Raw genomic sequence first — 46,888 nt, forward strand, 5'->3', positions numbered from 1 at the left:
GCGGCATCCTGGGGAGCCGGCCAGCGGCCGGCACTACCTTGGGGCGGGCGGCATCCTGGGGAGCCGGCCAGCGGCCGGCACTACCTTGGGGCGGGCGGCATCTTGAGGAGCCGGCCAGCGGCCGGCACTACCTTGGTGCGGGCGGCATCTTGGGGAGCCGGCCAGCGGCCGGCACTACGCTTGAAAGCAGAAAAGCCGCCCTTGTGGGGCGGCTTTTCCTTTGCCGACTCACCGTCGGCGCTACGCGTTGTCGGCCGCGTTGCGGCCGGCGCGCTTATTTCACCAGCTTGGCGATGGCAGCGCCCAGATCGCCCGGCGAGCGGACGGTGACCACACCGGCAGCTTCCATGGCGGCGAACTTGCCTTCAGCAGTGCCCTTGCCGCCCGATGCGATCGCACCGGCGTGGCCCATGCGCTTGCCGGCCGGAGCCGACGCGCCGGCGATGAAGCCAACCACCGGCTTCTTCACGAACTGCTTGATGTACTCCGCACCGGCTTCCTCGGCGTCGCCGCCGATTTCGCCGACCATGATGATGCCTTCGGTCTGCGGGTCTTCGTTGAACAGTTTGAGGCAGTCAACGAAGTTCAGGCCGTTGATCGGGTCGCCACCGATACCGATGCAGGTCGACTGGCCCAGGCCCACTTCCGTGGTCTGCTTGACCGCTTCATAGGTCAGGGTGCCCGAACGCGACACGATGCCGATCTTGCCCGGCTTGTGGATGTGGCCCGGCATGATGCCGATCTTGCACTCGCCCGGGGTGATCACACCGGGGCAGTTCGGACCAACCAGCACGGTGTCCGGATGGGCACGGGTCAGCACGTTCTTCACGCGCAGCATGTCCAGCACCGGAATGCCTTCGGTGATGCACACGATGACCTTGATGCCGGCAGCAGCGGCTTCCAGGATCGCATCGGCCGCGTACGGCGGCGGCACGTAGATGACCGAGGCATTCGCGCCGGTGCTCTTCACGGCGTCGGCAACGGTGTTGAAGACCGGCAGGTCGATGTGGGTCGTGCCGCCCTTGCCCGGGGTCACGCCGCCAACAACCTGGGTGCCGTACTCGATCATCTGAGTGGCGTGGAAGGTGCCCTGCTGGCCGGTGAAGCCCTGCACGATCACCTTGGTGTTCTTGTTAATCAAAACGGACATGTCTTGAAGTCCTTCGTAAATTATTTGGACCGGCTTCGGATGGGATGACATCGCCCATTGGTCGATGTCCGTACCGCATGCCACCAGAACCCCCGTCACTCCGCGTTGCGGAGTGCCAGCCCCCTTGACTCAAGGGGGCAAATCACGGTTCTGCCAGCGATCCGATGCCGTAAGAATTAGGCGGCGTTCTTGACAGCTTCGACGACCTTCTTGGCACCGTCGTTGATGTTGTCGGCCGGGATGATGGCCATGCCGCTGTCACGCAGCAGCTGCTTGCCTTCTTCCACGTTGGTGCCTTCCAGGCGCACCACGACCGGAACCTTGACGCCCACTTCCTTGACCGCGGCGATGATGCCTTCGGCGATCATGTCGCAGCGGACGATGCCGCCGAAGATGTTGACGAAGATGCCTTCGACCTTGTCCGAGGACAGGATCAGCTTGAACGCTTCAATGACGCGCTGCTTGTTCGCACCGCCGCCCACGTCCAGGAAGTTCGCCGGCTCGCCGCCGTTGAGCTTGATGACGTCCATGGTGGCCATGGCCAGGCCGGCGCCGTTCACCATGCAGCCGATGTTGCCGTCCATGGTGACGTAGTTGATGTCCAGCTCCGAAGCGGTCACTTCGGTTTCGTCTTCCTGGGTCTTGTCGCGCATGGCGACCAGCGCCTTCTGACGGAACGCGGCGTTGTCGTCGCTGTCGAACTTGCCGTCCAGCGCGTACAGGTTGCCGTCGTCCAGGATGGCCAGCGGGTTGATTTCAACCAGGGCCAGGTCCTTTTCGTTGAACAGGCGGTACAGGTTCACCATGATGTTGGCGAACTGGCCGGCCTGCTTGGCGGTCAGGCCCAGCTTGAAGCCGAAATCACGGCCGTGGTAACCCTGCACGCCTTCAACGAAGTCGACGTTGAGCGAGTGGATCAGCTCCGGGGTTTCAGCGGCAACCTGCTCGATCTCCACGCCGCCTTCCGAAGAGGCGATGTAGGTGATGGTCTTGGTGCCACGGTCAACCAGCACCGACAGGTACAGTTCCTTGACGATTTCACCGGCGGTGGTCACCAGCACCAGGTTGACCGGCAGCTCGACGCCGGCGGTCTGGTAGGTGGCCATCTTGGTGCCGAGCATCTTGGCCGCAGCGGCCTTCACGTCGTCGGTGGTCTTGCAGAACTTGACGCCGCCAGCCTTGCCGCGACCGCCCGCGTGGATCTGTGCCTTCACCATCCAGGGGCCCTGGCCCAGGGCGTTGGCGGCAGCGACCGCTTCATCCGGGGTCGCCGCGACCTTGCCGGCCGGGACGGGAATGCCGTACTCGGCAAGCAGCTGTTTTGACTGGTATTCGTGGAAATTCATGCGTCACCGTGGGAATAGGAACGACCGCACGCATCTCCAAGGCTCCCTCACGGGTCACCGGCACGGACCGCGGCGGGCCCACTATTGTGGACGAGCCGGCGCGCAGGCGCAAAGAAACCGGGCCTGTGGCGTGAAGAGCCGGAGTTTTTCACGGTCATTCAGGCAGTTGCGCGGGTGGCGGCATGCCGGCGGCGGGTCGGGAATGGGCAGAATGCGCGACCGGCGCCCGGGGCTGGCCCGATCCGGGGATGGCGTGCCTATACTGGCCCCACAACGGGCCGGCCCGGTCCGTTGACGCAGCCGGGCATGGCCCGGCTCTACCAAGGGCAGCCAGAAGGGGAGTTCCGGCGTGTCACCCAATGCTTCACTGATCGACCGCATCGAGTCCATGCCGAAGCGGGAGCTGTACTTTTTCGCCCTGTACCGTGTGCTGATCGCGGCGGTCATCGCCGCCCTGCTGTTCAGCCCGCTGAGCGGGCTGGTGGGCGAATCCACCCACCCCCGGCTGGCGTCCGTGGTCAGCGGCAGCTATCTGGCGCTGTCGATGCTGATCCTGATCGGCGGCCGCAACGACCGCTGGCTGCGCCCCATCGTGGTCGGCAGCCTGGCCGTGGACATCCTGGCCACCGTGCTGCTGGCCCATGCCCTGCCCGGCGCCAGCGCCGGCCTGTCGATGGCGCTGCTGTTCAACATCGCCGCCGCCGCCACGCTGCTGCCGCTGTCGATGGGCATCGCCATCGCCGTGACCGCCGGCGTCGCCACTGCCGGCGAGTACGCCTGGAACCTGCTCGAGAACGGCCAGCCCAACCGCACCCTGGCCGAGCTGGCGATGTTCATCACCAGCTTCCTGGCCCTGGCCTTCATCAGCTACCAGGTCGGCAACCGCGCCCGTCGCAACCAGCAGCTGGCCAACCAGCGCGGCGACGAGGTGGCCAACCTCTTCGAGATCAACGAACTCATCATCCGCCGCATGCGCACCGGCGTGCTGGTGGTCGATGCCGCCAACCGCATCACCCTGGCCAACGAGGCCGCCTCGACCCTGATCGGCGACAACGACGGCAACAGCGGCACCGGCCGGCTGGAACTGGGCAGTGCCTCACCCGACCTCAGCCGCCGCCTGCAGCGCTGGCGCAACGGCTGGAACAACGAAGAAACCCCGCTGCAGCTCTCGCCCGACCAGCCCGAAGTGCAGCCCCGCTTCGCCCGCCTGCTGGCCGGCAGCGACCTCACCCTGGTGTTCCTGGACGACTCCAGCGTGGTCTCGCGCCGCGCCGAGTCGCTCACCCTGTCGGCCATGGGCCGCTTCTCGGCCAGCCTGGCCCACGAGATCCGCAACCCGCTGGCGGCCATCAACTACGCCGCACAGCTGCTGGAGGAATCGGCCGCCATCGGCGACACCGACCGCCGCCTGCTGCAGATCATCAACCAGCAGTGCCAGCGCACCAACGGCATCGTCGAAAGCGTGCTGGGCCTGGCCCGGCGCGAGCGCGCCAACCCCGAGAACCTGGACCTGGCCGCCTTCGTGCGCCGCTTCGTGCTGGAGTACAAGCAGAGCCTCACCCTGGAAACCGACAGCATCGAGCCGATCATCAGCGAATCGTCGGTGCATGGGCTGGTGGACCCGCGGCACCTGCACCAGATCCTCACCGTGCTGGTCCACAACGCGCTCAAGTACGGTCGCACCGGCCAGGACCCGGCCCGCGTGCGGCTGCGGGTGGCCCGCCAGGACCGCTCGGCCGTGATCGACGTGATGGACCGCGGCCCGGGCATCCCCGAAAAGGTCGTGGAGCAGCTGTTCCGCCCGTTCTACACCACCTCCGAGCACGGCACCGGGCTGGGCCTGTATATCGCCCGCGAGCTGTGCAAGGGCAACCAGGCCAGCCTGGAGTATGTGTCCGTGCCGGCCGGTGGCGCCTGCTTCCGGCTGGTGCTGGCCGGCCCGCACACGATGTTGCCGCAATGAGGCGCTACGCTGCTGGCGTCAAATGTTTGTCGTTATCAACCGCACTCGGCTATCTTTCCCCCATATGAACGAAAACCGCAGCGCCCTCGTCGTCGACGACGAACGCGACATCCGCGAACTGCTGGTACTGACCCTGGGCCGCATGGGCCTGCGCATCAGTACTGCCGCCAACCTCGCCGAAGCGCGCGAGCTGCTGGCGAGCAACCCCTACGACCTGTGCATCACCGACATGCGGCTGCCTGACGGCAACGGCATCGAGCTGGTCACCGAGATCGCCCAGCACTACCCGCGCACCCCGGTGGCCATGATCACCGCGTTCGGCAGCATGGACCTGGCGGTGGAAGCACTGAAGGCCGGCGCGTTCGACTTCGTCAGCAAGCCGGTGGACATCTCGGTGCTGCGCGGCCTGGTCAAGCATGCGCTGGAGCTCAACAACACCGAGCGCCCGGCCCCGCCGCCGCTGACCAGCGACACCACCGCGCGCCTGCTCGGCGATTCGGCGGCCATGGACGTGCTGCGCAACACCATCACCAAGGTCGCCCGCAGCCAGGCGCCGGTGTACATCCTGGGCGAATCGGGCGTGGGCAAGGAGCTGGTGGCCCGCACCATCCACGGCCAGAGCGCGCGCGCGGCCGGCACCTTCGTGCCGGTCAACTGCGGCGCCATTCCGTCGGAGCTGATGGAAAGCGAATTCTTCGGGCACAAGAAGGGCAGCTTCAGCGGTGCCCACGCCGACAAGCCTGGCCTGTTCCAGGCCGCGCATGGCGGCACCCTGTTCCTGGATGAAGTGGCCGAACTGCCGCTGCAGATGCAGGTGAAGCTGCTGCGCGCGATCCAGGAAAAGTCGATCCGCCCGGTCGGCGCCTCTGCCGAAGTACCGGTGGATGTGCGCATCCTCTCGGCCACGCACAAGGACCTGGGTGAACTGGTCGAAGACGGCCGCTTCCGCCACGACCTGTATTATCGTATCAACGTGATCGAACTGCGCGTACCGCCGCTTCGCGAGCGCCGCAGCGACCTGCCGCAGTTGGCGGCGTCGATTCTGGCGCGGCTGGCGAAGACGCATGGTCGGCCGACTCCGCTGCTGGCGCCGTCGGCGCTGGAGGCATTGGGCACGTATCACTTCCCTGGCAACGTGCGCGAACTGGAGAACATTCTGGAGCGCGCGCTGGCGTTGGCCGAGGGCGACACCATCGGAGCGACCGACCTGCGCCTGCCGCAGCAGGGTGTGCCGAGGCACGGTGGTGCGCCGATTGCGCCGCATGAGGAAGCGGTGGTGGACCTGCCGGCCGGGAATGGCGCGCTGCCTTCCTACATTGAGCAGATGGAACGCACCGCGATCCAGAAGGCGCTGGAAGAGAACCGCTGGAACAAGACGCGGACGGCGGCGCAGTTGGGCATCACCTTCCGGGCGTTGCGGTACAAGCTGAAAAAGCTGGGAATGGATTGAGGATTGGCCGTAGAGCCACGCCCTGCGTGGCTGCCACGTAACAACGCAACACCCTTGATCCTCCAGCCCGCCAACCATCTCGCATCACCCGGCATTACGAAGGACACGCAAGGCGTGTCGCTACGGATCCCGGCTGCGCTTGGCATCGCGATGGACACGCATGGCGTGTCGCTACGGCCCCCGGCTACGCTTGGCATCGCGATGGACACGCATGGCGTGTCGCTACGGATCCCGGCTGCGCTTAGCATCGCGATGGACACGCATGGCGTGTCGCTACGGGTCACGGCTGCGCTTGGCATTGCGATGGACACGCATGGCGTGTCACTACGGGTCACGTGCGCCTCGCCTGCCGCGTAGTGACACGCCATGCGTGTCAAACGCACCAACCGGCCAACTGACGCCAACGCCCCAACAAAACTGCACCGCTGTCGCACTACCGCCCAAATCCGAGCCGGTCGCGACACCGCATGGGCAATGCCTACCAAGCCCCGCAGAACCAACAGACACAAGCGATTAGCCATTGAACGCATCACAACGCATGGTGTGCCACGGAGCTTCAAATCTCCAAGTGGATGCAAAATTACGGACGTCCCATGTCGGGAGGGTGGCTAATACAAGACCCCTCAACCGGGGAAATACTCCACGCCGCACGCATCCACGCGGATTTGAACCTCCCGGCTCCCTTGCCGTACCGGCAAGGGAGATTTTCCCCATGGAGGCTTCCCATGCGCTCGGCACGTAACACCCCGCTCTTCCCCGAACTTCATCTACCCACGGGCGAACGCCCGCGCCACTACACCGTGCGGGCGCACACCTATGCATGGATGGACACATTCGGCGGCGGCACCGTGCCATGCCTGACAGTACACGGCCACTGGCTGGAGAGCGCGGGTTTCAAGGTCGGCTCAAGCGTCAGCATCGAAGCCACGGTCGGCCGACTGGCCATCAGCCTCCTCGACTACCCCGAGTCAACGCGCCAGCGACACTCCAACGCCTTCGAAAAACACATCGAAAAGCGTGGCCGCACATCCGCGGGCGGCGACGTGGTGCATGAGCATCCGGGCTGGCTGGTACGCGAGCATATCCTGGCCCCCATGGGCGCCTCCACCCTGGACTTCGCCCATGCCATCGGAGTCTCGCAGGACTTCGCCGAATGCTTCTTGGCAGGCGACTACGACGTGGATCTGGATCTAGCCGAGCGCCTAGGACCGTTCTGCCGCACCTCGCAGAGGCTGTGGCTGGACCTGCAGCGGAAGCATCATTCTGTGCGGTAGAGCTGGGCACAGGCCGGCCAGCTAAATCCACCATCGGGCACCGCCCCCGTACCGTAGAGCCATCCCCCTGCGTGGCTAGCATCCATCGCTACACACCGCTCGCGAACGGGCATAAGAAGCATGAGAGCCCGGCTCAACTAGGTGGATCACCCTCTTTCATGATCGCAGTCAACTTCTTCGCAACCTCGGGTGCAAGCGCTTGCGGCCAAACGTGAGCGACGACGCCCAAGAATTCCTGCCTTTGCGACGCATATGCCTCAACGGCCTTCAATGTAGATTCGCCGTGCAAAGTTAACAGCGTTTCCAAAGGACCCGCGCCCAAGTTCTCCAAGACCCAAGGATCCGCACTGACTTCGGATATCTCAACTACGAGCCTCCATGCCTCCTCCGGCTCTTCAATGCACGCCATATTGAGAGAAGAGGCAGACCATTGAGATTCTCTCTGCAAGGCGGATCCATCTGGAGCACCCTGTAGCGCAATCCAAGCTGTCACCAAGTTCTGGTTATGTAGAAATTTCATCGGCAGCTACCTCGGACCAGGTTGATTCGGAGCTGGCTTCGTTGCCCATTCCCAAGCGTCAGGAGGATACGCTTTGCAGTTCATGGAGTCTGCTACTTCAAGGTATCCACGCAGGTTCACCTGCCAAGACCTGAACTGCTGCTGGTGCCCGGCCCACGACATTTTTCCGACGGGCCTGCTAGTGAAGAGATCGAGTCCATCTTGGCGCATGTCCCAGTATCTCTTCTTCAAGACACCGAGGATACTGCTGATCGTTGCGTATATCTTTTGACACTTGTCTTGCGCGGGGCACGCCTCCTCAGTCTTCGCGCTATCTCCAGTCAACGAAGCCGCAGCGGCTGCACTGGCAGCCGCCAATCCAGAGGAAGTTGATCCGGTGTTTGCAGAGGACCCAATTCCCGCAGCCGCACAAGCGAGAACGTTCTCGGGGCGAGCGCACTTCGAGAGGGTAGTCAGCCCAGATGGATCGTAGTTAGCGATCGGACTGGAGAGGGAGTAAGCAAAGGTATTCACCCCGCCGTCCAGCCCTATAGGATCGCTCTGAACGTATCGACCCGTGGCTGGGTCATAGTCTCGATAGTAGTTGTAGCTCAGGCCGCTTGCAGAGTCATGACGCTGCCCAGGGAAACGAAGATCGAACGCCTGAAGTACTCCATCCTGATCAGGATCCTCGGCCGACTCTCCCTCACCAAACGCCTCACCCAGCAAGCTCCAGCGCCATACCGCCACATCACGCAGAGGATCGATCAATGCGCGCGGTGAACCCAGATGGTCGGACTCGATGTAGAGCACCTTGCCGGCTTGAATCAGGCCAACCGGTCGGGAGCCCAACCATACGACCTGCTGCGCCGGGGTCCCAGTCGCACCGTAGCTACCCAACCACTCGCCGCCCTCGCCATGCAGGTGCAGCGTCTTGTCAGTACACACCTGCTGCAGGACGCGCTGCCCCGCCGCATTGTGGCGGTAGCTGGCCTGCGCAGAGCCTGCCCGAGTCGCACTGCCAAGCCGGCCAGCAAGATCATAGGCGTACTGCCACTCACCGCCGATCGTCAGCGTGTTGCCCATTGCATCGTACGTGCGGTCAACACCATCCACTGACATCAGCCGGTGGCTACCCGCAGGGTAAACGTAGGGCTGAACTCCTGCCGAGTTGCCAAACGACAACCGGTTGCCGGTGGCGTCATAGCTGTACTGCTCGATGGCCACGCCCGTCTGCGCATCCTTGAATGCCGTCAGGCGACCCAACGCGTCATAGTCCAGCGTTGCACCCTGCCCCTGCGGTCCGCCATCGGTCAGCGACGCGATGTTGCCGGCGCCATCGAAGCCAAAGGAAACCTTCAACCCATCGCGGTTGTCGCTGATGCTCAGGGGACGGTAGTCTTGATCGTAGCTGCGGTCCACGCGACGGCCGTTACCGAACGTCCAGGACTGCTCCGGGCCGAAGGGCAGCGCCTGCACGCCCTGCAGCAGCACCTCGCGGGTGCCACCGGCCGGGGTGACCCCGACGCTGCTGACCTGCCCGAGAGCGTCGTAGCCATAGTCAACCAGGCTGCCGTCCGGGTAGGTCATCGACTGCAGACGTCCCGACGGCGCATAGGCGTAGCGCAGCACCAGCGGCTGACCTTCGACCACCTGCACGCGGCGAACCAGATCACCAAGCGGGCTGTAGCAATAGTCGGTTCGACCGCTGGAATCGATCATGCTGGAAAGGCGCCCCACCCCTGCACGCTCCCCGACCGGGCACTGGGCCGACGGTTGGTCGTAAACGTACTGGATGTCGGCTGCAGGATCAGCGAACCGAACGGCCACGGTGCGACCGACCGCGTCGTACTCGTACTGCGCTGTCACGCCGCGGGCGTCAGTCCGGCTCAGCGTGTTGGCGAGGCGGTCGTAGGTGAACTGCGTGACGCCCGTGTCCGGGCTGGTCTGCGTCGCCAGCTGCCCGAAACCATCGTAGGCATAGCTGGTCGCCAAGCCCTTGGGATCGACAACCCGCTCGACCTGGCCATTGGCGGCGTACTCGTAGCCCATCTCTGCATTGATGCCGCCGAGATCATCGATCTGCTTGGTCGGGCGGCCGGCACCGTCGTAGGTGCTCTTGGACACCGTACCGAGCGAATTCTCCGTCTCCAGCAGATTGTCCATGGCGTCATAGCGCATTTGGGTCGCTTGACCCGCCGCACCCGTCACCCGGGTCATGCGGCTGGCGGTGTCGAACAGGCGGTCCAGAGAGCGCCGCAGCGCGCCACTACTGTCGCGCACTTCCTCGCGCAGGCGGTTGCCTGCGCCGTCCAGTATGTAGTTGATGCGGTTACCCGCAGCGTCTTCCACACTGGTGAGGCGGTCTGCCGTGTCGTAGTGCATCCGGGTCCAGACGCCGTCCGGCTGGGTGGTGCGGGTCAGCTTTCCTGTCGAGCTGTACTCACTGAGGGTGATGCGATCGCTGCTGGGGCCGTCACCCTTTATGGTCTCGGCCAGGACGCGACCGCCGGTGTCGAACAGCCGCTCGACAACAACGCCGTCGATGCCGCGGACCTGTACCGCATTGCCCATTGCGTCGTATTCCAGGAACTCGGCGCGGCGCCCCAGTGCATCGATCTCTGCCTTCAAGTCGCCCTTGCGGTAGTGGCAGCTGCCACCCGCGTCACAGCCAGCGTCATTGGCGGCGTGGTATTCGAAGCGTGTGAGCGCACCGGTTGGATTGAGCGCGGTGAGCTGGAGACCGGGGAGCGGACACTGGGCGGGACTGCTGACGGCGTCGGCGTCCGTGCAGTAGGTGCTCTGGTACTGGCGCACATTGGCAGGCGCCGTGGCCAGAGAACCGCAGACGTAGTCGGTGTTCTGGTTGGCGTCGTACTGGCACGAGAACAGCACGTGGCCTTGGGCATCGTAGACCTGACGGTTCAAGGAGGTTAGCTGCTCGCCGGCGGTGATCTTCTGGCTGACACGCTGCTCCGCGACTCGGTTGTTGGCGTCGCGGGTGGTGCGGCTGATGCGGCCGATGGATTCTTCGGTAGCCGTCATCACCTGCGAAACAGGCCCGGTACTGGTATCCGCGTATGAGAACGTAGTGCGGTTGCCCAACGCGTCCGTTCTGGACGTAGGACGCCCGCTGGCGCTGAAGCCGTAGGAACGGGTTCCCTGTGCGTCGATCGTCTGGGTGATCTGTCGGTACTGGGTGCCCCCTACAGCATGCTGCCTGACATCGCCAAGATGATTGATGGACGTAGCCGATCCGTCCGGGTTGTAGCTGATGGTGATCACGTCAACCGGCTGCCCATCGGCAAACAAGCGACTCCCCGTTACCTTCGCCTGATCGTTGTACGAGAAGGTTGCATACCTGGCGTCCCTTTCGACGATACCGGTCAGCAGATTGCGGCCACTCTCCGGCGCAAGGCCCTGTTCGGCGTACACGTAGGTCCGGGAAGATCCGTCGGGCCGGTCCACCCTTACCAAGTTGTGGAACTCGTTATACGTGTACCTCGCCGCCGAGCCGTCCGGTAACGTGATGGACGCAATTCGGGACTGCTCGTATGCGAATACCAATGCTCGCCCAGTGCCATCGGTGATGCGAGCCAGCCTTCCTTTCGAATCGTAGGCGAGCGTGACAATAGTCTGGGATGAGCCATCATCGACGGCGACGAGGCGACCTTGCGGGCTGTATCTCCTTGTAGTTCCGACTGCCTCGGTCAGCTGGAAATCGCCACTCGGCAATTTGCGAAGGGTTTCTCCGGCAGACTGATTGCCGCGCCCAGAGGCGTACGTCTGCAGGTAACCCTTGTCGGTAAAACGTGCGTCACCCCGTGATGAAAGCAAGGCGTCAGAGTAAGTGTGCGACCAGCGCGCCCCGAACTCTGGTCCGGACTGAAACTGACCCAAAGAGTGGTACTGCCGGGCAAAAACACGCCCGGCAAAGACGAAATCCACCTCCGTCCGTGCCTTATCCCCTGTGGCGGGGAAGCACGGATTGCAGTTGCCAGGTTGCGATTCAGACTGAGTCGAATCATAGAGATAGATGTACTTCGCCGTCATGGTCGGCTCGCAAAGCCTGGGCCAGTCCACGCCCGTCCCTTTGGGAAAATAGGCAGGATTGCTGGTTTGCTTCGGCTGAAAGCCAGCAGGGCAGTCAAAGTTCTGAATCTTTACGATCGGCGCTTCGCGCTGATCAGGCGTGGGCGTGCCCCAGCCCGGACACCACACCGAGTAACGGTACCCCCGTTGTGCCCCGGATTGGCTGGCAAGGAACCGGATCTCCCCATAACCATATGTTCGACCAATCGTCGCGTAGGGCGTGGCGTGCTGGCCGTTGTAGCCCAAATCAACATACGAACAGTTTCCAGCATCAGCGCGATAGCGCGCCATCATCCCTGCCACGCCCTCGGCTTCGTCAGCACACTTCCAAGGGAAGTACGGATCTGGCTCCGCCCCACAGATTCCCTAGCGGGAGTCCATGCTCCCGACTACGTATCCCGGCTTGTAGAGGACGCTGGGCTCATGGTCTTCCACTTCGTACTGGATCATGTAGACGGGATTTACCGTACCCGTGTAATGCAGCGTTTTCCCTTTCCTCCACAAGTTCCCGTAGGGGCCCGCCTTGGAGCGAAGTTCGGCTTCAGCCTGACCGAGCGTTGGGAAACACACGCCTTCGAAGCAGAACCTCGGCGCTACCGGCGACTGCTGCGCTGCGAGCGGCGCGAGAGGAAGCAGCGACAGCGCAAAGAGCAGGCCTAGAGCCTTCAGGAATCGTGTGGCCACAACCACCTCCATGTGGACGCCAGTGACGTGCTATCGCAATGTACATTCGCGCAGCCTGGCAAGATTCAGGAGTGTGTCCTGCTAACTGAGCTTGAACCGGGCAGGCAATCACAGTTCACAAAGAATGCTGTCTGATCCTTCGCGCAAGACCTGACGGAAACAAGCAGCCCCGCAAGTGCGGGGCTGTGTACCAGAGCAGAAACATCTGCCTTTAGTCCTTCAACTGACAACCAGAGGCATCATCAGACCTCAGTGCGCGGGGTTGGTCTCAGCGCGACTCGCCAACAACGCAAGCAGCCTCAGCGACGCGTCACCCTGCGCCGTGCGGCTCAGTCGCGTCCAGTATCGCTGCACAAGCTGCTTGGCAATCTCGGGATCTCCTGCAGACAGCGCTGCATACTGCATCGCTCCGAAGATATAGAGACCGGAAACGCCATCCTCAAGCAGCACATCCCCATGCTCGCCCTCCAACAGGCCAAGCCCTTGCCGGATGACCTCTTCGTGGTTGCTTCCCGCCACCGCCCCCATAAGCGCCAGCGCTCCATCAACCGTCGAGTTACCGGCAGTACATGGCAACCACTTACGCTCGCCCCACATCGACTGGAGACGGGCATCATCGAGGTATGCCGCAGTTTCGGAAGCCACCGCAAAGATCATGGTGGTATCGCGCTCAGGATGAGCGCCCAGCTTGCATGTAGCTGTCAAACCGCGCAGGGCCTCAACCTGGAGACCATTGAAGCTGGAAAGTGCCTTGCCGTCATCGCGGCCCTCAACCAGCGCGCCATACAGAAGGTCTGCCTCCTGCCCCTGCCGAACCGACGCAAGCCTGAGGTTCCTCGGCAAGTCAGACGGAGGGGCCGAACGCGGCGAGGGACCACCCAGGTGACGAATGATAGGCCAAGGAGCGTCGCCAAGATCATCAAAGTCCAAGGCCTGGGCGTTCTCGAATCGTGCGCGCGGCGCCTCCAGCTTTAGAACCGGGAACATATCCGAGTTGGTCCGATGCGGATACAGAGACAAGTACGCCTCCAGACCCTTGCGATCCATCACCACGGTGTCCTGCAGGTCACGAATGTCGCCCACGCCAATATGAGCAAGATCGGCCGCAAGCAGTGGCTGCGTCTTGAAGATTTCCCCATCCAGCTCAGGCACTTTTCCATGCGGGGAAGCCACCAGAATCAGATCCGTTCCGTTGGTCAAGTATGCCTTCGCATCTTTGAAGTTGACCAACAGTGCAGAAAGCACAGAGTTCACAAGCTCCGGGGTGATCTCATACAGCTGAAGCCACTGTACAAACAAGCCATCTTCATTCAATTGTCGTGGAATGTACTGATAGAACTCAGTACTGAACAGCGATGCGGTGCCACCCATCCATGGATTCGAAGGCTCCGAGATGATCAGATCGTACTTGGTGGGTGCGGAGGCGAAATAGGCCTTCGCATCATCGATCACGATATGGGAACGCGGGTCCTTGAAGGCCCGGGCAACCCTGCTGCCAAGGTGACGCGCGCCCTCCACCATCGCCGGTTCGATCTCCACGGTATCCACTGAGCCAACCTTGGAGTGACCCAGAAGTGCATGCGTGGTCATACCTGACCCGAATCCGATGACGCCAACCCGGTCATGGTGATCGCGCATGGCCAGCGGAATTGCCGCAAGCAGCAACATCGTCGCTTCATCGGGCGATGCAATTTGGGCGTCGTTGTACGCAAGACCCGCGTCGACCTTGCCGTTGGTCGAGATCATACGAATCTCCTGACCCTTGGCGCCAAACTCGAACACTGAGACTGTCGCCGTCTTGCCGTCCTTGTAGAAGACGGGTCGAGCCGAATCATCCAGTCTGGCCGAACCGGTGCGATACACAGATGAATTCAACACAGCCGGGTCGAAGCTCACGAATGCCGAGGATCCTGCCACCGCCAATGCGGCAGGAACAAGCGCTATCACTACCGGAGAGAAGCGCCGGGATTCTGAAGCCGCCGCATGGCGTGCCAGCAGCACAACACCAAGACCTATGTCGACTACGGCCGCGATCAGCAATGCATACTTGAGCCCGAACACCGGCATCAGTAGATGCACGGCTGCCAGCACGCCCACGATCGCGCCGACAGTATTGAATGCGTATGCCTGACCGATCGCTTTCTCTCCATGTCCTTGCCGTAGCAGTGCCAGCGTCAGCAGCGGCAGAGTCATACCAGCGAAGAATGCGGCCGGGAACATCACCAGCAGCGCGATTCCCGCACTTGCCAGATTGAACAGACCGTAGCCTTCCGCACTACGCACAATTACCCGCATCAACCAACCAACCCATTCGAATGCGTTGGCATACACGAACATCGAAGCCAGTGCGGCGATTCCCATGAACACCTGAATCCAGCCCGCCGTCACCAAGGGCGAGACCAGACGATCTGCACGGTTCTTCAGCCACAGGCCTCCAAGGGCAATGCCCAGAATGAACGACGCGAGCATCAGTTCGAACGAATGGATCGTGGTACCCAATGCCAGCGACAGCATTCGAATCCACGTGATCTCATACACGAAAGACGCCGCACCCGTCAGACCTGCCGCCAGCAGAATCAGGAATGGCGGAGATGGAACGCGGAAGTTGGCCGCACCAACCTGGACCGACGCAGCCACAGGCGCGCTCACCGGTGTACCCGCTTCCTGTTTGCTCAGCGGGTACACCAGAATGGCAACCAGAATGTTGATCAGACCCGCAGAGAACACCGTACCGGGCATTCCGATGGCTGGCAGCATTACGTACGTGGATGCCAACGCGCCAATGGCTGCGCCGAGACTATTGGAGAAGTACAGACCCGCAAGCACCCGCCCTTCCGCGTGCTCCTGGAGGCGGATATATCCGGCGCTCATCAGCGGGAAGGTAGCACCCAACAGGATGCATTGCGGAAGCACCATGGCAGCAGCCAGCAGCCATCGCACGTTCTGCAACTGGCCTGTTGGCAGCATCGGCATCAGGTGGGTATACGCCCAACCAGTGAGGCCCTGGTAAATTCCGTCGAAAGAAAGTCCCAACAGACCGATGGCCACTTCAATCAATGCATAGGCGAGCAGGGGCCGCCGCACCTTGCTGCTCCAACGACTGACCAACCACGCACCGACTGCCATGCCACCCATGAAGAGGATGAGCACCAACGACTGCGCGTATGAGGAGTGACCGAGGAACAGACCGAGGTACTGCGTCCAGATGGACTGGTAGATCAGGCCAGAGAATCCCGACAGGACGAATATCCACAACAACCAGGTACCGGTCCTGCTTTTAGCCAACGTCATGCGTGGTTCCCCCAATGCGTAACACCGGGTCGGGAGACCCGTATTGATGTCTACAGCCAACCATGGCGCAGCTGATGCGACACCGGTAGGCAATCGAATGTGGCCCAGCTCCCCGCCGGACGATATTGCTTAGGGATGGTAGCAGGTGACGGCTGCGAGATCACCGCACCGGAGCCTGTCCCGGCATGACCACCCGCGCCGCTGCCAGCTGCAACCGGCAGCGGCCGAAGACTCAGTCCTTGGTGACTCGATTGATCTCGGCCAGACTGGTGGTGCCTGCAGCAGCCTTGACCAGTGCAGATTGGCGAAGGTCATTGATCCCCGCCTTCTGTGCGGCTTCGGCGATCTGAATGGCATTTCCACCTGCCAGCACGATGATTGAAATCTCCTCTGTCATCGGCATTACCTGGTAAATGCCAGTGCGTCCCTTGTAACCTTCCGTGCACTCATCGCATCCCACAGCTTCGAAGAGGGTGATGCCGGCATCCAGCTGGGCCTGCGTGTACCCCTCTGCGAGAAGTGCATGGGGCGGCAGGTCCACCGGTCGCTTGCAGTTGTTGCACAGACGCCTGGCCAGCCGCTGCGCAATCACCAGCGTCACGGAGCTGGTGATATTGAAGGGCGCGATCCCCATGTTCATCAGACGCGCAATGGTCTGTGGGGCATCGTTGGTATGCAGGGTGGATAGCACCATATGGCCGGTCTGCGCGGCCTTGATGGCGATTTCCGCTGTTTCAAGGTCGCGGATTTCGCCGACCATGATGATGTCCGGATCCTGTCGCAGGAACGAACGCAGCGCGGCTGCGAACGTCATGCCGCGCTTGTTGTTCTGCTGCACCTGATTGACGCCTGGCAGGCGGATTTCCACAGGATCTTCGGCAGTGGAGATGTTGCGGGTTTCGTCGTTCAAGATGCCCAGCGCCGTGTAAAGCGACACCGTCTTGCCCGAGCCTGTCGGACCGGTTACCAGCACCATGCCGTAAGGCTTATGAATCGCATCGAGGAACAGCTTCTGTTGAGCCGCCTCGTAGCCAAGCTTGTCGATACCCAGCTTGGCGGCGCTGCCGTCCAGGATACGCAAGACGATTTTCTCGCCGAACAGCGTCGGCAACGTGCTCACTCGGAAGTCGATCTGCTTCGACTTGGACAGGTTGAGCTTGATCCGCCCGTCTTGAGGAACGCGCTTCTCGGCAATATCCAGCTGCGACATCACCTTGAGGCGTGCAGCAATACGCTGGTTGAGCTTGACTGGAGCCTTGGCTACGTTCTTGAGGAGACCATCGATACGAAAGCGTACGCGGTAGTCGTCTTCATAGGGCTCGAAGTGAATATCCGAGGCGCCCTTGCGGATGGCGTCGACCAGCACCTTGTTGACGAACTTCACTACGGGGGTGTCATCACCCTTTGCGTCCACGCCACTGTCGCTGGTGCCTCCGTCTTCGTCGCCGCCTGCGGAGACGTCCAGGTCCCCCATACCTTCGTCATCGCCCCCCAAGCCGCCACCCAAAGTGTCGTGCTTGGATTGCCACTGTTCCAGGGTCCGGCGTATCTGCTCCTCATCTACAAGAATGGGTTCCACGACCAGATTGGTGTGGAACTTGATCTCATCCAATGAATGCGTGGGATCACTAGTGCCGATGAACAGCTTGCCTCCGCGCTTGAACAACGGCAGCACGTGATGCTTCCGCAGCAACTCCTCGCTGACAAGACTTATGGCGCTCTGGTTGGCGTCGAACACCCCTACATCGAGCAACGGCATTCCGAATTCCAGCGCGTTGGCCGCCGCCAACTGTGCGGACGTAACGAGCTTCTTTTCGGCAAAGTACTGCGGCAGCGGCTGTTTGGCGGCGGCCGCCTTGGCCATTGCCTCTCGCGCTGCAGCTTCCTCAAGGGCCCCGTCCTGAACCAGGCGACGTGCGATGCCGGTGATCCCGACGAGGTTTGCGGTGGCCACGGCGTTCATGGGGCAGTTCCTTCAGTGCGAGTCTTTATTATGGCCAGCTTGGGCAGGTACTACTAGCACCCCGTTGGACGATAGCGTGCGCCAAACTCACTGCCATCGCAGGTCCATACGCCGGCTCCGCTTCGACGCAGCACGAGATTCTTACCGTTCACTGCCGCCCCTCCCTTGACCGTGCAACCAATAGTGCCCACGCCGGACGCATCAAGCGTAGCTGACACGGCGGAGCAACGCTCGCTTACACGGATGCCAATGTAGTCAGGGGTCACAACTGCAGCATCAGAGTTGTCCTGAGCGACGGACTCAAGTGTCGTCTTGCCTGGACGGATATCCGAGAGCGCTGCACCCAATTGGGCTTTGGCAACGTAATCCTGATACAGCGGCAATGCGATCGCTGCCAAGACGGCGATGATCGCCACGACAATCATCAGCTCGATCAATGTGAAGCCCGCAGCTCGCTTGGTGCGCATGATTACCCCCTATGTTTGCGTGCCATGGACGCTGGCCGTAGAAGGGCAATAGCAATATTCGTGCCAACGACCTTTTTTGCCCAAAAAAAGGGGCCCCGTACTACGGGGCCCCCTCTGAAACATGTGGTGCTTGAATTACGGGGCCTTGCAGCCAGCCGGAATGTACTTGTCGTCCAGACCGGTGGTCGAGCAAGCCCAGGTGCCAGCGGCGACGCGAGCCAGGGTCACGGTCTTGCCAGCAACCTTAGAGTTGCCCTTCAGCACGCAAGCCAGAGTGGCGGTGCCATCCTTCGCAGCGCCGGTGGCGGTGATGGCGCAACGCTGCGTGGTTGCAGTCAGGCCCACATCAGCGGCGTTGGCCACGTCCTTGCCTTCGTTCAGCAGCACTTCGGCCTGGGTCTTGCCGGGGGTGATTTCGGCCAGGCCTGCGGTGGCCTGCGACTTGGCGACGTAATCCTGGTACATCGGCAGAGCGATGGCGGCCAGGATGGCGATGATCGCGACGACGATCATCAGTTCGATGAGGGTAAAGCCCTGCTGCTTCTTCATGAGTACATCCCCTAGAGGTGGTTTGAAAAATGAACACTGGGTCGGAGCCTGGCCGGTCGACCGGCTGAGCAAGGCAATCGCCCGTGCGGGTGGTTGAAAGCAGGTTGCGTGCCAACTTCTCAGCAATGCTCCCCAGCATTCCCCGGCGCAATGATGGCACCAATCTTCAGGATTGGAACCCCCCTCACGGTAAATTGCGACCCAACCGGCATTGTGACGCGTTACGTCACCTTCTGACGGAGGCGGTCCTGGACCCCGGTCACGGATTGTCGCTAGGGAGGGATGCCATGACGCCCCGGAACCAGCTACCATTCGGCGCAGAAGCCCGCCTGGGGATGGCGCGGCTGGGGAGCCTGTATGTCTGTAAGCCGTAGTGCCGTCAAGAAACAGCCCGTGGCGCGTAGCACCATGGAGTTGGTTCCGTTTGTCTGGGAGGGGACCGACAAGCGGGGCGTGAAGATGAAGGGTGAACAGCCCGCCAAAAATGCCAACCTACTCAGGGCCGAGCTGCGCCGCCAGGGCATTACGCCCAACGTGGTCAAGCCAAAGCCCAAGCCGCTCTTCGGTGCCGCTGGCAAGGCCGTCAGCGCCAAGGACATCGCCTTCTTCAGTCGCCAGATGGCGACCATGATGAAATCGGGCGTCCCGATCGTGGGCGCACTGGACATCATTGCCAGCGGGCACAAAAACCCGCGCATGAAGAAGCTGGTGGACAGCATCCGAGTGGACATTGAGGGCGGCTCGTCCCTCTATGAGGCCATCAGCAGGCACCCGGTCCAGTTCGATGAGCTCTACCGGAATCTGGTCCGTGCCGGCGAAGGTGCCGGTGTGCTGGAAACGGTGCTTGAAACCGTCGCGAACTATAAAGAGAACATTGAGGCCCTCAAGGGTAAGATCAAAAAGGCCCTGTTCTACCCGATCATGGTCTTTGCAGTAGCCCTGCTGGTGAGCGGCATCCTACTGGTATGGGTGGTGCCGCAGTTTGAAGATGTGTTCAAGGGTTTCGGCGCCGAGCTGCCCGCCTTTACGCAGATGATCGTGAACCTCTCCAGGTTCATGGTGGCTTGGTGGTGGCTGCTCCTGATCATCGGCGTAGGTGCCGCGGTGGGCTTCATTGCAGCCTATAAGCGCTCACCAGCGATGCAGCACACGATGGATCGCATGATCCTGAGGGTGCCGGTCATCGGCCAGTTGATGCACAACAGCGCCATCGCCCGCTTCGCCCGCACCACCGCCGTGACCTTCAAGGCCGGCGTACCGCTGGTGGAGGCACTGGGCATCGTCGCTGGCGCCACGGGCAACAAGGTCTACGAAGAAGCGGTGCTGCGCATGCGCGACGACGTATCGGTCGGCTTCCCGGTCAACATGGCCATGAAGCAGGTCAATCTGTTCCCGCACATGGTGATCCAGATGACGGCCATCGGTGAAGAGGCCGGCGCCCTGGATGCGATGCTGTTCAAGGTGGCCGAGTACTTCGAGCAGGAAGTGAACAACGCGGTTGATGCGCTTGCCAGCCTGCTGGAGCCGTTCGTCATGGTGGTTATTGGTACTATCGTCGGCGGCATGGTGATCGGCATGTATCTGCCCATCTTCAAGCTGGCCTCCGTAGTCGGATAATCAATCAATGGCATTTCTCGACCAGCATCCCGGCCTCGGCTATCCCGCCGCGGCCGCACTGGGGTTGCTGATCGGCAGCTTCCTCAATGTGGTGATCCTGCGCCTGCCCAAGCGGCTGGAGTGGCAGTGGAAGCGCGACGCCCGCGAGGTGCTCGAGCTTCCCGACATCTATGAACCACCCCCGCCCGGGATCGTGGTCGAGCCGTCGCACTGCCCGCACTGCAAGCACAAGCTGTCGTGGTACGAGAACATCCCGCTGTTCAGCTGGCTGATCCAGGGCGGCAAGTGCCGCCATTGCCAGGCGCCCATCTCCATCCAGTACCCGCTGGTCGAACTGCTGACGGGGCTGCTGGTGGTGGCGAGCGTGTGGCAGTTCGGATTCGGCTGGCAGGGCTTCGGGGCGATCGTGCTCAGTTGCTTCCTGATCGCCCTGTCCGGCATCGACCTGCGCACGCAGCTGTTGCCCGACCAGCTCACCCTGCCACTGATGTGGCTGGGGCTGATAGGCAGCATCGACAACCTGTACATGCCGGCCAAGCCTGCCCTGCTGGGTGCGATTGCCGGCTACCTGCTGCTGTGGTCGGTGTGGTGGCTGTTCAAGCAGATCACCGGCAAGGAAGGCATTGGCCACGGCGATTTCAAGCTGCTGGCGGCGCTGGGGGCCTGGTGTGGATTGAAGGGCATCCTGCCGATCATCCTGCTGTCGTCGGTGCTCGGCGCGATCATTGGTTCGATCTGGCTGTACTCGCGAGGTCGCGACCGCGGCACGCCGATCCCGTTTGGCCCGTACCTGGCCGTTGCCGGATGGATCGTATTCATGTGGGGCGAGCCGCTGATCAACGCCTACCTGAGATTGTCCGGCCTGCGCTGAGGGCACGCGGATGAGCGCGTTCGTGATTGGATTGACCGGCGGCGTGGCCGCCGGCAAGAGCGAGATCAGCCGTCGCTTCGAGGCGCTGGGCATTACGGTGGCCGACGCCGACGTGGCCGCCCGCGCGGTGGTTGCGCCCGGCAGCGAAGGCCTGGCGCGGATCGTCGATCATTTTGGTTCCCCTATCCTGCTGGCCGACGGCCAGCTTGACCGCGCCGCGTTGCGCGCACGCATCTTCGCCTCGGCGCAGGAGCGGCAGGCGCTGGAAGCCATCACCCACCCGGCCATTCGCCAGTTACTGCGGCAGACCTGCGAGCAGGCCGAGGGGCCGTATGCGATTGCCGCGATTCCGCTGCTGACCGAGGCCGGCGGGCGGCAACAGTACCCCTGGCTGGACCGGATCCTGGTGGTGGATGTGCCGGTGGCGGTGCAACACGCACGGCTAATGCAGCGCGACGGCATCGATGCCGGGCTGGCCGATCGGATGATCGCGGCGCAGGCCAGCCGCGAGGCGCGGCTGGCGCTGGCGGATGACGTGGTGGTCAATGATGGCCACCCGGATCATCTGCAGGCCGAGGTGGTGCGGCTGGATCAGGCGTACAGAGCCCTGGCGCGGTAGAGCCACGCCCTGCGTGGCTGCGCGTTCCCCGGCGAAGAGCAGCCACGCAGGGCGTGGCTCTACGCAAAGGTGATCCGTCAGCCCGCCGGCGAAAACGTCAACGTCGCCACGACGCCACGCGCTTCACCCGGGCGCACATTCACCTGCCAACCGTAAAGATCGCACAGGCGACTGACGATCGACAGGCCGATACCGCCGCCCTGCGAGTGGCCGGCGTGGGTGCCACGGTAGCCGCGTTGGAACAGCTTGGCCGCATCTTCCGCACTGAGCCCCGGACCGCTGTCGGTCACCTCGACCCGGTTGCCGGTGACCAGCACCCGGACCGAGCCTTCCTGGGAGTACTTCACGGCGTTGCCGATCAGGTTGCCCAGTGCCACCGACAACGCCGATTCCGGTGCGTCGATGACCAGCTCGCGGTCGCCTTCCAGCACCAGCTCAAGCGGCTTGCCACCCAGCTGGGCGCGGTGGGCATCCAGCAGCTGTTCGGCCACGCGCGCGACGTTGCTGCTGCCCTGCCCGCGCTCATTGCGCGACAGCAGTAGCAGTGCACCAATCAGGTCCGTGCACTGCTGTTCTGCACGCTGGATACGCTGCAGGCGCTGCAGCACCTTGGGGTCCAGGTCCGGGCGGGTCAGCAGCAGCTCGGTGGCGCCACGGATCACCGCCAGCGGTGTGCGCAGCTCATGGCTGACGTCGGCGTTGAACTCTCGGTCGCGCTGCACCACTTCGGTGAGCCTGGCCGAGTAATCGTCCAATGCCTGGGCCAGCTGCCCGACCTCATCGTCCGGGAAGCGCGGTGCCAAGGGCGCAGGTTCGCTGGTGCCACCGCGATAGGCGCGCAGCCGAGCGGCCAGGTCGGAGACCGGCTTCATGACCTTAGACGCCGACCACCAGCCCAGCACCAGTGACAGCGCGCTGAAGACCAGTACCGAGAAGAACAGCGCGCGGTTCAACTGCGCTTCGCCGCGCAGGCTCTCGGTCATGTCGTAGGCCAGGAAGAACCAGGCGTCGGGGGTTTTTCGCACCGCCAGCTTGTACGAGAACGGATTCTCCTGCTCGTCAACGCCGCTGACGTTGTAGGTCCCCGAGGGGTAGGCCGCCCACTCTGGCCTCTCTTCTCGCACTCTGTCGAACTTGTCGCTGGAGTAGACGAACGCACGGATCTGCTGCACCGGGAGGTCTGGGCTGCGCGACGGATCGATCTGGAATCGTCGCATGTACTCATCGATGTTGCGGTTGATCACGTCTTCGACGAGCTGGTTCTCCACGCGCGCGCGGGTCCAGTTCGTGGCGAACGCGAACAGTGTTGTCAGGCAGAAGCCCAACAACACGAACGAGACGATGATGCGGCTGCGCAGCCGCCGCCGGTATGGCGCGCGGCGACGCTCCCCCCTGGCCCTCACCGGATCAGGCTTCCGGGGCGGCGATGCGGTATCCGATGCCATGGCGGGTCTGGATCAGCGGTACCTCGAACGGCTTGTCCACCACGGCGCGCAGGCCGTGGATGTGCACGCGCAGCGAGTCGGAATCCGGCAGCTCTTCACCCCACACGCGGGTTTCAAGCTCCTGGCGGGTGACCACGGCCGGTGCGGCTTCCATCAGCGCCTGCAGGATCTTCAGCGCAGTGGGGTTGAGCTGCAGCAGCTTGCCCTGGCGGCGGACCTCCAGGGTATCCAGGTTGTATTCCAGGTCGCCGGTTTCCAGCACCCGCGTCTGCACGCCCTTGCCGCGGCGCGACAGGGCGTTCAGACGGACCTCGACTTCCTGCAGCGCGAACGGCTTGATCAGGTAGTCATCGGCACCGGAGTCGAACCCGGCCAGCTTGTTGTCCAGCGAATCCCGTGCGGTCAGCATGAGCACCGGGGTCTGCTTGCGCGCTTCGTTGCGAAGCTTGCGGCAGACCTCGATCCCATCCATGCCCGGCAGATTGAGATCCAGCACGATCGCGTCGAACTCGTGCACGACCGCCAGGTGCAGGCCGGTCACGCCGTCGGCGGCGAAGTCCACGGTGTGGCCGCGGTCTTCGAGGTAGTCGCCCAGGTTGGCGGCGATGTCGCTGTTGTCTTCAATTACTAGAATTCGCATGTGACCTCTACTGTTTGAATTGGCCCATCCGCTGCGCGTCATCGAGGGTATTTCGACCCGCTTCCTTGGCGCGCGCACGTTGGGCAACGGTCATGCATTGCGTCGTGGCCCGGTTGGATCCCGTCACCTTCTCACGCTTGCAGATCAGTCGGCTATCTTCGCGCGCCTGCGTCAAAACCGTGTTCACAATTTGTTGGTCGTTCAACTGCTCGACCTTGGCTGACTCCGGCATGGACGTACCCTGCGAGTAGCGCTCGGTGATGGCACGCAGGCGTGACAAGGAGGTGCGCACGCGGCTGCGGTCATCCCCCTTGAGCTCTACATAGGTCTCGCCATCGTTCATTTGCTTCTCGATGCGATCAATCTGTTCAGCAAGCGGCTTGCCGGGGGTGAACACCTCCTCCCCCGCTTTCGGACCGGCCTGCGCCGTCCAGACAGCCAGCAACAGCGCAGCAGCTCCGGCCATCACCATCATTCGCTTCATTACAACCATTCCCTAGTCAGTAGAAGAAGCCGAATGTATCGCTGCGGGCGACGCCGCAGCAAGTGAGTTTCGGCACGTCCAGAAAAAGGCCCAGACGGATCCCGCCTGGGCCTGAAGTCATTCCCGATTACCGTTTTCTGCTGAGGAGGGCAGAGCTGCGGTTCGTTGAAGCCTACGCCGGGGGCGATTAAACCCGTGTTAAAACCGGCAAATGTGCGCGAAAAATTATCAGGCCTTTGATTTTGAAGGCTTTTTCATCAAGGCCACCTGGCCGGCGACGTGCTCGATGATGCGCCCCGCCAGATCGTCCTGGCTGATCCCCTCGATGCCTTCCAGCCCAGGCGTTGAGTTGACCTCCAGCACCAGCGGGCCCCGGCTGGAGCGGATCAGGTCGACCCCGGCGATGCCCAGCCCCAGGGCCTTGGCCGAACGCACGGCAACTTGCTGCTCGGCGCGGGTCGCTTTGGCCGCGCCTGCGCTGCCGCCGGCGTGCAGGTTGGAGCGGAAGTCCCCCTCCGGGGCCTGGCGCTGCATGGCGGCCACCACCTGGTCGCCCACCACCAGGCAGCGCAGGTCCGCGCCCTGCGCCTCGCCGATGAACTCCTGCATGAGGAAGTTGGCATACAGCCCGCGCAGCGCCTCGACGATGCCGCGCGAGGCGCTGGCCTTCTCGGTCAGGATCACGCCGCGGCCCTGGGTGCCCTCGTTGAGCTTCACCACGTGCGGCGGCGGGCCCAGCATGGACAGCAGATCCACGGTGTCGTCGGGGTTGTCACCGAACACCGTCACGGGCATGTCGATGCCCTTGGATGCCAGTATCTGGTGCGCGCGCAGCTTGTCGCGCGCGCGCAGGATGGCGTCGGACGGATTGGGCGTGCACGCCCCCATGATTTCAAACTGGCGCAGCACGGCGGTGCCGTAGCGGGTCACCGAGGCACCGATGCGCGGAATCACCGCGTCCACCCCGGTAATGGGCCGGCCCTTGTAATGCATGGTGAAACCGTCGGCCGCAATGCGCATGTAGCAGCGCAGCGGGTCCAGGACCCGCACGGTATGGCCGCGCGTGCGGGCCGCGTCCACCAGCCGCCGGGTGGAATACAACTTGCTGTTGCGGGAGAGGATGGCCAGTTTCATCGCGGCATGGGGGGCAGGAAAGCGCGAAGCATAGCGCGGCGGCGGTACGTGCAGATGACGGCTCTACCGCAGGTATTGCTTCCAGCTTTCGCCCAACGAAAACCGAGGCATGGTGACGATGACCACGACATACCAGGAGCTGTGGGAGCGGCAGTAAGCCTGCGCGCAGCGACACGCGATGATCGCGGTGAACAAATCAAGAAGACGTAAGGGAAATCAGATCGACGTAACAGGCCCCTGGAGTCAAGGGCGCGCGCCGGCAGGCGCGGGGATCTGGAGGCATGCAATGCCACGCTCCATCGGCTTGCCGCGCAAACCGTGGAGCGGGTGAAGGGAATCGAACCCTCGTCAGTAGCTTGGGAAGCTACAGCTCTACCATTGAGCTACACCCGCGTGGTACCCCGCAAGTTTATGCGCCGGGGCGGTAAAAAGGCAACGGGCGGCACGAGCCGCCCGCTGCATTCGGCACGACCAACGGTCGTGCCCTACCGGGCGGTGCACGGCGAATTCGCCGTGCACCGCCGGCTTCAGGCTTAGAAGCTGCCGCTGACCGTGGCGAACAGGCTGATGTCGCGGGCGTTCTTCTGCGCCGCAGTGGTGCTCATGCCGATGTTGCTGTTCAGGCCGAACACGCTCATGCGCGCACCCAGCACGGCAGTGGCGTAGTTCTTGTCGAACTCCAGGCCCGGCACCTTGTACATGCCCACGTCCGGCATGGACTGCAGCCAGGCGCTGGCCTGCTTGCCGTCTTCGAACTCGTGGTCGTAGGTGACCTGCACGTACGGCTTGACGCTGCCGCCGTCGAAGCGGGCCTGCCAGCCCAGGCGGCCGACGGTGGAATCGGTGTCCTGGTTGGCGTAGCCCAGCGCGGTGGCGCTCGGGTTGGACTCGGTGTAGCCGTCCAGCTTGACCTTCTGCCAGATCACGGCGGCAACCGGGCCGTGGCGGAAGCCGCCTTCGGTGCCGAACTCGTAACCGGCGTTCAGCGCGGCGGTCAGGTTGCTGCCTTCCGGCGAGCCGGTGTGGACGCGCTCGGCCGGGCCCAGCTGCAGGCGGCGGGTCACGTCGTAGTCCAGCCAGCTGTAGCTGACCTGGCCGTTGACCCACATGTTCTGCCCATACCAGCCGGCGAACAGGCCCACGGTGGCGTCGGACTGGGTGAAGTCGCCCTTGCTGTTGCCGAAGTCGGCATCCATGCGACCGTAGCCGCCGAAGCCGCCGACGACCATGCCGTCCTTCGCCCAGTCGATACCGAACAGGCCGGCCGGGGCCAGCCCGTCGTACAGGTCGGCGTGGTCGTAACGCTGCATGTCGCCACGCAGGCCGCCCCACCAGCTCAGGCCATCGGCCGGACGGCCGTCAAGATGCCCGCTGACCTGGTCGGCGCGCGCACGGCCCACGGTCTGCGCCGAGTGGGTCAGGATCTGCTGGTTGCGCGGTGCTTCCAGGATCGAGAGCGTGTACTGGCCCAGCATCTGGTGGGTGGCGGTGGTCGGGTGCACGCCGTCGGCGAACACATAGTTGTTGGCCGCGTTCGGGTTGGCGTAGGCGGTCGGGTTGCAGGTCAGCGACGAGGCCGTGGTGCAGGCCGGGCTGCTCACGTTGACGAAGCCGTAGGTGGCCGGGCTGGCGACGATTTCCTGCAGGAGGTGGAAGGTGTCCACCGGAATGACCTGCAGGCCGGCGGCCTTCAGGCCACCGAACAGGGCGTCGTTGTAGGCCTTGGCCAGCGCGGTGCCCTGCGCCATGCCCACGGCACCGCCGGCGCGCGCGGCCGGGGTCAGGCCGATGTCCGGCAGGGTCGGTACCACGATGTACTGGGCGCCAGCGGCCTTCAAGGTGCCGACGATGCCAACCTGGTCGGTCACGGCCGCGCCGAGGGTGGCCTGCAGCGGTGCACCGGCCTGGATGGCGAACAGGTCATTGGCGCCGCCCCACACGGTGTACAGCGCGTTGGCGTCGGCCTTGCCGCCGTTGGCCGCGAGGTACTGCGCGGTCTGGGTCTTGAGCGAGTAGACCGGAATGGCCGGGGTGCCCGGGGCCAGGGTCTGGGTGGTGTCCACGCCGACGCGGGCGCCACCGATGGCGTAGTTGTCGCCGTTCTGGCCATTGCCGTGGGCGGTGGCATTGGTGCCGTAGTAGTCGGCGACGTACTGGGCCCAGACCCAACCCGGGTTGGTGGTGAACTGGCCGGTGACCGGCTGGACCGAGGCCGGCAGCAGCGGGCGGAAGTAGCCCTGGTCGGTCAGGCTGTCGCCGATGAAGACGGTCTTCGAATACGGCGACTGCGCCATCGCGGGCACGGCGGCCAAGGCGATGGCCACGGCCAACAGGGAACGGAGGGGACGCTTGCTGAGCAACATGTAAGACTCCTTGAGGGTGTTAACGGCCGACGTACGCCGGCGCACGGTGCCATGGTTTCACTGCACCCCGGGGACATCACGCTGCGCTGCGGCATGGACAGGGCCAGGGGCGCGCAGACAGCAGACAGGACGCATCGAGGCCGCCATCGGCAGGGGCGCAAGGGTACGCAGAACCGGCGACTTTGGGGGACAATCCCGTCATGAACCACGTCAACATCACGCTCAACGGCGAACCCCGCCAGCTTCCGCAACGTGCCACCGTGCTGGACCTGCTGCACAACGAACACCTCACCGAGCGCCGGGTGGCCGTGGAGGTCAACGGCGAGATCGTCACCCGCAGCCTGCATGCAAGCCATCTGCTCAAGGAAGGCGATGTGGTCGAGATCGTGCACGCACTGGGCGGCGGCTGACGGTGGGACCGCCTGGGCCGGCCAACGGCCGGTGCCACCCTTCGGTGGGGGCGAAGGCGACCGGACAGGAATGGTCGGGTTGGGCGATAATTCGCCGCATGACTGCTCATTCTTCCCCCGATTCGCTGGTGATCGCCGGCAAGACCTACGCTTCCCGGCTGCTGACCGGGACCGGCAAGTTCAAGGACCTGGACGAAACCCGCATCGCCACCGAGGCGGCCGGGGCCCAGATCGTGACCGTGGCGATCCGCCGCACGAACATCGGGCAGAACCCGGGCGAGCCCAACCTGCTGGACGTGCTGCCGCCGGACCGCTACACCATCCTGCCCAACACCGCCGGCTGCTACACCGCCGAAGACGCGGTGCGCACCTGCCGTCTCGCCCGTGAGCTGCTCGATGGCGACAACCTGACCAAGCTGGAAGTGCTGGGCGACCAGAAGACGCTGTACCCGGACGTGGTGCAGACCCTCAAGGCCGCCGAAACGCTGGTCAAGGACGGTTTCGAGGTGATGGTCTACACCTCCGACGATCCGATCCTGGCCAAACGCCTGGAAGAGATCGGCTGCGTGGCGGTGATGCCGCTGGCCGCGCCGATCGGTTCGGGGCTGGGCATCCAGAACCGCTACAACCTGCTGGAAATCATCGAGAACGCCAAGGTGCCGATCATCGTCGATGCCGGCGTGGGCACCGCGTCGGACGCGGCGATCGCGATGGAACTGGGCTGCGACGGCGTGCTGATGAACACCGCCATTGCCGGCGCGCGCCATCCGGTGCTGATGGCCAGCGCGATGCGCAAGGCCGTCGAGGCCGGGCGCGAGGCGTTCCTGGCCGGGCGCATTCCGCGCAAACGCTACGCCAGCGCATCCTCGCCGGTGGACGGGATGATCGGCTGATGACCAATCCCTTCGACAGCGCAGGCGCCAAGGCGCCGCCCAAGCCCTTCACCGTGACCGAAGGCCGCCGCGAGGTGCGCAGCTTCGTACTCCGCCAGGGCCGCTTCACCCCTGCCCAGCAGCGCGCGTTCGACGACCGCTGGCCGCGCTTCGGGCTGGACTTCACCGGCGAACCGCGCGACCTGGATGCGACCTTCGGGCGCGATGCACGCAAGGTGCTGGAGATCGGCTTCGGCAATGGCGCCGCACTGCGCTTTGCCGCGCAGCAGGATCCCAGCCGCGACTACATCGGGCTGGAAGTGCATGCCCCTGGCGTGGGCCGCCTGCTCAATGCACTGGCCGACGACAACGCCGACCACGTGCGCCTGTACCACCACGATGCGGTGGAGGTGCTGGAAAAGGAAATCGCCGATGGCGCGCTGGATGAAGTGCGCATCTATTTCCCCGATCCGTGGCACAAGAAGCGGCACAACAAGCGCCGCCTGATCCAGCCGGCCTTTGCCGAACTGCTGGTGCGCAAGCTGCGCGCGGGTGGCCGGCTGCACTGCGCCACCGACTGGGAAGACTACGCCGAGCAGATGTGGGACGTGCTGGACGCAACCCCCGGGCTGGTCAACCGCGCCGGTCCGCGCGGCCAGGTGGAACGACCGGCGTGGCGGCCGCAGACGCACTTCGAGACCCGCGGCCAGAACCTTGGCCACGGTGTGTGGGACCTGCTGTACGACCGTACCTGATCCCACCCCAAGGAACCGCACCACCCCATGGACACCACGCTGACGCTGACCACCGACATGAAGCTCGTTCTCGGGCTGGTGGGCTTCACGATGGCGATGTTCCTGTTCGAGCGCATCCGTGCCGACGTGGTGGCATTGGTAGTACTGGTGGTGCTGGGCGTGACGGGCCTGATCGCGCCGGAGGAAATCTTCGGCGGCTTCTCCGGTAACGCGGTGATGAGCATCATCGCCACCACCATCCTCGGTGCGGGCCTTGACCGTACCGGCGCGTTGAACCGGCTGGCCGCGTGGCTGCTGCGGCGCGGCCATGGCGTGGAAACGCGGCTGCTGATGATGACCACGGCCATCGCCGGCCTGAACTCGTCCTTCATGCAGAACCCGTCGGTGATGGCGCTGTACCTGCCGGTGGCCTCACGGCTGGTGGCGCGCACCGGGCTGACCCTGCAGCGGCTGCTGTTGCCGATCGCCGCAGCGATCGTGATGGGCGGTGCGCTGACCATGGTCGGCAATTCGCCGCTGATCCTGCTGAACGATCTGCTGGCCTCGGCCAACAACAACCTGCCCTCGGGCCTGGCCACCATCGAACCGCTGCGCATGTTCGCGCCGCTGCCGATCGGCGTGGCGCTGCTGGCCGCCTCACTGCTGTATTTCCGCTATTTCGGCGACCGCAAGCTGGTGGAAGAGGAAACGCTGGCCAACGATGGGGTGACGCCCGCGCGGACGGAGAGTTACTTCGCCAAGACCTACGGCATCGAAGGCGACGTCTTCGAGCTGGTGGTGAGCGCCGAGAGCCCGCTGGTGGGCATGACCCTGGGCGAGGCAGAAAACGTGCATGACGCGCCGCTGCTGCTGGCGCTCAAGACCGGCAACGACACCCGCCTGGCGCCGCCGGCGGAGATGCGCATCTGGGTCGGCAGCGTGCTGGGCGTGATGGGCAGCCGCCAGCAGGTTACCGACTTTGCGCAGAACCAGTTCCTGCGCATGTCCTCGCGCCTGAAGCATCTGGGCGACCTGTTCAACCCGAGCCGCGCCGGCATTTCCGAAGCGGTGGTGCCGCCGACCTCCGAAGTGATCGGCAAGAGCGCCTCCGAACTGCGCCTGCGCAAGCAGCGCGGGATCAGCCTGCTGGCGATCAACCGCGACAAGCAGGTGATCCGCGAAGACGTGCGCAATGTTCCGCTGCGCGCCGGTGACATGCTGGTGTTCCACAGCATCTGGACCGACCTGGCGCAAGCCGCCAAGAGCCGCGACTTCGTGGTGGTCACCGACTACCCGAAGGGCGAACAGCGCCCGCACAAGTTCAAGATCGCGATGTCGATCTTCGCCATCACCATCCTGATCGCGCTGACCTCGAAGCTGCCGGTCGCGCTGACCCTGATGACCGGCGTGGCCGGCATGCTGCTCACCGGCGTGCTGCGCATGGACGAGGCGTATGCCTCGATCAACTGGAAAACGGTGTTCATGATGGCCGGGCTGATTCCGCTCGGCTGGGCAATGGACAGCAGCGGTGCGGCCGCCTGGGTGGCGGGCCACACCATTGACCGCCTGCCTACCGGCATTCCGGTGTGGGTGCTGGAGATCGCGCTGGCGTTGTTGACCACGGTGTTCTCGCTGGTCATCAGCCACGTGGGCGCAACGATCGTGATGGTGCCGATCGCAGTGAACCTGGCGCTGGCGGCCGGCGGCAGCCCGACGGCATTCGCGCTGATCGTGGCGCTGTCGGCATCCAACAACCTGATGACGGCGTCCAACCCGGTCATCTCGATGATCACCGGGCCGGCCAATTACACGCCCCGCGAACTGTGGCGGGTGGGCGCACCGCTGTCGTTGATCTACACCATGGTGGTCGTGGTGATGATCAATCTGATGTTCTGACACCGTACCCCCAAACGGTTGCCCCCACCGTCAGGACCTGTCACCCGTAGTGCCGGCCGCTGGCCGGCTCCAGGTGATGTTCATCGTCAAGGCGTAGTGCCGGCCGCTGGCCGGCTCCAGGTGATGTTCATCGTCAAGGCGTAGCACCGGCCGCCGGCCGGCTCCCAGTGATGTTCATCGTCAAGGCGTAGCGCCGGCCGCTGGCCGACTCCCAGTGATGTTCATCGTCAAGGCGTAGCACCGGCCGCTGGCCGGCTCCCGGTGATGTTCATCGTCAGAGCGTACTGCCGGCCAGATAGACGCTTCCATCGCGGACGTCGAGCGGCACGGCGCGCAATCGGTCGCCTTTGCACGGCCCCGCTACGCAGCCGCCGTCGTCGAGCGAGAACGACGCACCATGCGCTGCACACACCAGATGCCCATCTTTGCTCTTCAGGAACTGGCCCGGTGCCCAATCCAGCCGGCGACCGGCGTGCGGGCAGATGTTCAGCCAGCCGCGCACGCTGCCGCCATCGCGGTACAGCACCAGCGACTCGAAATCGCCATCGATTCCCGCCTCGACCTCGGCAAATCCCCCGTCGGCAATACGCTCGAGCGCGATCAGCGGGGGTGCGGCGGGATCGGAAACGGACATGGGCAACGGCACTTCATCGAGGACGCGTAGTGTCGCACGCCGTCACGTGGCTGGCTCTGCGATGAACACAAGTCATTGATTTCAAATGAACGGCAATCCTATTTAACGACTTTTTCACTCAATGACAGAATCCAGCCCGGATACTGACATCTCGCTGACTTCAGCCATAGAACCGCCATGTACAACCGCTTCCAGTTCAACCAGTTCCGTACCCTGTTCGCGCCGCGCAAGCCGCGCCACCCGCTCGTGCGCGTGGCCGTGGGTCTGCTGGGCCTGGCGATCCTGGCGGCACTGGTGTTCGTCGGGGTGTTCGTGGGTGCGGCGATGATCATCGCCGGGGTAGCGTGGAAGCTGCTCGCCCAGCGCAAGCAGAATGCGAACGCCGCCGATCCGCAGATCGTCGAGGGTGAGTACCGCGTGGTTCGCAAGCCGGCGCTTCCGTTGTCGCGTTGATGATTGTTTGGTTTGCCGGTTGGTTTGCCGGTTGGTTTGCCGGTTGGTTTGCCGACTAACAGTCGGCACTACGGTCGGCACTACAGTCGGCGCTACCTCGGCGCTACACTCGCGTGAACCTTGTCAGATACAGGACGCGCGCATGACCGATGTAATCCCCACACCCGAACAACCCCGCATCCCGGTTGCGGGTGGTGGCACGTTTCCGGTGCGGCGCATCTACTGTGTCGGCCGCAATTTTGCCGACCACGCCAAGGAAATGGGTGCAGCGGTTCCCGCCGCCGATGACCGCGGCCGCCCGATGTTCTTCAGCAAGCCGGCCGATGCGATCGTGGTCGGCCACGACGATGTGATCCCCTATCCGCCGGCGACCCACGACCTGCACCACGAGGTGGAACTGGTGGTGGCGATCGGCCGCGACGCGCCCGAGGGCGAGCTGCCGGTCGACCAGGCCGAGGCACTGGTGTTCGGCTACGGCGTGGGCCTGGACCTGACTCGCCGTGACCTGCAGGCCGCCGCGAAGGCCAAGGGCCACCCGTGGGATCCGGCCAAGGGCTTCGATCACTCCGCGCCGGTGAGCGAACTGGTGCCGGCCGGTGAAGTGGGTGACCTGTCCGCGCTGAACTTGTCGCTGGAGATCAACGGCGAGGTGCGCCAGCAGTCGCTGCTGGACCAGATGATCTGGAACGTGCCGGAGATCCTGCATGAGCTGTCCAAGCTCTGGGCACTGCGCGCGGGCGATCTGGTCTTCATGGGCACGCCTGCCGGCGTGGCGGCGCTGCATCCCGGCGATCGCTTCAGCGCGCGGCTCGAGAACGTCGCCGAGCGTCACGGCATCATCGCTGGATGACATTGGCTGGGTTAGGCTGCGGCGTCCTTTGCTACCCCGAAACAGGAGAACCCGATGGGAATGCTGACTGAGTTCAAGGAATTTGCCATGCGTGGCAACGTCATCGACCTGGCGGTCGGTGTCGTCATCGGTGCTGCGTTCGGCAAGATCGTCACCGCACTGGTGGACAAGATCATCATGCCGCCGCTGGGGTGGCTGATCGGTCGCGTGGACTTCTCCGAACTGGTGTGGACACTCGCCCCGGCACGGCTTGGCCCGGACGGGCAGGAGATTCCGGCCGTGGTGATCGGCTATGGCGATTTCCTCAACACCCTGGTCCAGTTCATCATCGTTGCCTTCGCGATCTTCATGGTGGTCAAGGTGATCAACCGCCTGGCCCGCAAGAAGGAAGCCGCGCCCGCCGCGCCGAAGGAAGAAATCGTGCTGCTGCGCGAGATCCGCGACAACTTGAAGCGTTGACCGCACGCCTGCCGATGGCAGGCACCGACCCGGTAGCGCCGGCCGTTGGCCGGCCCTGCCCGCGTCGCGCGGCGTGTCTGTGGAAAACAGCGTCCGCCCAACCATGACCTCCCGCCCATGTGCGGCGCGGACAGGCTGCTAAGCTCGAACGCTTCTGCCCTGCTCCCCCGGAGTTCGCCCATGCGTCGCCGCGTCCTTGCCATCGCATCTTCCCTCGCCCTGCTGGCCGCCCCGGCGTTCGCGGCGACGGGCACCACCACGCTGCCCCCGAAGTCGCTGGCCACGGCCGCCGAACTGCGCGAGCAGGCGCTCAAGGATGACACCGGCTGGAAGGTGGTGGAATCGCTGACGACCGAGATCGGGCCGCGCATCGCGGGCAGCGAGGCCGATGCCCGCGCCGTGGCCTGGGCCGAAGCCAAGTTCAAGGCACTGGGCTTCGACAAGGTGTGGAAAGAACCGGTGACCTTCCCCAAGTGGGAACGTCGCAGTGAACAGGCCCACGTCCTCGGTACGCATGCCCAGCCGCTGACCATCACCGCACTGGGCGGCAGCCCGGGCGGCAAGGTGGAGGCCGACGTGGTGCGCTTCGCCGATCTGGCTGCGCTGCAGGCCGCGCCGGCAGGCTCGCTCAAGGGCAAGATCGCCTTCGTCGATTACCAGATGACCGCCTTCCGCGACGGTCGCGATTACAGCAAGGGCGGCGCGGTGCGCAGCAAGGGCCCCTCCGAGGCGATCCGCAAGGGCGCCGTAGGGTTCGTGATGCGTTCGGCCGGGACCGATTCGCACCGCGTGCCGCACACGGGCATCACCCGCTTCGATGACGGCCTGACGCCGGTGCCGTCGGCCGCGCTGTCAGTGCCCGATGCCAACCAGCTGGCGCGCCTGGTCGCGCGGGGGCCGACCCGGATCACGCTCGACCTCGACTGTGGCTGGGACGGCACGGCGACCTCGTACAACGTGATCGGTGAGATCACCGGGCGCATCCTGCCCAAGGAAGTGGTGGTGATCGGTGGCCATCTCGATTCGTGGGACCTGGGCACCGGTGCGATCGACGACGGCGCCGGCGTGGCCCTGACCATGGCTGCCGGCCATCTGATCGGCCAGCTCAAGCAGGCCCCGAAGCGCACCATCCGCGTGGTGGCCTTCGCCAACGAAGAGCAGGGCCTGTATGGCGGCAAGGCGTACGCCGAAGCGCATGCCAAGGATGTGGTGTTGCACCAGCTGGCCGCCGAGAGCGACTTCGGTGCGGGGCGCATCTATGCCTTCAACACCGGCTCGCCGAACCCGGAACAGTCGCGTGAGGCGACCCGCCAGATTGCCGAGGCGCTCAAGCCGCTGGGCATCGAGTACGCCCCGGACAAGGGCGGCCCGGGCCCGGACGTGGGCCCGCTGGCGGCCAAGGGCGGTGCGTGGGCATGGCTGGCGCAGGACGGCACCGACTATTTCAATCTGCATCACACCGCCGACGACACCCTGGACAAGATCGACCCGGCCGCCTTGGCGCAGAACGTGGCCGCGTATACGGTCTTCGCCTACCTGGCTGCGGAAGCCGATGGGAGCTTCGGCAGCGAAGCCAAGGCGACCACACCGCCGAACGAGTGACAGCGCGACGCGCTGTCACTCGCGGAGCGGACCTGTAGAGCGGACTGTTAGTCCGCTGTCCGTTGATCCGCTGCCGTCCCCCATCAACAGCAGCCGTCTAACAGACGGCTCTACCTGGGTTGGGCCACGCCCGGCATCAACAGCAGCCGTCTAACAGACGGCTCTACCGGGTTGGGCCACGCCCGGCATTTACGGCAGCCGTCCAGCAGACGGCTCTACCGAATGCGCGGTCCACACGCAGGTGGCGGGCCGTTGCTCCGTATCCGGGCGGTAGACCGGGTCCCGGCCCGCGCGCTTGCTCGCCTCATAGTCGCGCAACGCGGCCAATGCCGGCTTCTGCAGCAGCAGCAACGCGATGATGTTCAACCAGCACATCAAGCCGACGCCGATGTCGCCCAACGACCAGGCCACCGTGGCCGTGTTCAATGCCGAATAGAGCATGGCGCCAATGAAAGCGACCCGGAACAGCCCCATCGCGAGCCATGACGGACGATTGCGGCCCAGGTACACCACGTTGGTCTCGGCGTTGTAGTACAGCGCCAGGATGGTGGTGAAGGCGAACGGCAGGATCGCCAGGGCAATGAACGACTTGCCGAAGCCCGGCAACACCGACTCCACCGCGTGCTGCACGAAGGCCGGGCCCGCCTCCAGCGCTGGCACATTGGCGACCACCCATTGCGTCGGCTCGGCCGGGTCATACACGTTGTACGCGCCCGTGGACAGGATCAGGAACGCCGTGGCACTGCACACCACCAGGTGTCGATGTAGACCGAGCACGCCTGCACCAGGCCCTGCTTGACCGGGTGCGAGACCTCCGCCGCCGCTGCAGGATGCGCACCACTTCCCATGCCGGCTTCGTTGGACAGCACGCCGCGGCGCACACCCCACTGGATCGCGGTACCGATCATGGCGCCGAACGCGGCATCCTGCCCGAGCGCACTCCGCACGATGAGGAGGAACATCTCGGGTACGGCGTCCAGGTTGAGCACCATCACCACGCCCGCCACCACCAGGTAGGCCAGCGCCATGAAGGGCACGATCACCTGGGCGACCTGCGCGATGCGGCGCACGCCGCCGAACACGACCAGACCCACGACCGTGCCGATACCGGCGGCGCTGACCCACCCGGGCACGGCCCACGCCTGGTCCAGTGCACTGACGATGGCGTTGGACTGGGTGCCCGGCAACATCAAGCCACACCCCACCACGGTGCTAAGCGCGAACAGCACGGCATACCAGCGCTGTCCCAGGCCCTTCTCGATGTAATAGGCCGGTCCACCGCGATACATACCGGTGCCGTCGCGCTGTTTGTAGATCTGCGCAAGCGTGGATTCGACGAAGGCGCTGGACGCGCCCAGGAACGCAACGATCCACATCCAGAAGATCGCACCGGGCCCGCCGTAGGCGATCGCTATCGCCACACCGGCGATGTTGCCCACCCCTACGCGACTGGAAAGCGACAGGCTCAATGCCTGGAACGAGGACACACCGGATGCCGAGCTGCGGCCCTGGAACATGAGCTTGAGCATGTCCGGCAATCCGCGCAGCTGGATGAAGCGGGTGCGTACGCTGAAGTACAGGCCGACCACCAGGCACAGGGTGACCAGCATGGGGCTCCAGACGATGCCCAGCACGCGGGCAACGATCTCTTCGATGTTCATGATCCGCTCCTTGCCGGCATCAGAAGAACATCCCCAAGGCGACCTGGGGATTGATGTAGCTGCCGGTGTTGCGGCCTGCGACGGTGAACTCGACGCCGGCGATCAACCCGACATTCGGGCTGAAGTGGTACTGCACCGCAGGGGCGAGGGTGAGATTGCGGCTTCCCGGCAGGCGCAGGTCGATCCGTTGCGCCGAACCGTTCTCGGCCGGCGCATAGCCGCTGATGTGGCGATCACTCTGGCGGCTGGCGGCGACCTCGAACACGCCGACCCAGCGTGAGTTGACGCTGTACTCGCCGGCCACGGAGAGGCCCACCAGCGACCCTGGCGCGACGTTGCCGCGGAACCCTTCCGGCGTGCCGTAGACGCTGTTGTCGTTGAGCGCCACGCGGGCCGGAGCCGGGCTGGCGCTGAGCTGGCCGCGCCAGCGCAGCGGGCGTCCGTTGGGCAGCCACAGCACCTGCTGCACGCCCAGGCCGAAGGTGGTGCGCTGCACGCCATCGCCTTGTGCGTTGAGTGGATTGCCGCCAATGCGGTCATAGCTGCCGGTGGCATAGCGCTGGCTCAGCGACACCGATACCGCCGGGCGCGACCCGTCCTCGTCCGGCGCCTGCAGCAGGTACTGGACCATCGCCGTGGTATCGCCGGCGCGGAACCCGCGGCTGCGCTCGGCGCCGGTCTCGGCACGCGCGGCGCTGAGGTTGACCTGGGCAGTGACGCGCTGGCCCAATCCGTAGGCAATCGGAACGACGGTCAACCACGCGCTGCTGCGCGCGGCGCTGTCGTGGCGGCGGCCTTCACCGTCGAAGTAGCGGTCGCTGTCGATGCGGATCAGGTACGGCTCGACGTAGGCGTGGCCCTTGGGCATGCCGGCCGGGTTCGGCGTGATCAGCGGGCCGGTGAAATTGACACCGTCCAGGCTGTGCCCGGTGGCAGCGGCGAGTGCAGGCGCGCACAGGCCGACGATCAGGGCGAGAGGAATCAGGCGCGGGGAGCGCAGCGCGGTGGGCGTCATGGTGAGTTTCCTTGGTGGCAGTAGTGATGCGGCAGGCCAGCCCGCCGCAGGGGCAATCTGCACACGAAGCACCAAGGGAAAAATCGGTAAATCCCGCGACTATTCGAATGTGTGAACCAACGCACGCACCAATGAGCGCATCACGCCATAGGCAGCCCTCACTCCATAGATAGCGTGCGTAGCGCCTGGTTTTTCAATACATTTCGGCAATGAAGATGGGGTGGCGGATGCGGCGCGCACACGCGATTCAACGCAACCGCGTGTCGCAAGATGCCTGCTCAAAAAAAAAGCCCGGCCACACAGGGCCGGGCTACCGGGATTCATCACACCCCACGCGGTGAGCGACACGGACAACCGTGATCCGGACAACGGCGCCGCACTGGGTGGGTGTCTCTCCTCACCTACACAGTGCAGCGCCGATTCGCACTGTGACGCAGCGCCAAAGCTTGGCACTATGCGAAAAATCCGAATCGACTGTAGTCACCTCTTCATTGGAGCAGTCGATCACACCACGAGGCGCCGCGCGCGCATGCGCTGCCCCGGTCAAGCAGCGACGTCAGCAACGGCAACGCCGTCACCCACCCGCTTACCTCGTCTGCTGCGCGTACCAATGCGACAGCAGTACCGCCGTTGCCGATGCCACATTGAGGCTTTCCACTGCACCGCTGCCGGGGATGGATACCTGCAGGTCGCAGGCCTGCGCCAACGCGCGGTCCATGCCCTCGCCTTCGGCACCCATCACGTACACCAGCCGCGCCGGCAGCGCACTGGCGAACAGGGTGTCGCCGCCCTCCACCAGGGTGGCGGCCAGGCCGAAACCGGCGTCACGCAGCGCCTCCATCGCCTGCGGCACCGCCGGCAGGCGCACCAGCGGCACCGCCTCGGCACCGCCTTCGGCCACGCGCGCGGCCGCGCCGGACAGGGCCAGCGTGGCCTCCGGCGGCAGCAGCAGGCCGGCCACGCCGAAATGCGCGGCCGAACGCAGGATCGCGCCGAAGTTGTGCGGGTTGCCTACGCCATCCAGCCACAGTGCGAGCACCGGCTGGTCGGCGGGCAGGCCGGCCAGCCACGCATCCAGCGCCAGCATCGGCGCGCGCAGCACGTCGGCCACCACGCCCTCGTGGTGAGTGGTGGCGGCCAGCTTGTTGAGATCGCCCTCCTCCACCACGCGGTAACCGACCCGGTTGGCCACGCACCACTTCAGCAGCGGCTGCAGGCGCGGGATCAGCGCCTCGGCCAGGTACAGCTTGCGCAGCGCCTGCGGACGGCGTTCGAACAGCGCCTGCACGGCGTTCCAGCCATACAGGCGCAGCTCGTCGTTGCCACGACCCGGCGGCGGCGGGCCGCCATCACGGGGCGGCAACGGGTTCGCCCGCGGCGGCCGTGCGGACGGCCGGCGGGCATTCTTCCAGGGATCATTCACTACGGGACGGCTCCAGCTTGCGGTTACGCCAGAAATCGGCGTTCTTGATGCCCAGGGCATCGGGGTCGAAGGTCGGATCCAGGCCGAGCTTCTTCTGACGTTCGTAGTCGCGCAGGGCCAGCATTGCCGGCTTCTGCACGATCAGGATGGCGACGATGTTCAGCCACGCCATCAGGCCCACGCCGATGTCACCCAGTGCCCAGGCCATCTTGGCATTGTGGAAGGCACCGAACACGACCATGGCGATGATCCCCAGGCGCAGCGCGAGCACGGTCAGCGGGCGCTTGCGGTTGTTGTTGAGGTAGCTGAGGTTGGTTTCGGCCATGTAGTAGTAGGCCATGATGGTGGTGAAGGCGAAGAAGAAGATCGCGATGGCCACGAAGCCCGAGCCCCAGCCCGGCAGCACGGTTTCCACCGCCGCCTGGGCGTAGCCCGCGCCTTCGGCCACGCCAGCCAGGCCGGCGAACACCGGCTCGGCACCGGCCACCGGCGAATACACGTTGTAGGTGCCCGCGGCCAGGATCAGGAACGCGGTGGCGGTGCACACCATCATGGTGTCGAAGTAGATCGCGAAGGCCTGCACGTAGCCCTGCTTGGCCGGGTGCGAGACTTCCGAGGCGGCGGCCGCGTGGGGACCGGTACCCTGGCCCGCTTCGTTGGCGTAGATGCCGCGCTTGACGCCCCACTCCACCGCCAGGCCCATCATCGCGCCGAAGGCGGCATGCGCACCGAAGGCGCTGCTGAACACGGTACGGAACATGTCCGGCACGCGATCGTAGTTGAGGATCATGATGACGATCGCCATCAGGATGAAGCCGGCGGCCATGAACGGCACGACCACTTCAGCGAAATTGGCGATGCGCTTGACGCCGCCGAAGATCACCACGCCCAGCAGCAGGGCCACCACGACGCCGATGCCCAGCTTGAATGCCTGCACCGTCTCCATGCCCATGAACTGGCCATCCAGCGGCCCGCACAGGGCGCCGCCACGGCAGGAATTGATGATGCTGTCGGCGATGGCATTGGCCTGCACGCCCGGCATCAGGAAGCCGGCGGCCACGATCGTCGCCATGGCGAAGGCCATCGCATACCACTTCAGGCCCATGGCCTTTTCGATGTAGTACGCCGGGCCACCGCGATAGCGGCCTTCGGCGTCCTTGGTCTTGTAGATCTGGGCCAGGGTGCACTCGACGTACGAGGTGGATGCGCCGAGGAAGCCCATCACCCACATCCAGAAGATCGCGCCCGGGCCGCCGAAGGCGATCGCGGTGGCGACACCGGCGATGTTGCCGATACCCATGCGGCCGGCCATGGACATGGCCAAGGCCTGGAACGACGACACACCGGCTTCGGACTTTTCGCCCTGCACGGTGAGCCGGCACATCTCGAAGAACCCGCGCAGCTGCATGAAGCGGGTGCGCACACTGAAGTACAGGCCGGCGGCCAGGCACAGGAAAATCAGCGCCTTGCTCCAGATGATGCCATTGATGAAATCAACTACTGCTTCCACGCGCTCTCTCCAGTCGGCGGAAAATGAAGGACGTCCCGTCGGCTGGAGGGGACCGGGTCGATTCTCCATCATCGCGGGCCAACCCGATAGGGCCGATCTCTTACGCCGGCCGTTGCGCCACGACCAACGGTCGGGACGAAGGCCGGCGGCCCTCAGGGCAGCCGGTCGCGCACGCGGGCGAACCGCCGCAGATCGTGCAGCTGCCCGCGCTTGAAGACGGCGGCACGGGCCGTCCCTTCCTCCACGAACCCGTTGCCCAGCAGCACCCGGGCCGAGCCCTCGTTGAACGCGAGCACCTCGGCCTGCAGCCTGAACAGGCGCAGTTCGTCCATCGCCCACGGCGCGAACAGGGCCACTACGCGCGACATCCAGCCCTGCCCCCAATAGGCGCGACCCAGCCAGTAGCCCAGCTCGGCCGCATGCGCTCGCTCGGCCACGCCCGGCAGGGCTCCGATGCTGCCGCAGGCCGCGCCATCGATCTCGATGGCCAGGCTGAGCGTACTCGGCGCCAGGATCCGCCCGCCCAGGAAGGCTTCGCCGTCTTCACGGGTATACGGGAACGGGAAGCGGTCGCGCAGGCCGCGCGAGACCGCTGCATCGTTGGCATGCCGCAGCAGCGCGTCCAGATCGTCGCCGCGCCAGGGGCGCAGCACGAACCCGTCACCCTGCAGCCGCGGCAACCCGTCAGGCATGCCCACCCACCGACGGCGTGTCGGCCTCCTGCTGCTCAAGCTCGCGGGCCACCGCTTCGGGCGACCGCGTGTACGGCGCCAGCAGCGCATAGAAGGCCGGCACCACGAACAGCGAGAGGAAGGTGGACACGGTGACGCCGAAGATCACCACGATGCCGATGGTGCCGCGGCTGGCCGAGCCAGGTCCGCCGGCGACCACCAGCGGGATCGCGCCCACCACGGTGGCGATGGAGGTCATCAGGATCGGACGCAGGCGCACCATCGCCGATTCAACAATGGCCCGGTGCACATCGCGGCCTTCGTCGCGCAGCTGGTTGGCGAACTCGACGATCAGGATGCCGTTCTTGGCCGCCAGCCCGACCAGCATGACGATGCCGATCTGGCTGAACAGGTTGATGGTGCCCCCGCTGACATACAGCCCCAGCAACGCGCCGAGCACGCCCAGCGGCACGGTGAGCATGATCACCAGCGGATGGATGAAGCTTTCGAACTGCGCGGCCAGGACCAGGTACACCACCAGCAGCGCCATGGCGAAGGTGAGCAGCACCGCGCTGCCGGCGTTCTGGTACTCGCGCGATTCGCCCTTCCAGTCGATCTGCGCGTGCTGCGGCAGTTCCTCGCGGGCGGTCTGCTGGGCCCAGGCAATCGCCTCACCCAACGGATAGCCCGGCGCCAGGCCGGCGGTGATGGTGATCGAGCGCAGGCGGTTGAAGCGGTTGAGGTTGCCCGCTTCGGCCACTTCGCTGAGCGTGACCAGGTTGGACAGCGGCACCAGCTCGCCGTTGGTGGCGCGCACGCGGATCGCGGCCAGGTCGTCCGGGCTGGCGCGCCCGTCGCGGCCGGCCTGCACCAGGACGTCGTACTCCTCGCCGTTGTCGACGAAGGTGGTGACGCGGCGCGACCCCATCATGGTTTCCAGCGCCGAACCAATCGCGGTGACCGACACGCCCAGGTCGGCCGCACGCTGGCGGTCGATATTCACCCGCATCTGCGGCCGGGTTTCCTTGTAGTCCGAATCGGGACCGACCAGGCCAGGGTTGTCGGCCATGCGCTCCAGCATGCGGTCGCGCCACTGCGCGATTTCGGCGTACTCGGGCCCACCCAGCACGATCTGGAACGGCTGGCCCTGGCTGCGGACCAGGCCACCACCGACCTGGGTGCGCACGCGCACGCCACGGATGCCATCCAGGTCCTTCTGCAGCTCGGCGGCCACGTCGGGGGTGGCGGCAGTGCGTTCGCGCCACGGCTGCAGGAACACGCTGATGCGGCCGGTGTGCATTTCCTCGCTGGCCCCGAAGCCACCGGGCACGCGCGGGTTGGCACGCACGATCGGCTTGTCGTTGCCGACGAAGCCGGCCACGACCTTCTCCACCTGCTGCACCTGGGCAACGGTGTAGTCGTAGCCCGCGCCTTCAGGGCCGTCGATCATGATCTGGAACGAGCCCCGGTCTTCGGCCGGGGCCAGCTCGGAGGGCAGCACCTTGAGCAGCAGCGCGCTGGCCAGCAGCGACAGCAGCATGACCACCACGTAGATCCAGATGCGACCGACATGCGCGTCGAGGAAGCGCCCGTACGCGGCAGAGACGCGGTCCAGGTTGCGGTTGATCAACCCGTGCAGGCCCTTCGGCGGCTGGCCGGTATGCGGCTTGAGCAGTTTGGAGGCCATCATCGGGGTCAGCGTCAGCGAGACGAACGCCGACAGCGCCACGGCGGCGGCGAGTGCAACCGCCAGTTCGCGGAACAGGCGGCCGGTGTTGCCTTCCAGGAAGCCGACCGGCAGGAACACCGCCACCAGCACGGCGGTGGTGGCGATGACCGCGAACGCCACCTGCGCGGTGCCGCGCTTGGAGGCGACCAGCGGCGGTTCGCCCAGGTCGATGCGGCGCTGCACGTTCTCCACCACCACGATCGCATCGTCCACGACCAGGCCGATGCACAGCACCAGCGCCAGCAGGGTCAGCAGGTTGATGGAGAAACCGAAGGCGTACAGGGCGATGAACGCGGCGACCAGGCACACCGGCACGGTCACGGCGGGAATCAGGGCGGCACGGAAGCTGCCGAGGAACAGCCAGATCACCACCAGCACCAGCAGCATGGCTTCCACCAGCGTGGCGTAGACGCGGTCCACGGCGGCTTCGATGAAGGTGGTGTTGTCGAACGCGACGAAGATGTGGGTGCCTTCAGGCAGGGTCTGCCCGACCCGCTCGGCCTCGGCGCGCGCGGTGCGCGCCACGTCCAGCGAGTTGGCGGTGGAGGTCTTGACGATGCCCAGGCCGATGCCCGGCTCGCCGTTGCTGCGGTAATACGCGCGGCGTTCGGACGAGGCCAGTTCGATCTTGGCCACGTCGCCCATGCGCACCACATAGCCGTCGGCGCCCTTGCCCAGCGGAATGGTGGCGAAGTCTTCGGGCTTCACATAGTTGCGCTCCACGCGCAGGGTGAAGTCGCGGTCGGCCGATTCGATGCGGCCGGCGGGAAGTTCGACATTCTCGTTGCGCAGCGCGGTTTCGACATCGCCCACGGTGAGGCCGCGCGCGGCCAGCTGGTCGCGGTCGAGCCAGATGCGCATGGCGTAGCGCTGGCGGCCGCCGATGCGCACCTGGGCCACGCCGTCGAGGCTGGAGAACCGGTCCACCACGTAGCGGTCGGCGTAGTCGCTCAGCTCCAGCGTGTCCATGCTGGAGGAGGTCATGTTGAACCAGATGATCGGATCGGCGTCGCTCTCGACCTTGGCGATTTCCGGCGGGCGCGCTTCCTCGGGCATGCGGTCGGCCACGCGGCTGACCGCGTCGCGGACGTCGTTGGCGGCCGCTTCGATGTCGCGGTTGGAGGTGAACTCGATGCTGACCTGCGAGCGGCCGTTGGAGCTGCGCGCGTTGATGGTGTCGATGCCCTCGATGCCGGCCAACGCGTCTTCGAGCACTTGGGTGATACGGCTTTCGATGACGGCGGCGGAGGCACCGGTGTAATCGACGGAGACCGAGACGATCGGCGGGTCGATTGCGGGCAGTTCGCGCAGGGTCAGGCGGGTGAACGACATGATGCCCAGCACGACCAGCAGCAGGCTCATCACCACGGCAAAGACCGGCCGCTGGATGGAGATGTTGGAAAGTTTCATCCGGCGCTGCCCGCAGGGGCCGGTGCGGTGGCCTTCCCGGCCGGGGCGGGAGCCGGCGCCGCTGTGGGCTGGGCAGCCGGTGTAGGCGCAGCCGGTGCTGCTGCCGGTGCGGCGCTGTCATCCACTTTCAGGCCTGGGCGCAGCTTGCCAGTGCCGTCGACGACGATGCGATCACCGGCCTTCAGTCCTTCCCGGATCTCGACGACGCCGGAGCGGCGCGCGCCGCTGACCACGTCGAGGCGTTCGACGGTATGGTCGGCCTTGACGCGGAACACGTACGAATCGCGCCCGACCTGGACCACGGCGATCTCGGGAATCACCACGGCCTGGCGTTCCGGGCGGAACATGTGCACGTCGAGCAGCATGCCCGGGCGCAGGGCGTGGTCGGCATTGATGAAGTCGGCACGGACGGTCACGGCGCGGGTGCCGGGATCGACACGGGTGTCGATGGTGGCCACCTCGCCCTCGAAGGTGCGCCCCGGGTAGGCGACGCTGGTGGCGCTGACCTTGTCGCCGTTGGACAGCGAGGCCAGCTCGGCTTCGGGCACCTGGAAGTCGACGTGCATGCGTTCGATGTCATCCAAGGTGGCGATGACGGTGGTGGGGGTGAGCAGCGAACCTTCGCTGACCTGGCGGATGCCGAGCACGCCGGCGAACGGTGCGCGGACGCGGCGATCGCCGATGTCGGACTGCATTTCACGCACGCGGGCGTCGGCGGCATCGCGGATGGCGCGCTGGGTATCGAGGGTGGCGCTGGCGACAAGCTGCTGGGCGGCCAGTTCGCGCTGGCGCTTGTAGAGCTGGTCGGCTTCGGCAAACGTGGCCTGTGCCTGGAGCAGAGCGGCTTCCTGGGCCTGGCCGCGCAGGGTGACCAGCGGGGTACCGGCAGAAACCTGCTGGCCGCTCTCGAAGTGGACGGTCTCGATGATCTCGCTGACCTTGGCGGTGATGGTGACCGACTCACGGGCCTTGGCGGTGCCGAGGGCCTGGAGGGTGTCGCTCCATGCGGAGGTCTGCACCACCTGGGTGGTCACCGGCACAACGTCGGCGCCCTGTCGGCGGCCGCCGTCCTCCTTGCTGCCACACCCGGCCAGGATGACCAGGCCGAGGCCAACGGCGATGCGCGCGGTGATGCGTCCCAACATGAAGATGAATCCCTGGTATTCCACGACCGGCAAGTGTAGCCATGGGTTGCGTCAGGCATATGTGCCAAGCGTTTACCGGCGCCTTCACATCGCCGGGTGACACGCGCAACCCCTTTCGTGCTGGGGCATTGCGGGTGTGTAACGGCGTGTGTCAGCGAATGTCGGATTACGTCGTTGGTCGGCGGCAAGGTCAAGGTCAACTGCAAAAGCGCTTTCGTTTCCATTGCTACGGGCTGGGGAGGCCGACGGATGGCCCCGCTCCGGGACACGCCGTAAACCGCCCTCCGGTCCCCGGCCCAACCGCCAGCGGTTGTGCGTTCAGTCGCACGCGAGGCAGTGCCTCGCAAGCAGTGCGCCTTCACCCATGGGGGCTTGGCGAAAACATCCATGTTTTCGACAGTCCCTACGGGGGCCACCCGCCGGCCTCCCCCGACAGTTGGCTGCGTGGGGTGGGAGAGAGCAGCCAGGCAGGGCCTGGCTCTACGGCTTTCCATGGCCGCCGGCACATTGTCG

At 64.8% G+C, this 46,888-nt stretch carries 34 protein-coding genes, 1 tRNA gene and 1 pseudogene; 14 read left to right on the top strand and 22 right to left on the bottom strand.

The genetic code is table 11. The annotated features are described in order from the left end of the window. Positions 1-274 precede the first annotated feature (274 nt). Positions 275-1,150 (bottom strand): succinate--CoA ligase subunit alpha, encoded by an 876-nt coding sequence (gene sucD, locus RT456_RS15655; RefSeq protein WP_313347966.1) that lies wholly within the window; start codon positions 1,148-1,150, stop codon positions 275-277. A gap of 176 nt (positions 1,151-1,326) precedes the next feature. Further along, complete coding sequence (gene sucC, locus RT456_RS15660) at positions 1,327-2,496, bottom strand: ADP-forming succinate--CoA ligase subunit beta (RefSeq protein WP_313347967.1); 1,170 nt, start codon at positions 2,494-2,496, stop codon at positions 1,327-1,329. A gap of 349 nt (positions 2,497-2,845) precedes the next feature. On the opposite strand from sucC, the gene RT456_RS15665 reads away from it, so the two are divergent. From RT456_RS15665 to RT456_RS15675, 3 genes are all read left to right on the top strand, one after another. Then, complete coding sequence (locus RT456_RS15665; protein WP_313347968.1) at positions 2,846-4,459, top strand: MFS domain-containing histidine kinase; 1,614 nt, start codon at positions 2,846-2,848, stop codon at positions 4,457-4,459. 64 nt (positions 4,460-4,523) lie between these two features. Next, a complete protein-coding gene (locus tag RT456_RS15670; protein ID WP_313347969.1) occupies positions 4,524-5,909 on the top strand; it encodes a sigma-54 dependent transcriptional regulator in 1,386 nt (461 codons plus the stop codon). Between the two features lie 725 nt (positions 5,910-6,634). Next, positions 6,635-7,183, top strand: coding sequence for a SymE family type I addiction module toxin (locus tag RT456_RS15675; RefSeq protein ID WP_313347970.1), 549 nt, complete (start codon positions 6,635-6,637; stop codon positions 7,181-7,183). 526 nt (positions 7,184-7,709) lie between these two features. On the opposite strand, the gene RT456_RS15680 is transcribed toward RT456_RS15675, so the two are convergent. The 6 genes from RT456_RS15680 to RT456_RS15705 form a co-directional block, all read right to left on the bottom strand. Continuing rightward, positions 7,710-12,065: an RHS repeat-associated core domain-containing protein gene (locus RT456_RS15680; protein WP_313347971.1), complete on the bottom strand. Its 4,356-nt coding sequence runs from the start codon at positions 12,063-12,065 to the stop codon at positions 7,710-7,712. A 75-nt stretch (positions 12,066-12,140) separates the two neighbouring features. Continuing rightward, entirely contained in the window at positions 12,141-12,470 is a 330-nt protein-coding gene (locus tag RT456_RS15685; protein WP_313347972.1) for a hypothetical protein, read from the bottom strand. Between the two features lie 237 nt (positions 12,471-12,707). Continuing rightward, positions 12,708-15,749, bottom strand: a complete 3,042-nt coding sequence (locus RT456_RS15690) for a spermine synthase (protein ID WP_313347973.1) — start codon at positions 15,747-15,749, stop codon at positions 12,708-12,710. Between the two features lie 232 nt (positions 15,750-15,981). After that, on the bottom strand, positions 15,982-17,712 hold the full coding sequence (gene pilB, locus RT456_RS15695) for a type IV-A pilus assembly ATPase PilB (protein ID WP_313347974.1): 1,731 nt from the start codon (positions 17,710-17,712) through the stop codon (positions 15,982-15,984). Positions 17,713-17,765: 53 nt separating this feature from the next. Continuing rightward, on the bottom strand, positions 17,766-18,179 hold the full coding sequence (locus RT456_RS15700; RefSeq protein ID WP_313347975.1) for a pilin: 414 nt from the start codon (positions 18,177-18,179) through the stop codon (positions 17,766-17,768). Between the two features lie 135 nt (positions 18,180-18,314). Beyond that, positions 18,315-18,728 (bottom strand): pilin, encoded by a 414-nt coding sequence (locus RT456_RS15705; protein ID WP_313347976.1) that lies wholly within the window; start codon positions 18,726-18,728, stop codon positions 18,315-18,317. A gap of 357 nt (positions 18,729-19,085) precedes the next feature. Between RT456_RS15705 and RT456_RS15710 the strand changes: the two genes are divergently transcribed. The 3 genes from RT456_RS15710 to coaE are packed head-to-tail and all read left to right on the top strand — an operon-like array spanning position 19,086 to position 21,835. Next, positions 19,086-20,345 (top strand): type II secretion system F family protein, encoded by a 1,260-nt coding sequence (locus tag RT456_RS15710; RefSeq protein ID WP_313347977.1) that lies wholly within the window; start codon positions 19,086-19,088, stop codon positions 20,343-20,345. A gap of 7 nt (positions 20,346-20,352) precedes the next feature. After that, positions 20,353-21,216 carry an A24 family peptidase gene (locus RT456_RS15715; RefSeq protein WP_313347978.1) on the top strand — a complete coding sequence of 288 codons (864 nt, stop codon included), beginning with the start codon at positions 20,353-20,355 and terminating at the stop codon, positions 21,214-21,216. 10 nt (positions 21,217-21,226) lie between these two features. After that, positions 21,227-21,835 carry a dephospho-CoA kinase gene (coaE, locus tag RT456_RS15720; protein ID WP_313347979.1) on the top strand — a complete coding sequence of 203 codons (609 nt, stop codon included), beginning with the start codon at positions 21,227-21,229 and terminating at the stop codon, positions 21,833-21,835. Positions 21,836-21,912: 77 nt separating this feature from the next. Here the strand turns inward: coaE and RT456_RS15725 are convergent, their stop codons facing one another. The 6 genes from RT456_RS15725 to RT456_RS15750 all read right to left on the bottom strand — a co-directional run bounded on the left by RT456_RS15725 (position 21,913) and on the right by RT456_RS15750 (position 27,901). Continuing rightward, on the bottom strand, positions 21,913-23,238 hold the full coding sequence (locus tag RT456_RS15725) for a HAMP domain-containing sensor histidine kinase (protein ID WP_313347980.1): 1,326 nt from the start codon (positions 23,236-23,238) through the stop codon (positions 21,913-21,915). A gap of 4 nt (positions 23,239-23,242) precedes the next feature. Further along, the gene (locus RT456_RS15730) at positions 23,243-23,920 is read right to left on the bottom strand and encodes a response regulator transcription factor (protein WP_017356179.1); all 678 of its coding nucleotides are present in this window, start codon (positions 23,918-23,920) and stop codon (positions 23,243-23,245) included. 7 nt (positions 23,921-23,927) lie between these two features. Next, complete coding sequence (locus tag RT456_RS15735; RefSeq protein WP_313347981.1) at positions 23,928-24,404, bottom strand: hypothetical protein; 477 nt, start codon at positions 24,402-24,404, stop codon at positions 23,928-23,930. Positions 24,405-24,632: 228 nt separating this feature from the next. Beyond that, positions 24,633-25,538 carry a 30S ribosomal protein S6--L-glutamate ligase gene (gene rimK, locus RT456_RS15740; RefSeq protein ID WP_313347982.1) on the bottom strand — a complete coding sequence of 302 codons (906 nt, stop codon included), beginning with the start codon at positions 25,536-25,538 and terminating at the stop codon, positions 24,633-24,635. A 319-nt stretch (positions 25,539-25,857) separates the two neighbouring features. Beyond that, positions 25,858-25,931: transfer RNA gene (locus RT456_RS15745), tRNA-Gly, on the bottom strand. Positions 25,932-26,071: 140 nt separating this feature from the next. Further along, on the bottom strand, positions 26,072-27,901 hold the full coding sequence (locus tag RT456_RS15750) for an autotransporter domain-containing protein (RefSeq protein WP_313347983.1): 1,830 nt from the start codon (positions 27,899-27,901) through the stop codon (positions 26,072-26,074). Positions 27,902-28,101: 200 nt separating this feature from the next. On the opposite strand from RT456_RS15750, the gene thiS reads away from it, so the two are divergent. The 4 genes from thiS (at position 28,102) to RT456_RS15770 (ending at position 31,813) form a co-directional block, all read left to right on the top strand. Continuing rightward, complete coding sequence (gene thiS, locus RT456_RS15755; protein WP_313347984.1) at positions 28,102-28,311, top strand: sulfur carrier protein ThiS; 210 nt, start codon at positions 28,102-28,104, stop codon at positions 28,309-28,311. A 98-nt stretch (positions 28,312-28,409) separates the two neighbouring features. Then, a complete protein-coding gene (locus RT456_RS15760) occupies positions 28,410-29,204 on the top strand; it encodes a thiazole synthase (RefSeq protein WP_313347985.1) in 795 nt (264 codons plus the stop codon). Continuing rightward, a complete protein-coding gene (gene trmB, locus RT456_RS15765; RefSeq protein ID WP_313347986.1) occupies positions 29,204-29,938 on the top strand; it encodes a tRNA (guanosine(46)-N7)-methyltransferase TrmB in 735 nt (244 codons plus the stop codon). The genes RT456_RS15760 and trmB overlap by 1 nt, the downstream gene beginning before the upstream one ends. Positions 29,939-29,965: 27 nt before the next feature. After that, positions 29,966-31,813: an SLC13 family permease gene (locus tag RT456_RS15770; protein WP_313347987.1), complete on the top strand. Its 1,848-nt coding sequence runs from the start codon at positions 29,966-29,968 to the stop codon at positions 31,811-31,813. Between the two features lie 274 nt (positions 31,814-32,087). On the opposite strand, the gene RT456_RS15775 is transcribed toward RT456_RS15770, so the two are convergent. Next, the gene (locus RT456_RS15775; RefSeq protein ID WP_313347988.1) at positions 32,088-32,447 is read right to left on the bottom strand and encodes a Rieske 2Fe-2S domain-containing protein; all 360 of its coding nucleotides are present in this window, start codon (positions 32,445-32,447) and stop codon (positions 32,088-32,090) included. A gap of 177 nt (positions 32,448-32,624) precedes the next feature. Between RT456_RS15775 and RT456_RS15780 the strand changes: the two genes are divergently transcribed. The 4 genes from RT456_RS15780 to RT456_RS15795 all read left to right on the top strand — a co-directional run bounded on the left by RT456_RS15780 (position 32,625) and on the right by RT456_RS15795 (position 35,811). Beyond that, on the top strand, positions 32,625-32,900 hold the full coding sequence (locus RT456_RS15780; protein ID WP_313347989.1) for a hypothetical protein: 276 nt from the start codon (positions 32,625-32,627) through the stop codon (positions 32,898-32,900). Positions 32,901-33,042: 142 nt separating this feature from the next. Further along, a complete protein-coding gene (locus RT456_RS15785) occupies positions 33,043-33,750 on the top strand; it encodes a fumarylacetoacetate hydrolase family protein (protein ID WP_313347990.1) in 708 nt (235 codons plus the stop codon). Positions 33,751-33,804: 54 nt separating this feature from the next. After that, the gene (gene mscL, locus RT456_RS15790; RefSeq protein WP_313347991.1) at positions 33,805-34,209 is read left to right on the top strand and encodes a large-conductance mechanosensitive channel protein MscL; all 405 of its coding nucleotides are present in this window, start codon (positions 33,805-33,807) and stop codon (positions 34,207-34,209) included. Positions 34,210-34,389: 180 nt separating this feature from the next. Then, positions 34,390-35,811, top strand: a complete 1,422-nt coding sequence (locus tag RT456_RS15795; protein ID WP_313347992.1) for a M20/M25/M40 family metallo-hydrolase — start codon at positions 34,390-34,392, stop codon at positions 35,809-35,811. Positions 35,812-36,000: 189 nt separating this feature from the next. Here the strand turns inward: RT456_RS15795 and RT456_RS15800 are convergent. From RT456_RS15800 to RT456_RS15830, 7 genes and pseudogenes are all read right to left on the bottom strand, one after another. Continuing rightward, positions 36,001-37,472 (bottom strand): annotated as a pseudogene (locus RT456_RS15800) (alanine/glycine:cation symporter family protein). A 19-nt stretch (positions 37,473-37,491) separates the two neighbouring features. Then, complete coding sequence (locus RT456_RS15805; protein WP_313347993.1) at positions 37,492-38,487, bottom strand: hypothetical protein; 996 nt, start codon at positions 38,485-38,487, stop codon at positions 37,492-37,494. Positions 38,488-39,073: 586 nt separating this feature from the next. Continuing rightward, complete coding sequence (locus RT456_RS15810; protein WP_313347994.1) at positions 39,074-39,910, bottom strand: TrmH family RNA methyltransferase; 837 nt, start codon at positions 39,908-39,910, stop codon at positions 39,074-39,076. After that, positions 39,903-41,420, bottom strand: a complete 1,518-nt coding sequence (locus tag RT456_RS15815) for an alanine/glycine:cation symporter family protein (RefSeq protein ID WP_313347995.1) — start codon at positions 41,418-41,420, stop codon at positions 39,903-39,905. The genes RT456_RS15810 and RT456_RS15815 overlap by 8 nt, the downstream gene beginning before the upstream one ends. Before the next feature lie 152 nt (positions 41,421-41,572). Then, positions 41,573-42,112 carry a GNAT family protein gene (locus RT456_RS15820; protein WP_313347996.1) on the bottom strand — a complete coding sequence of 180 codons (540 nt, stop codon included), beginning with the start codon at positions 42,110-42,112 and terminating at the stop codon, positions 41,573-41,575. Beyond that, positions 42,105-45,230, bottom strand: a complete 3,126-nt coding sequence (locus RT456_RS15825) for an efflux RND transporter permease subunit (protein WP_313347997.1) — start codon at positions 45,228-45,230, stop codon at positions 42,105-42,107. Before RT456_RS15825 ends, RT456_RS15820 begins: the two co-directional genes overlap by 8 nt. Next, entirely contained in the window at positions 45,227-46,375 is a 1,149-nt protein-coding gene (locus tag RT456_RS15830) for an efflux RND transporter periplasmic adaptor subunit (RefSeq protein WP_313347998.1), read from the bottom strand. The genes RT456_RS15825 and RT456_RS15830 overlap by 4 nt, the downstream gene beginning before the upstream one ends. Positions 46,376-46,888: the final 513 nt, after the last annotated feature.

The sequence above is a fragment of the Stenotrophomonas sp. genome, assembly GCF_032099025.1.
Taxonomy (GTDB): domain Bacteria; phylum Pseudomonadota; class Gammaproteobacteria; order Xanthomonadales; family Xanthomonadaceae; genus Stenotrophomonas.

Coding starts and splice junctions, on each gene's coding strand:
- sucD (WP_313347966.1), bottom strand. CDS start 1,150: ATGTCCGTTTTGATTAACAAGAACACCAAGGTGATCGTGCAGGGCTTC.
- sucC (WP_313347967.1), bottom strand. CDS start 2,496: ATGAATTTCCACGAATACCAGTCAAAACAGCTGCTTGCCGAGTACGGC.
- RT456_RS15670 (WP_313347969.1), top strand. CDS start 4,524: ATGAACGAAAACCGCAGCGCCCTCGTCGTCGACGACGAACGCGACATC.
- RT456_RS15675 (WP_313347970.1), top strand. CDS start 6,635: ATGCGCTCGGCACGTAACACCCCGCTCTTCCCCGAACTTCATCTACCC.
- RT456_RS15680 (WP_313347971.1), bottom strand. CDS start 12,065: ATGGCGCGCTATCGCGCTGATGCTGGAAACTGTTCGTATGTTGATTTG.
- RT456_RS15685 (WP_313347972.1), bottom strand. CDS start 12,470: ATGGAGGTGGTTGTGGCCACACGATTCCTGAAGGCTCTAGGCCTGCTC.
- RT456_RS15690 (WP_313347973.1), bottom strand. CDS start 15,749: ATGACGTTGGCTAAAAGCAGGACCGGTACCTGGTTGTTGTGGATATTC.
- pilB (WP_313347974.1), bottom strand. CDS start 17,712: ATGAACGCCGTGGCCACCGCAAACCTCGTCGGGATCACCGGCATCGCA.
- RT456_RS15700 (WP_313347975.1), bottom strand. CDS start 18,179: ATGCGCACCAAGCGAGCTGCGGGCTTCACATTGATCGAGCTGATGATT.
- RT456_RS15705 (WP_313347976.1), bottom strand. CDS start 18,728: ATGAAGAAGCAGCAGGGCTTTACCCTCATCGAACTGATGATCGTCGTC.
- RT456_RS15710 (WP_313347977.1), top strand. CDS start 19,086: ATGTCTGTAAGCCGTAGTGCCGTCAAGAAACAGCCCGTGGCGCGTAGC.
- RT456_RS15715 (WP_313347978.1), top strand. CDS start 20,353: ATGGCATTTCTCGACCAGCATCCCGGCCTCGGCTATCCCGCCGCGGCC.
- coaE (WP_313347979.1), top strand. CDS start 21,227: ATGAGCGCGTTCGTGATTGGATTGACCGGCGGCGTGGCCGCCGGCAAG.
- RT456_RS15730 (WP_017356179.1), bottom strand. CDS start 23,920: ATGCGAATTCTAGTAATTGAAGACAACAGCGACATCGCCGCCAACCTG.
- RT456_RS15735 (WP_313347981.1), bottom strand. CDS start 24,404: ATGAAGCGAATGATGGTGATGGCCGGAGCTGCTGCGCTGTTGCTGGCT.
- rimK (WP_313347982.1), bottom strand. CDS start 25,538: ATGAAACTGGCCATCCTCTCCCGCAACAGCAAGTTGTATTCCACCCGG.
- RT456_RS15750 (WP_313347983.1), bottom strand. CDS start 27,901: ATGTTGCTCAGCAAGCGTCCCCTCCGTTCCCTGTTGGCCGTGGCCATC.
- thiS (WP_313347984.1), top strand. CDS start 28,102: ATGAACCACGTCAACATCACGCTCAACGGCGAACCCCGCCAGCTTCCG.
- RT456_RS15760 (WP_313347985.1), top strand. CDS start 28,410: ATGACTGCTCATTCTTCCCCCGATTCGCTGGTGATCGCCGGCAAGACC.
- trmB (WP_313347986.1), top strand. CDS start 29,204: ATGACCAATCCCTTCGACAGCGCAGGCGCCAAGGCGCCGCCCAAGCCC.
- RT456_RS15770 (WP_313347987.1), top strand. CDS start 29,966: ATGGACACCACGCTGACGCTGACCACCGACATGAAGCTCGTTCTCGGG.
- RT456_RS15775 (WP_313347988.1), bottom strand. CDS start 32,447: ATGTCCGTTTCCGATCCCGCCGCACCCCCGCTGATCGCGCTCGAGCGT.
- RT456_RS15780 (WP_313347989.1), top strand. CDS start 32,625: ATGTACAACCGCTTCCAGTTCAACCAGTTCCGTACCCTGTTCGCGCCG.
- RT456_RS15785 (WP_313347990.1), top strand. CDS start 33,043: ATGACCGATGTAATCCCCACACCCGAACAACCCCGCATCCCGGTTGCG.
- mscL (WP_313347991.1), top strand. CDS start 33,805: ATGGGAATGCTGACTGAGTTCAAGGAATTTGCCATGCGTGGCAACGTC.
- RT456_RS15795 (WP_313347992.1), top strand. CDS start 34,390: ATGCGTCGCCGCGTCCTTGCCATCGCATCTTCCCTCGCCCTGCTGGCC.
- RT456_RS15805 (WP_313347993.1), bottom strand. CDS start 38,487: ATGACGCCCACCGCGCTGCGCTCCCCGCGCCTGATTCCTCTCGCCCTG.
- RT456_RS15820 (WP_313347996.1), bottom strand. CDS start 42,112: ATGCCTGACGGGTTGCCGCGGCTGCAGGGTGACGGGTTCGTGCTGCGC.
- RT456_RS15825 (WP_313347997.1), bottom strand. CDS start 45,230: ATGAAACTTTCCAACATCTCCATCCAGCGGCCGGTCTTTGCCGTGGTG.
- RT456_RS15830 (WP_313347998.1), bottom strand. CDS start 46,375: ATGTTGGGACGCATCACCGCGCGCATCGCCGTTGGCCTCGGCCTGGTC.